The sequence below is a fragment of the Mycobacterium sp. NGS51 genome (genome assembly GCF_059812525.1).
The window spans coordinates 54,364-111,247 of sequence record NZ_JCALCV010000013.1 but is presented as its reverse complement, the minus strand read 5'-3'; the positions used below and the strand labels follow the sequence as shown (position 1 = coordinate 111,247).

Below are 56,884 nucleotides of genomic sequence, written 5' to 3'. Positions count from 1 at the left end.
CCAAGCCGGCCAGCTCGGCGGTCGCCACGGCACGTCGCCGTGGGCTGGCGATCACCATCGGATCCTCCACGTGCAGCTCACCGAGCGCTTGCCCGGCGGCAACGGCTTGGGCCCGACCATCATCGGTGAGGTCGAGATCGGTGCGGCTGGTATGCCGGCCCGATTTGGACCATTCGGTCTCACCGTGGCGGAGTAGCACCAACCGATGGTTCTCGACGCCCATGGCGACCGATTGTGCCTGACACACATCGCGATCGCCGCGCGGGCAGCAGGGGATAGATGCCAGGATGGCATGGACGGCCCCATCGGGCGACGACGCAGGGGAAGCGATCAGGAGGAGCAGCGCTTAATGACCCGGGTATTGGCGATAGCCAACCAGAAGGGCGGGGTGGCCAAGACGACCACGGTGGCCTCGCTGGGAGCCGCGATGGCGGACAGTGGACAACGAGTGCTATTGGTCGATCTCGATCCGCAGGGCTGTCTGACCTTTTCGCTTGGCCAAGATCCCGACAAGCTGCCGGTTTCCGTGCATGAGGTGCTGCTCGGCGAGGTGGAACCCAGTGCCGCGCTGGTCGCCACCGCCGAGGGCATGACGCTGCTACCGGCCAACATCGATTTGGCCGGTGCGGAGGCGATGCTGCTGATGCGGGCCGGCCGCGAGTACGCGCTCAAACGTGCGTTGGACAAGCTCAGCGACCAGTTCGACGTGGTGGTCATCGACTGCCCGCCCTCATTGGGGGTGCTCACCCTCAACGGGTTGACGGCCGCCGACGAGGTCATGGTGCCGCTGCAGTGCGAGACGTTGGCTCATCGTGGCGTCGGCCAGTTCCTGCGCACGGTCGCCGACGTGCAGCAGATCACCAACCCCCAACTGCGGTTATTGGGCGCGCTGCCGACGCTGTATGACCCGCGCACCACCCATACCCGCGATGTGCTGCTCGACGTCGCCGACCGCTACGACCTGCCGGTGCTTGCGCCGCCCATCCCGCGCACGATTCGTTTCGCCGAGGCCAGCGCGTCGGGGTCGTCGGTGATGGTTGCACGTAAGAACAAGGGCGCGGCCGCCTATCGCGACCTGGCGCAAGCGCTGCTCAAGCACTGGAAGTCGGGCAAGCCGCTGCCAAGCTTCAGCCTGGAGATGTAGCGCTAGCCACCCAGCGCGACGACCGTGTCGCCGCGCTGCTCGACGATCTGCGAACCCAGCACAACGGGGATCACCGGCGACGGGACCGGCGCCCGGTTCACCGGCAGGATGTGATCGTCGGCGCCGGTGGCCGGGTCGTAGACACCGAGCCCACTGGTAACCGGGACCAGCAGCCGGCCAGCCATAATCGTCGCCGGCCCGAGCGGCACGGCCGGCCCCGCCGCCGCGACCGTGTAGCGGTAGCTCAACGTGGCCGCGTCGAACACCAGCACCGCATCGCCGGTCCACCAGGTGACCAGGTTGCCGGGCTTTGAGACCGCGCTCGCCGGCCACGGCTGCTTGGGCAGCAGCGTGCTGGAAACGGTGGTGCCGGTTTCGTCGACCACGTCGACTCTGGGCTGCGGGGAGGGCAGATACAGCAGGGTGCTGGTCTCCGACACCGCCAGTACCCGCGCACCGGAACCGGCTCCGATGCCCGGCTGGGGAACATACCGTTGCTCGGGTTCGTCTTCTTCCTTGCTCGGGCGCAGCAGCGTGAGCCGCAGATCGGCCTGGTTCGGGCATGCCTCCAGCACCGACGCCGCCGACGAACTGGCCGCCGCCGAGGTCAACGTGCAGCCGGTGTGCAGCCCTTGCGACGACGGTTTGATGCGAGCATCGATCTCGCCGTAGGACAGCATCCGGACCATGTCCGAGCGCCAAAGCTCAAGACGGGTATCGCCCACCGACAACACCGTCGTCCCGTCCGAGGACACCTCGACCTGCTTGTCGGCGTAGCTGCTGCGGGCGGGGCCACGCTGGCCGGTCGATCCGTCGATGGTGCTGACCTGGCCGCAACCCCGGCCATCGCGATAAACCGCGACCGCGTAGCGGTAGACCCAGGACACCGCGCACAAATCGGCGCCGCGGGCATAGGTCCAGCGCACCTCACCGCTGGCCGGATCGTGTCCGGCGACAGAGCGGGCGTCGCCGGTGACAACCGTGCCGCCGACCACTACCGGCGCGGTGGTTGCCGCGCTGTCGGCAGTCCAGAGCTGCCTCAGCGTTGCGGGCACCTCAGTGGCCGACCGGGGAGTGGGCGCCGGCACCGCCGCGGGGTTGCTGCTGGTTGCCCGGGCGTCGCTGGTCCACCAGATCAGCGCCGCGACGACCGCGACCACCGCCGCGATCACCGCTGCAGCCACCATGTCGGCCCTGGTGCGACGTTCGGGTTTGACCATGGCGCGGCCAGTGGCGCGGACTCAGTTGGTGTTCGCGGCGACCTCCGCCGCTTTGCGGGGCCGCCTGCGGCGACGGCGGCGTCCGTTGTGCGCGCTTTCGCCAGACGACGTGCCGGACGGGGCTTCGGCCGGGGCCTCGCCATTGCCGGCACCGGCGTCCGGATGCCTGGTCGCCGGCTTGCCGCCGCGAGTGCGCCGGCGTGAGCGGGTGCTCTTGCGCGGTCGTTGACCGTCGCCTTCGCTCGACGGGGCGCGTTTGACCTGCGACTTCCGCGGCGTACCGACCGTGCCGTTGGCGTCAGTAGGGATGCCCAATTCGGTGTACAGGTGCGGTGAGCTGGAGTAGGTCTCCGCCGGATCCGGGCAGCTAAGACCGAGCGCCTTGTCGATCATCGTCCAGCGGGCCAACTCGTCCCAGTCCACCAAGGTGACTGCCACGCCGGTGCGGCCGGCCCGGCCGGTCCGGCCGATGCGGTGCACATACGTCTTTTCGTCGTCGGGGCACTGGTAATTGATGACGTGGGTGACGTCGTCAATGTCGATGCCCCGGGCGGCCACGTCGGTCGCGACCAAGACGTCGATATCCCCGGCCCGAAACGACTTGAGTGCTTTCTCGCGGGCCACTTGACCAAGATCGCCATGGACCGCGCCGACCGCGAAGCCGCGTTCGGCCAGCTCGTCGGCCACCTTCTGGGCGGTGCGCTTGGTGCGCGTGAAGATCATCGTGGCGCCGCGGTCGCGGGCTTGCAGTATCCGGCTGACCAGCTCGACCTTGTCCAGCGCGTGCGCACGGTAGACAAACTGTTCGGTGGCGTCATGCACCGCTGATGAGTGCGGCGCCTCCGCCCGGATGTGGGTCGGCTGGTTCATGAACGTGCGGGCCAACGTGATGATGGGATCGGGCATGGTTGCCGAGAACAGCATGGCTTGCCGCTCGTCGGGGATCTGCCGCAGGATGCGTTCGATGTCGGGCAGAAAGCCCAGGTCCAACATCTCGTCGGCTTCGTCGAGCACCAGCACGGCCAGGCCGCCCAGTTGCAGGTGGCCCTGCTGGGCCAGATCCAGCAACCGGCCGGGGGTGCCCACCACGACGTCGGCTCCGGCGCGCAGCGCCTCGATCTGCGGCTCGTAGGGCCGGCCGCCGTAGATGGAAACTACCGACAAGGGCCGGCCATTGTCAGCTTGTAAGTGCTTGGCCGCGGTGGCCAGGTCGCCAAACACCTGCAGGCACAGTTCGCGGGTGGGCACCACGACGAGTGCTCGGGGGATGCCGTTCAGCGGCGGCTCGCTGGTCGTGATCCGCTGCAGCAGCGGCACGCCGAACGCGAAGGTCTTGCCCATGCCGGTGCGGGCCTGGCCGATCAGGTCATCTCCGGCAAGCGCCAGGGGGAGCGTGAGCTCCTGGATGGCGAACGGACGCTCGATGCCTTGTTCGGTCAGTGCGCGCACGATTTCGTCGCGGACGCCGAGTTCGGCAAATGTGGATGGGGCTGGGGTGCGGGTTGGTGTGATCAGTGGAGTCATGCGTGCGCGCATATGCCTTTCGGTGTTGCATTTCGGTCAGTTCGTCGCGGTCCACGCGCGCACGGTCCAACTGCCGAATACGTTGCCGATTCGCGAAGCCCTGCGCTCAAACTAGGCGGGCTAACGGCGTGCACGCACATTTCACGGGCAATAGCGGTAAGGGTCTACAGCCACCACCTTTTCTGATGATACCTGGTCGGCGGTTATGCCATAAAGATCTCGGACCAGCCGGGCGACGAAGCCGGATATAGCGGGTCACCACCGGCGCATTCGTGGCAATCGCCACCGCGCATAGAGTGTTGCCATGACTTCGCCTTCGCGCGCCGATGAGTTGGACGATCCGCCCACCCCGCGGCTGCCGGCGGACCACCCCGGCGTCAACGAGTTGTTCGCGCTGTTGGCTTACGGCGAAGTTGCGGCGTTCTATCGGCTCACCGACGAGGCCCGGATGGCGCCCGATCTGCGCGGCCGTATTTCGATGGCGCGCATGGCCGCCGCCGAGATGGGGCACTACGAGCTACTGCGCGACGCGCTGGAACACCGTGGTGTCAACATAGTCCCGGCGATGTCGAAATATGCTTCGGCACTTGACGATTACCACCGGCTGACGACTCCGAGCACCTGGTTGGAAGCGCTGGTGAAAACCTACGTCGGCGATGCCCTGGCCGCCGACTTGTATCTGGAGATCGCGGGCGGCCTGCCCGGCGAGGTGGCCGACGTCGTGCGCGCGACGCTGTCAGAGACCGGCCACTCCCAGTTCGTCGTGGCCGAGGTGCGTGCCGCGGTGACGACCAGCGCCAAACAGCGCAGCCGGCTGGCGCTGTGGTCACGCCGGCTGCTCGGTGAAGCCATCACTCAGGCTCAGTACGTGTTGGCCGACCACGACGAGCTGGTCGATTTGGTGGTTTCCGGAACCGATGGCCTCACCCAGCTGACGGCGTTCTTCGACCGGCTGCAGCACACCCACGATCAACGGATGCGCGAACTGGGCCTGGCCTAACAGCCGCCGTTCGCCCTAGCGGGTGCAGGTTGCGATGATCGTGCTGGTGGTCGACGCCACGACGGTCTGACCCTCGGCGTTGGTGATCGCACAGCTGAGCCGGCCGGTGAGGCTGGTCGCCACGACCGACTTGGTCTGCACGCCCGGGGCCAGCACGACAGTCCTGGACCAGGGCAGCGACACGTTCACGTCGGTTTGGGGCGTTCCTTGGCCGTCGGTGTAAACGACAGTCACCAGGTCCAGGAACCCCTTGGTCCCGTTCACCCGGTACACGACGGTGTTCGGATCCAGCTGCGTCGGCGGTGGCGGGCCGACTTCCGGTGGTGGCGGTGCCGCCGTCGGCGCCTCGGTGGGGCTGGATTGGCGCGGCGGTGGCGTCACCGTCGTCACGGTCTCCGGCGGTAGCGACGCGGTGGGCGGCGCCGTGGGTCGCGGGGTGGCGATCACGGTGCGGGTCGGTGGCACGACCGTAGCCGTCGTCGAGGCGCTGTCGCCGCCGTTGAGGATGACGACGGTGGCGATCACGGCAAGCACGAACACGACGCCCGCGACTGCCGCGATCGGCCGCCAGCGTTCGTCGACCGGCCCGACCCAGGCGTCGTCCGGGTAGGTCGCGTAGACCTCGTCATCTGGGTAATCCTGGATGTCGCTATCCAGGTGTTGCATGGTGCTGATGGTGCAGATGTTATCGATGTGACCCGACGTGGATTGCTCCGCGGGTGGGCGTGTTGGTCACGATTTGGCGACGACGACCCGTCGCTACCCTGCCCGCGAATGCTTGGCGCCGACCGGCTTTCACGGCCGCCTCGGCGCGTCTACTAGCCTGCTGGATAACGCCTACAACGGAAGGGGCCAGCGTGGAGGTCAAGATCGGTGTCACGGACAGCCCGCGCGAGCTGGTCTTCACCAGCGCGCAGGCGCCCGGTGAAGTCGAAGAGCTGGTCACCGCCGCGCTGGGGCAGAACTCGCAGGTGCTGAGCCTGACCGACGACAAGGGCCGTCGCTTCTTGATCCAGGCTGCCAAGATCGCTTACGTCGAAATCGGGGTCGCCGACGCGCGGCGCGTGGGCTTCGGAATCGGCTCCGCGCCGGCTACGAGCGGGTAAGTGGCACGTGCGATAACCCGCCCCAGGCGAACTGCACGGTGCCATCCACCGCGTCCTCCTTGGAGATCGGACGATCGGTGTCCAGCCAGTATCTGGCGCAGTCGACGCTGATACCGACCAGGCCCACAGCGATCATTCGGGCCCGGTGCGGGTCCAACCCGGAATCGGCGCTGATGAGGTCGAACACCGCATCGATGCACGATTCGGTGGCCACCCGCACCTGCGAGGCCACCTGCGGCTCGGTGACGTTGTCGTTCTCGAAGATCAGCCGGTAGCCCTGGCCGTCGTGCTCGATGAAGTCGAAGAACGCCTGCACCGCCGAACGTAACCGTTGCCGGTTGTCGGTGGTGGTGCGCAGCGCTTGCCGCACGCCCGACACCAAATTCTCGACATGCCGATTCAACACCGCCAAATACAACTCAAGCTTGCTGGAGAAGTGTTGGTACAGAACAGGTTTACTGACACCGGCCCGCTCGGCGATCTCGTCCATGCCAGCGGCGTGATAACCGCGGTACACGAAAACATTACTGGCAGCGATGAGCAGTTGACCTCGCCGCTCGTCACGGGGCAACCGGTTACCGCGCCGCGCGGGGGCGACGGTGTCCGTCGACCGCCTTCCGGCCGCGTTGGCGAGATCGCTCATCAAGTCCTCATCTGATCGTCGGCACACGCGCCGTCGGCGTCGCCGCGCGCTGCTGATCGCAAAGACACTACTACCCGCGTGGCCGCCTGTTTGTTATTGACTATTCCAATCACCGCGCAAGCCGTCGTACCGAGCCGCCGGGCGCGCCAAGAGCCCAGCTAGCGGCGTCCTTAGCAGCGAATGTGCGATCCTGGGGCGGTGAGTTTCGACCCAGAGCCACGTGGAACCGGCCAGGTGCCGGTGCTCCGCGACGACTGGCGAGAACCGCTGCGTGCTCAGCGGGATCCGCTCGCTTGGGGCTCGGGCCGAACCCGGTCCAATCGCGACCGGCCGCGCCGTTGGCGCAAACAAACCTGGCTGGGCCGTTTCGTGTCCACCTACGGTTGGCGTGCCTATGCGCTCCCGGTCCTGGCGGCGCTCACTGCAGTGGTGCTGTACCAGACGGCCACCGGGACCAGCGCGCCGGCGCCCGCTTCGGAGGAGCCGGTCCAGGGACCGCCGACGATCGGATCGGTGGGCACCGCCATCATCGGTGCGCCGCCACGCGGGCTGACCGAATTCGACGCCAGCCTGCCCACCGGCGTACTGCCGGACGGTGGTCCGTTCACCCCGGCCGGTGACAAGACCTGGCGCGTCGTCCCAGGTGTTATGCCCCAGGTCGGACAGGGCACCGCGAAGGTGTTCCGCTACACCGTGGAGGTCGAAAACGGGATCGATCCGACCACGTTCGGCGGCGACGATGCGTTCGCGCGGATGGTCGACCAAACGTTGGCCAATCCCAAGAGCTGGACCCACAATCCGCAGATCGCCTTCATCCGGATCGACGGATCCGACGGCACAAATCCTGACTTCCGGATCTCGCTGAGCTCTCCGATGACCGTACGCGAGGGCTGCGGCTACGAGATCCCGCTGGAGGCCTCGTGCTACAACCCGTCGTTCAGTCCCGGCGGCCAGCAGCGGGTATTCATCAACGAGGCCCGGTGGGTGCGCGGAGCGGTGCCGTTCCAAGGTGATGTCGGCTCCTACCGCCAGTATGTGATCAACCACGAGGTGGGTCACGCCATCGGCTATCTGCGCCACGAGCCGTGCGACAAGCAGGGCGGGCTGGCGCCGGTGATGATGCAACAAACTTTTTCGACAGCCAACGACGACGATGCCAAATTCGACCCGGACTGGGTCAAGGCTGACGGAAAGACATGCCAGTTCAATCCGTGGCCGTACCCGATTGCCTGACTCGGCGTCGGGAAGGTTCCCCGGCTGTTTGCCGTTGATCCAGGCAACTGCTGTGATGGGTCTAGCTGACAAAAATTGAGGAGATATTCGGTGTCGACGTCGTTGCCACCGCTGGTTGAGCCGGCCGCCGGGCTGACGCGCGATGAAGTCGCGCGCTACAGCCGCCATCTGATCATTCCCGACGTCGGTGTCGACGGGCAGAAGCGGCTCAAAAGCGCGCGGGTTCTGGTGATCGGCGCGGGCGGACTCGGCGCGCCCGCGTTGCTGTATCTGGCCGCCGCCGGCGTGGGAACCATCGGCATCATCGACTTCGACGTCGTCGACGAGTCCAACCTGCAGCGCCAAATCATCCACGGCGTGTCCGACATCGGCCGCTCGAAGGCGCAGTCGGCGCGCGACTCGATCACCGAAATCAACCCGTTGGTCGAAGTGCGCTTGCACGAAGAGAGATTGGAACCGGACAACGCCGTCGGCCTGTTCGAGCAATACGACCTGATTCTCGACGGCACCGACAACTTCGCCACCCGTTATCTGGTCAACGACGCCGCCGTGCTGGCACACAAGCCGTATGTCTGGGGCTCGATCTACCGCTTCGAGGGCCAGGTCTCGGTGTTTTGGGAGGACGCGCCCGACGGACGCGGCCTCAACTACCGCGATTTGTATCCCGAACCGCCACCTCCCGGCATGGTGCCGTCGTGTGCCGAAGGCGGTGTGCTGGGCATCCTGTGCGCGTCGATTGCCTCGGTGATGGGCACCGAGGCAATCAAACTGATCACCGGCATCGGCGAATCGTTGCTGGGCCGATTGATGGTCTATGACGCCCTGGAGATGAGCTACCGCACAATCTCAATCCGCAAAGATCCCACGACCCCGAAGATCACCGAGCTGATCGACTACGACGCGTTCTGTGGCGTGGTCTCCGATGAGGCGGCCGACGCCGCGGCAGACGCCACGATCACCCCGCGCGAGTTGCGCGAGTTGCTGGACTCGGGCAAAAAGGTTGCCCTGATCGATGTGCGCGAGCCGGTGGAGTGGGACATCAACCACATCGACGGCGCGCAGTTGATCCCGCAGTCATCGATCAACTCCGGCGAAGGGCTGGCCAAGGTGCCTCAGGACCGGGTACCGGTGCTGTATTGCAAGACCGGTGTGCGGTCAGCCGAGGCGCTGGCCGCGGTGAAGAAGGCCGGATTCGCCGATGCGGTCCATCTGCAGGGCGGCATCGTTGCCTGGGCGCAGCAAATGCAGCCCGACATGGTCATGTACTAACGCGTCTGCCCAGCTGACCCCCATTAGGCTGAGCGTGTGAGTGTCGACCCGCCGCCCGAGCACGTATTGGCGGCGTTTGGTCTGACCGGAGTGCGGCCTGCGCCGTTGGGTGGCAGTTGGGAAGGCGGCTGGCGGTGCGGTGAAGTGGTGCTGTCGCTGGTTGCCGATCACGCTCGCGCCGCCTGGTCGGCCAAGGTGCGGGAGACGCTGTTCGTCGACGGCGTGCGGCTGGCCCGACCGGTCCGCTCGACCGACGGACGCTATGTGGTCTCCGGCTGGCGGGCAGATACTTTCGTCGCTGGCAAACCCGAGCCCCGTCATGACGAAGTCGTTTCGGCGGCGGTGCGGTTGCACGAGGCCACCGGGAAACTGGAACGCCCTCGGTTCCTCACTCAGGGTCCTACCGCGCCGTGGGCGGATGTCGACGTTTTCATCGCAGCCGATCGGGCCGCGTGGGAAGAACAGCCGCTGGCCTCGGTGCCGCAGGCCGCGCGGGTTGCTCCCGCGACTGCCGACCGGCCGCGTTCGGTCGAGCTGATCCAACAGCTGGCCGGCCTGCGGCGGCGGACCAAAAGCCCCAGTCAACTTGTGCACGGAGACCTTTACGGGACAGTGCTTTTCGCCGGCGCAGCCGCTCCCGGCATCACCGATATCACGCCGTACTGGCGGCCGGCGCCGTGGGCTGCTGGTGTCGTCGTCGTCGACGCGTTGTCATGGGGAGAGGCCGACGACGGACTCATCGAGCGTTGGAATGCACTGCCGGAGTGGCCACAGATGTTGTTGCGAGCATTGATGTTTCGCCTCGCGGTTCATGCATTGCATCCGCGCTCCACGTCGGCGGCTTTCCCGGGGCTGGCCCGCACCGCGGCCTTGGTGCGGTTGGTGCTCTAAGCGCGAAAGTACAAGTAGCAACGCGTTTCCCGAGAAGGGCCGTCGCTAGTTACACTCTCGCGGAAACGCGTGACGCACTTCGCCCAGCGCGACCTTGCCGTCGTCGGCCAGCACTCCTTCGGCACGAAGCAGCTCCAACTGCCGGGTAGCTAGATGTGGTGCGGGGCGACCGGACGCGGTGATCACCCGATGCCACGGCAAATCCGAGGAGTCGGTTCGCATGATCCAGCCGACTATCCGCGGACTGGAAAGCCCTGCGGCGGCTGCGATATCGCCATAGGTCACCACCCGGCCGGCGGGGATGGCGGCCACCAGCGCGCGCACCCGCTCGACCTGCTCGTCGGTCACCGTCGCCATCGTCAGCGCATCCGCTCGCGGATCACCGCGGCGACCTCGGCGGGCTTGGCTTGGGCCACCATGTGGTCGCATTCGAATTCCAGCAGCTCAAAGTCGAATCCCAGCCGCTGACGCAGGCCGGCGACCAGGCCGTCGTCGACATATTGCGGCGATGTCCACAGCGCCCGAACCAACGTGGTGGCAATGCCTTTCGGCGGCAACACCACATCGCGGGCCAACTCGCTCCAGTACGACATCATCGCCGGCAGGCTGATCCGCCAGCCATAGCGCCCACCGGGCAGCGCCACCAGGTGTTCGTCGAGCTCGGCGTCGAGCATGGCCGGGTCGACGTCGGCCCATGCGCCGGTGGCCTTTTCGGCGCGCGCTTCTGCGGTGTCCGGGTAATCGGGCGAGGCCAGCATCGCGTCGGCGATCTCGCGCATCCATGCGCCGTCCAAACCGATCGCCGGATCCAGCAACACCAGCGCGGCCACCCGCTCGGGATGAGCGGCGGCCAGATGCAGCGCGACCGCGCCCCCGAACGAATGCCCGACCACCACCGCCGGGGCCTGATCGTCGAGCAGCGCGGCCAGCGCTGCGATGTTGGCGTCGATCGTCCACGGCGCGGACCACGACGACCTGCCATGGCCGAGCAGATCGGGGGCGGCCACGCTGACCTCGGGCAGATAGTCGGTTGCCAGCCGTTGCCAGCGCTGCCCATGGCCGGTCAAACCGTGGATGGCCAATAACCGCACCGGCCCCGGGGGGCCGTAACGGTGCACATGAAGCTTCCTCACGCGTCGTATGGTGCCAGCCGCCTGGAGCGCCGCCGGTGGCGCTGCTGCCGAAAATGTGTCAATAGGCGGGCTAGCTGCGCAGTAAGGTTTGACGGTAGATCCGGACACGCTGGGGAAGGGATCGTGTCATGGGGATGGAGCCCGACAGCAGCCCGTATGGGTCGCAGACGTTGCTGGGCCCGGGCTGGCCGAACATCGACGAGGACGTGCTGGCGGCGGCAGCCGCGGAGTTCGAACAGCTGGCGATGCATCTGACCGGGGTGGTGGTGCCTCAGCAGCAGGGGCAGATGATGCAGATCCAGGGTATCTGGCAGGGCGCCGCGGCCACGGCGGCGCTCGGAGAGGCCAGCACGATCATCAACGGCCATGAAATCAACGCCGCCGAGGCTTCAGCCATCGCGCTCAAGCTGCGCGCCATGGAGGCGTCGATCGTCAAAGCCAAGGGGCTGGCCAACGCCACCGCGCAGCTCACCCAGCACACCTGCGAAATGATCGAGGGCTTGCCGCTCCCGGGGGAAGACAAGGAGGCGCTGCTGCAAAGCCAGATCAGGCTGGGCCAGTCGCAGAACATGGCCGACGTGATGACGGGCACGACCGAGCTCGCGGGCAATCTGGGTGTGCCGGCCGTCAACCCCGCCGCGATACCCATCCCGCCCGGCGGGACGGCGGGCGCGGGGCAGGCGAGCAAAGAGTCGCAGGACGGGGTGCAAATGATGACCCAGATGATGTCCCAGGTTGGGCAGCTTCCCCAACAGCTCGGCAAGGTGGGCGGGGGCCAAGGGCTGCAACAGCTGACCCAACCCTTGCAGCAGATTTCGTCGATGTTCGGCCAACTGGGCAAAGGCGGTTCCGGCGGGGCGGATGCCTCACCGTTTGCCGCGTTTTCCAATCATCCGGCCGCCGGTGGCTCTGGCGCGACCTCGGGTGGCGGACTGATGCGGGGCGGGGGAGTGCCCGGCTCCGGCGGCAGTCCGCCGCGCACACCGCTGATGGCCAAACTGGTGGACAAGCACACCACCACGGTCGCTCCCACCGCAGTGGAGGAGGGCGCCGCCGCAGGCACCACCGTCGTCGGCGGTGCGGCACCGGTGGGCGCCGGCGGCGGCATGGGCGGCATGGGCGGAATGGGCATGATGGGACACCGGGGGGAAAGCGGCGGTTCCCGGTCGGGGATGGCGGTTCCAACGCCCCTCGACCACGACCTCACCGAAGGCGAGGACGACGATGAGTGGTGATCCTCGGCGCCGCGACAACCGGCAACAGGAGATGACAGCTGATGAGTGAGGGCTTGGAACACCACGGAACACCCACCTGGCAGCCAGGTCAGGTGCAAATGCCGCAGATGCCGATGGTGTCGCCCGGCGAAGACCCGATGAGCGCGACGATCGCCGCGGTCTTGCCGACGCTGTCCGTTCCCCTGCAAGCGAATGTCGTGGCGCTGCAAGGCAAGGAGGCCATGTTCGACGGCAAACTCGGTGCCTCGAGCGCGGCATATCAGGGCGCCGACGAGTCGGGTCAGCAGGGCGTGATGCAGATAGTCCAAACGCTGGGTCAGATGGGCAGCCAGGCCGGCGAGATGGCCGGTGCGCCCGGTCAGATGGCCGGCCAGTTCGGCGGCAGCTTCACGTCGCTGATGCAACCGATGATGCAGGCGTTCCAAGGCGCCGGCCACGGCGGGCAGGGCCATGGCGGGCAAGGGCAGTCCGCGGGCGGGCCGGGATCTCAAGGCGGCGGCGGAGGCATCGGCCAAGGTCCCGCTGGGATGGGCACCTCCCAGCAGCAGCGGGAGGACCAACCTGCCCCGCAGGGCCAGCCTGAAGCCCCGCAGAGCACCGAGCGCGACGACGCGGGAGCTGCGGCCGGACCGCAGGCCGGCAGCGACATCCGACACGACGCGGGCCGACCTCCGGTGCTGCCCGAATATCCCCGCCACAGCGGCGGTGAGGATCTCGGCCGCCGGATGTGATGCCGGTGCGGGCCCTGCACCGGTGCTGGCCGAGCGACGGTAACCGGCTGGCACCGACTTGTCGGACCTTCGTGGTGTCATGCCGCTATGGCACATCGATGGGGTCCCGAGGCGCAGGCAGTGCTGGATCCCGGCCTGCGCGGTCAACTGCGGATCGTCGGCGGCCCGGGGACCGGTAAGAGCAGCCTGCTGATCGACGCGGCGGCCGCCCGCATCGCTGCGGGCGCCGACCCGGAATCGGTTCTGTTGCTGACGGGTTCGGGACGGATCTCGACGCAGGCGCGCAGCGCGTTGATGACGCGGTTGTTGCGCGCACGGGCCGACGACGCGGGCCGCGCGGTAATCCGCGAGCCGCTGGTACGTACCGTGCACAGCTACGCCTTCGCGGTGCTGCGGCTGGCCGCGCAGCGCGCGGGCGGTCCGCCGCCGCGACTGGTCACCAGCGCCGAACAGGACGGCATCATCGCCGAACTGCTGGCCGGTGACCTCCAAGACGGTCCGGCCGCCGCGGTGGGCTGGCCCGCGCAGCTGCAACCCGCGTTGGCTACCGCCGGATTTGCCGCGGAGTTACGGGATCTGTTGGCGCGCTGCGCCGAACGCGGCGTGGATGCCCGGGAGCTGGCGCGGCTGGGCCGGCTGCACGGCCATCCGGAGTGGGTCGCGGCAGGCCAGTTCGCGCGTCAGTACGAACAAGTGATGCTGCTGCGGGGGGCTGTCGGGACGGCAGCCCCACAGGCGACGACGCCGGCCGTTGGTGCCGCCGAACTGGTGGGGGCGGCGCTGGAGGCCTTCGCCGCCGATCCCGAGTTGTTGGCCGCGGAGCGTGCCAGGATTCGGATCCTGCTGGTTGACGACGCCCAGCAACTCGACCCCCAGGCCGCCCGTATGGTGCGGGTGCTGGCGGCGGGGGCCGAGGTGGCGCTGATTGCCGGTGATCCCACCCAGGCGGTGTTCGGTTTCCGCGGTGCCGAGCCGACCCTGCTTTTGAGCGGCGATCCCGCACCAGAGCACGGCGCGGCTGCGCCGACGGTGACGCTCACGGTCTCACATCGCTGCCCGCCGGCGGTGGCGCGCGCAGTTTCGGGCGTCTCGCGCCGGCTTATCAGCCGCAACGAAATTACCGGGGCCGGAAACGATTCCGGTTTGGTGACGGCACGCTTGACCCCCTCGCGCCATGCCGAGGCAGAGGTGATCGCCGATGCATTACGGCGCGCCCATCTCATCGACGGGCTGCCCTGGTCGCAGATGGCGGTCATCGTCAGGTCAGTACCACGTGCCGGCACCGGGCTGTCGCAGGCCCTGACGCGGGCCGGCGTCCCGGTGGCCATGCCGACCACCGGCGGATCGCTGTGGCAACAGCCCGCGGCACGAGCGCTGCTGACCGTGTTGGCCGCAACAGCCGACGGCCTGGACGGCGAGCAGGCGCTGACCTTGCTGACCGGCCCCATCGGCAGGGTAAACCCGGTGACACTTCGCCAACTGCGCCGCACGTTGCGCCGCAACGCAGGTGACCGCGAGTTCGCCGACGTGTTGGTGGCGGCGTTGCGCGGCGAGGCGATTCGGCTCCCCGCCGCGCAGGCCCGCCCGGTGCGACGAGTACGGGCGGTGCTGGACGCAGCCGCTCGCGCTCAACGGGACGGTCACGACCCGCGCTACACGCTGTGGGCGGCATGGCACCGCTCGGGCCTGCAGCGTCGCTGGCTTTCGGCAGGTGAACGCGGCGGCTCGGGCGGTGCTCAGGCAAGCCGCGACTTGGACGCCGTCACAGCGCTCTTCGACATCACCGAGCAGTACGTGTCGCGTACCGCAGGCACCTCGCTGCGCGGCCTGCTCGACCACGTCAGGGCGCTGCAACTGCCCCCGGTCAGCCCCGAACCAGCGTCGACCGAGGCCGTCAGCGTGCTTAGCGCACACGCCGCGCTTGGGCACCAGTGGGACTTCGTGGCCATCGCCGGCCTACAGGAAGGACTGTGGCCCAACACCATTCCCCGCGGCGGGGTGCTGAGCACCCAGCGGCTGCTCGACGTCCTCGACGGGGTCAGCGAAACCACGTCGATGCGGGCACCGCTGCTGGCCGACGAGCGGCGGCTGCTGATCGCGGCCATGGGCCGGGCCAGCCGACAACTCTTGGTGACCGCCGTCGACGGCGAGGCCGACGACGGCGGGGAGACCGCGCTGCCGTCGCCGTTCTTCTTCGAAATCGCACAGTGGGCTATCGACGGACCCGACCCTGACACTCCGCTGCCGCCAGTGGCCGCCCCGCGGATGCTGTCGGCCACGGCGATGGTGGGCCGGCTGCGGGCTGTGGTCTGCGCTCCGCGCGACGCGGTGAGCGACGAGATACGCGCTGGCGCGGCAACGCAATTGGCCCGGCTGGCCAACGCCGGTGTGCCCGGTGCGGACCCAGCCGGCTGGTACGGGATGGCGCCGGTCAGCACCACCGAGCCGCTGTGGAGCGGTGAGGATCATGTCGTCACGCTGACCCCGTCGAGCCTGCAGACGCTGACCGACTGTCCGCTGCGCTGGCTGGCCGAACGCCATGGCGGCACCGACCCGCGCGATCTGCGCTCCACCATCGGGTCGGTGGTGCATGCGCTGATCGCCGACACGGAGAGCAACGAGACACAGCTGCTGGCCGCGCTGAACCGGGCCTGGGAGCAGCTGCCGTTCGAGTCACGGTGGTACGGCGCCAACGAGTTGGCTCGCCACCGCGCGATGCTGGAGACCTTTTTCCAGTGGCGGGCTCAGACACGCCGCGAGCTGATCGAGGTCGGCCGTGAGATCGAAGTCGACGGGGTTCTTGAGGGGACCGGCGTTCGGCTGCGGGGACGCGTCGACCGGGTCGAGCGCGACGGCGCCGGCCGCCTGGTGGTCGTCGACGTCAAAACCGGCAAGACGCCGGTCAGCAAGGACGACGCGCAGCGGCACGCCCAGCTGGCCATGTACCAGCTGGCGGTAGCCGAGGGCTTGTTGCCGGACGGCGACGAGCCCGGTGGCGCCCGGCTGGTGTATCCCGCCAGGGCCGGGGCGGGCGGCGCCGCCGAACGCGAGCAGGACCCGCTGACACCTGCCGCTCGCGACGACTGGCGCAACCTGGTCCAACAGGCGGCCGCGGCGACCGCCGGACCGCAGTTCGTCGCCCGCATCAACGACGGCTGCACCCATTGCCCGATCCGGCCGAGTTGCCCGGCCCATACCGGCACTGCGAGGGAGGGCCGAACATGATGCCGCGCCACAGTCCTGCTGAATTAGCCGGCGCCTTAGGGCTTTTCGAACCGACTGCCGAGCAGGCCGCGGTGATCGCAGCGCCGCCCGGGCCGCTGGTGGTCATCGCGGGCGCGGGCGCCGGAAAAACCGAGACGATGGCCGCCCGGGTGGTGTGGCTGGTCGCCAACGGCTACGCCGATCCCAGCCAGGTGCTGGGGTTGACGTTCACCCGCAAGGCCGCCGGACAGCTGCTGCGCCGGGTGCGTTCCCGGTTGGCCCGGCTGGCCGGCACCGGCCTGATCGCTCACACCGCCGAACCGGTTGGCACCGCGACGGTCAACACCTACCACGCCTTCGCCGGCCAGTTGCTGCGCGATCACGGTCTGTTGCTGGGCATCGAGCCGCAGACCCGGCTGCTCGGCGAGACCGAACTATGGCAGCTGGCCTTCGATGTGGTCAACGGCTACCGCGGCGAATTGCACACCGATAAGAGTCCGACCGCGGTGACCTCGATGGTGCTGCGGCTGTCAGGCCAACTTGCCGAACACCTCGTCGACACCGCGCAACTCCGTGACACCCACCGAGGGCTAGCGCATCTAGTGAACACGCTGCCGGCCGGCCCGTACCAGCGTGACAGCGGACCCAGCCAATGGCTGTTGCGGATGCTGGCCACCCAGACCGAGCGCGCCGAGTTGGTGCCGCTGATCGAGGCGCTCCATCAGCGGATGCGGGCCGAGAAGGTGATGGACTTCGGGATGCAGATGGCGTCGGCCGCGCGATTGGTGTCGACGTTCGGCGAAGTCGGCGAGCAACTGCGGAACCGCTATCGGGTGGTGCTGCTCGACGAATACCAAGACACCGGCCATGCCCAACGGGTCGTGCTGTCCGCATTGTTCGGTGGCGGAGTCGACGGCGAATTGGCGTTGACCGCCGTCGGCGATCCCATCCAGTCGATCTACGGCTGGCGCGGCGCCTCGGCGACCAATTTGCCCCGGTTCACCACTGACTTCCCGTGCCCCGACGGCACCGCGGCGCCCGTGTTGGAGCTGCGAACCAGCTGGCGCAACCCGCCACGGGCGCTGCGGGTGGCGAACGCGGTATCGGCAGAAGCACGGCGACGATCGGTGGCGGTGCACGCACTGCGGCCGCGGCCGAACGCCGAACCGGGCACCGTCTGCTGCGCGCTACTGGCTGATGTGTGCGCCGAACGCGAGTGGGTCGCCGATCACCTGCAGCAGCACTTCCAACGCGCGCGTGCCGCTGGCGTCGCACCGCCCACCGCGGCGGTGCTCGTGCGCCGTAACGCCGACGCCGTGCCGATGGCCGAGGTGCTGCGGGCCCGCGGCGTACCGGTGGAGGTGGTCGGGCTGGCCGGGCTGCTGTCCATCCCCGAGGTCGCCGACGTGGTGGCGATGCTGCGGCTGGCCGCTGATCCGACTGCGGGAACAGCCGCGATGCGGGTGCTGACCGGTCCGCGCTGGCGGCTCGGTGCCTGTGACGTCGCGGCGTTGTGGCGACGCGCAGTTGCTCTCGAAGACGTTGCACAGCAACTGGTTTCAGCCCAGCAGATCGCCGCTGCGGCCGGACCTGATGCCGACAGGGCAGGTCTGGCCGACGCCATCGACGACCCGGGGCCCGCGGGCGAGTATTCGGCGGCGGGGTATCGGCGAATTGTCGCGCTGGCCGGAGAGTTGTCGGCGCTGCGGGCACATCTCGACCATCCATTGCCTGACCTGCTGGCCGAGGTGCGCCGGGTGCTTGGGCTCGACTGTGAGGTCCGGGCTACCGCGCCAACAGGCTGGACGGGCACCGAGCATCTCGACGCCTTCGCTGACGAGGTCGCCGCCTACGCCGAGCGGGCCGGCGCCGCCGCCACGGCATCGGTCCTGGGCCTGCTGGCCTATCTGGAAGCGGCTGCCGTCGTCGAAAACGGGCTGCCGCCGGCGCAGATCGCGGTCGCGCACAACCGGGTTCAGATCCTGACGGTACATGCGGCAAAAGGCCTGGAATGGCAGGTCGTGGCCGTGCCGCACCTGTCGGTGGGCGTGTTCCCGTCCACCGGATCGGCCCGCACCTGGCTCACCGACGCCGCCGATCTACCACCGCTGCTGCGCGGCGACAGTGCCTCGACGTGCGAGCACGGCGTACCGGTGCTGGACACCTCCGATATCACCAATCGCAAACAGCTCTCCGACAAGATTTCTGCGCATCGCCGCCAGCTCGAACAGCGGCGTATCGACGAGGATCGTCGGCTGCTGTACGTGGCCGTCACCCGCGCCGAGGACACCCTGCTGCTGTCGGGCCACCAGTGGGGCGCCACCGGGATCAAGCCGCGCGGCCCGTCGGATTTCCTCTGCGAGATCAAAGATGTCATCGACCGGTCGGCTGACGACGGCGAGCCGTGCGGTGTCGTCGAACACTGGGCGCCATCGCCTGCCGACGGTGAACGAAACCCCCTGCGCGACACCGTGGTCCAAGAGGTGTGGCCGGTTGATCCGCTGGGTGCCCGCCGCGCCGACGTCGAGCGTGGCGCGGCGTTGGTGGCTGCGGCGATGTCGGCAGCGGCGCCGTCCGTCAACGCCGGGGACGAGTGGGCCACCGATGTGGATGCGCTGTTAGCCGAGCGGGAGCGCGCCACAGCACCACCTAAACCGCCCAGCCCAGGGGTACCGCCCGCTTGCGGGAGCCTGTCGGTCAGCAGCTTGGTGGACCTGGCCCGTGACCCAGTCGGCGCAACGCAGCGGCTGACGCGCCGACTGCCTACGCGTCCGGAACCACATGCCTTGCTGGGCAACGCGTTTCATGATTGGGTTCAGCGGTTCTACGGTGCCGAGCGGTTGTTCGACCTTGGCGACTTGCCCGGCGCGGCTGATTCCGACAGCGCCCAGGGCGACGCCGATGAACTGGCCGCGTTACAGGAGGCATTTCTCGCCTCCCCGTGGGCGGCTCGCACGCCGGTTGCCGTTGAGGTGCCGTTTGAGATGGCCGTCGGTGACACCGTGGTACGCGGCCGCATCGATGCGGTGTTCGCCGATCCGGACGGCGGAGCCACGGTGGTGGACTGGAAGACCGGCGAGGCGCCGCACAGCCCGGAAGCCGCCCGGTACGCCGCGGTTCAGCTCGGCGTCTACCGGCTGGCCTGGGCGGCATTGTCCGGTTGCCCGGAGTCATTGGTGCGCACTGCTTTTCATTACGTACGCACCGGGGCCACCGTGACTCCCGAGGTGTTGCCAGAACCCGATGAACTGGCCGCGCTGGTGGCCGGTTAAGCCGTGCGCCTGATCTTGAGCGCCATGGTGACCATCGGGATCTGCAATGGCAGCCGGGCCAGGGCCACGAGCCGCATCGGCCAGGGCTTGTCCCACCACAGCCGCACCATGTTGACATTGCCCGGAAAGACTCCGAGAAAAAGCGCGACCGCGGCCAGCGCACCGAGTCGGCGGGTGTTTCGGACCAGCAGCAGTGCGCCGGTGACCACTTCGGCAACGCCGGATGCATAGGTGTAGAAGCGCTGACTTCCCGGCAGTTCCACGGGAACAATGTCGTCGAACGGCTTCGGAACGACAAAATGGGTGATGCCCATGCCGATCAGCAGCGTTCCCATCCGGTATGCGGGCGCCTGGCTAGCTATTGGTGTGGTGGGGGTCATGGTTACATTGTGTCGTGCGCCAGCCGATGACAGCTAGCCGTGGCCAGAGGTAGGTGGCGACGGCACGGCGGTCTCGACGAGACCCTGACCGCCCGGCCCAGTTACGCGCTTGTCGGGGTGCTGCGCATCCCCCAGGGGCAAGCGAGTCCGGCACGCATCATTTCGCGCCGAGTGACCATCGCGCTGGTGGCATTGTTGGCTGCGACCGTGTGCGTCTATGTCGATCGCGGCGGGTATCAAGATGTGCAGGGCGACGAGTTGTCGTTTCTGGATTGCCTGTACTACGCCGCGGTGACGCTGTCAACGACCGGTTACGGCGACATCACCCCGTATTCGGAATTTGCGCGCGCGGTCAATGTCCTGGTCATCACGCCGCTGCGGATCGCGTTTCTGATCTTGTTGGTGGGCACGACGCTCGAGGTCGTCACCGAAACGTCGCGGCAGGCGCTAAAAATCCAGCGTTGGAGGAGCAGAGTGCGCAACCACACCGTCGTCATCGGCTACGGCACCAAAGGTAAGACCGCGGTGGCGGCGATGCTCAGTGATGAGGTACCCGCCGGCGACATCGTCGTCGTCGACACCGACCAGACCTCCCTCGACCACGCCGCGGCGGCCGGGTTGGTGACTGTGCATGGCGACGCCACCAGGTCCGACGTGCTGCGGTTGGCCGGCGCCCAGCACGCGGCCTCGATCATCGTGGCTGCCAGCCGCGACGACACCGCGGTGCTGGTCACGCTGACTGCCCGGGAACTCGCGCCGAAGGCCAAAATCGTGGCGTCGATCCGGGAGGTCGAGAATCAGCACCTGCTGCGGCAGTCCGGTGCCGACTCGGTGGTGGTGTCCTCGGAGACTGCTGGTCGACTGCTCGGCATCGCCACCACCACGCCCAGCGTGGTGGAGATGATCGAGGATCTGCTGACGCCGGACGCCGGGTTCGCCATCGCCGAGCGAGAGGTGGAGCAGACCGAGGTCGGGGGGTCACCGCGGCATTTGAGCGACATCGTGCTCGGCGTCGTCCGCCACGGTCAATTGCTGCGGGTGGATGCACCCGAAGTCGACGCCGTCGAGACCGGCGACCGGCTGCTCTACATCCGCAGCGTGGGGAAGTAAGTCGTGGACTTTCAGCTGCAAAGCGTTCCGCTGCTGTCGCGCATCGGCGCCGACCGGGCCGACCAGTTGCGCACCGACGTCGAGGCCGCCGCTGCGGGATGGCCGGACGCGGCGCTGCTGCGGGTGGATTCCCGCAATCAGGTGCTGGTCGCCGACGGCCGGGTGGTGCTGGGAACGGCGGGCGCGTTGGCCGACAAGCCGCCCGCGGACGCGGTATTCCTGGGTCGTATCGACGGCGGACGTCACGTGTGGGCGGTGCGCGGGCCACTGGCAGCCCCCGAGGATCCCGAGATGCAGGCCGAGGTGGCGGATTTGCGCCGCGCGGGCCAGCTGTTCGACGACATCAGCGCGCAGTTGGTGTCCTCGGCCCTGGCTCTGCTGAATTGGCATGACGGTGCCCGGTATTCCGCCGTGGACGGCTCACCGACCCGGTCGGCACGGGCTGGCTGGGCACGGGTCAACCCGCTCACCGGCCACGAGGAATTCCCGCGAATCGACCCGGCAGTGATCTGCCTGGTCCACGACGGTGGCGACCGCGCTGTGCTGGCCCGCCAAACAGTGTGGCCTCAGCGGTTGTTTTCGCTGCTGGCCGGCTTCGTCGAGGCCGGCGAGTCGTTCGAGGTCTGCGTGGCCCGGGAGATCCGCGAGGAAATCGGCCTGACCGTGCGCGAGGTGCGTTATCTGGGCAGCCAGCCCTGGCCATTCCCACGCTCACTGATGGTCGGCTTCCACGCGCTCGCCGATCCGGATCAGCCGTTCTCGTTCAACGACGGAGAGATCGCCGAGGCGGCCTGGTTCACCCGCGACGAGGTGCGCACGGCGCTGGCCGTCGGCGACTGGAGCAGCCAATCGGACTCCAAACTTCTTCTGCCCGGCTCGGTTTCCATCGCCCGGGTGATCATCGAATCCTGGGCCGCAGCACGCTGAGTCGATTGCCCGCTGAGGCTTACCCGGTCAGCTCGGCGAGCTTGGCCTTGACCTCGTTTGCGCCGGGGTTGGTCAGTGTCGACCCGTCGGCGAAGCGCACGGTGGGGACGGTCCGGTTGCCGCCGTTGACGGAGCCGACGAACTCCGCAGCACCGGGGTCCTGCTCGATGTCGATCTCGTCGTAGCCGATCCCGGCGGCTTTCAACACCGTCTTGAGCCGATGGCAGTAGCCACACCAGGGCGTCGTGTACATGGTTAGCGAAGCGTTGGTCATAAGTCGTTAAACATAATCGGGGCCCGCGATATTGCCTCGGCGTGGCGATCCGCAGGGTTTGTCGGCCAGCGCTGCCAAGATGGACGCCATGCCGGTGATCGCAGACGTCTTGCTTGCCGATCTCGACGACGAACAGCGCGAGGCTGTGCTGGCGCCGCGCGGACCGGTGTGCGTGCTGGCCGGCGCCGGAACCGGCAAAACCCGCACCATCACACACCGCATCGCCCAGCTCGTCGCCTCCGAACACGTCTCTGCCGGGCAGGTTCTGGCGGTCACATTCACTCAGCGCGCGGCCGGCGAGATGCGCAGCCGGCTCCGCGGGCTCGCGGCCGCTGCGCAAAGTGGACCCGGCGTGAGTGCAGTGCAGGCGCTGACCTTCCACGCGGCCGCGCACCGCCAACTGCGCTATTTCTGGCCGCGGGTGGTCGGCGACACCGGCTGGCAGCTGCTGGACAGCAAATTCGCCGTTGTCGCCCGCGCGGCGACGGGCGCCGGGCTGCAGGTGGGCACCGACGACGTGCGGGATCTGGCCGGCGAAATCGAGTGGGCCAAGGCGTCGCTGATCTCCCCGGAGCAGTATCCGGAGGTGGTGGGCGCGGAAGGCCGCGACATTCCACTGGATGCTGCGCGGGTGGCCGCGGTGTACTCGGGCTACGAGGCGCTCAAGGCCCGCGGTGACGGGGTGGCGTTGCTCGATTTCGACGATCTGTTGCTGCACACCGCGGCGGCAATCGAAAACGACGCCGCAGTCGCCGAGGAGTTCCGCGAACGGTACCGCTGCTTTGTCGTCGACGAATACCAGGACGTCACGCCGTTGCAGCAGCGGGTGCTCTCGGCGTGGCTGGGCGAGCGCGATGACCTGACCGTCGTCGGCGACGCCAACCAGACCATCTACTCGTTCACCGGGGCCTCACCGCGTTACCTGCTGGACTTCTCCCGGCGGTTCCCCGACGCCACGGTGGTGCGCCTGGAACGCGACTACCGGTCCACCCCGCAGGTGGTGTCGTTGGCCAACCGGGTGATCGCCGCGGCTCGCGGCCGAGTCGCCGGCAGCAAGCTGCACCTGGTCGGCCAGCGCGACCCGGGCCCGGAGCCGTCGTTTGCCGAACATCCAGACGAAGTCGCCGAGGCCGCCGCGGTGGCCAAGTCGATCACCCGTCTCATCGCCGCCGGCACCGCGCCGGCCGAGATCGCGGTGCTCTACCGGATCAACGCCCAGTCCGAGGTCTACGAGGAGGCGCTGACTGAGGCGAACATTCCCTACCAGGTGCGCGGCGGCGAGGGATTTTTCAGCCGCCAGGAGATCCGGCAAGCCCTGCTGGTGATCCAGCGAGCGGCAGCCCGCGCTGCCGACGGGCCACAATCCGACCTACCGCTGCCCGACGTGGTGCGCGGGTTGCTGGAGCCACTCGGGCTGACCACGCAACCGCCGACCGGCACCCGGGCCCGGGAGCGGTGGGAAGCACTGACGGCGTTGGCCGAATTGGTCGATGAGGAGGTCGCGCACCGCCCGCAGCTGGATCTGCCCGGTCTGCTGGCCGAGCTGCGGCTGCGCGCCGACGCCCGCCACCCGCCGGTGGTCCAAGGCGTCACCTTGGCGTCGCTGCACGCCGCCAAAGGCCTGGAGTGGGACGCGGTGTTTCTGGTCGGGCTGGCCGATGGCACGCTGCCGATCTCGCACGCGTTGGCGCATGGCGCCGACAGCGAACCCGTCGAGGAGGAACGCCGGCTGCTCTACGTCGGCGTCACCCGAGCCCGGATCCATTTGGCGCTCAGCTGGGCGTTGTCCCGGACGCCGGGCGGGCGGGGCGGCCGCAAGCCGTCGCGGTTCCTCAACGGCATCGCCTCGCAGACCCGATCTGACCTGGCGCCGCGGGGGCACCGCCCGCTTGCGGGGGACAAGCCGCGGCGCAACCGTGGGACCGCGTCGCGCTGCAGGGTCTGCAACAGCCTGCTCACCACCCCGGCGGCCATCATGTTGCGCCGCTGCGAAACCTGCGCCGCCGATATCGACGACGCGCTGTTGCTGCAGCTCAAGGACTGGCGGCTGCGCACGGCCAAAGAGCTCAACGTGCCCGCCTACGTCGTGTTCACCGACAACACGCTGATCGCCATTGCCGAGATGCTGCCAAGCGATGACGCGGCGCTGGTTGCGATACCGGGTATCGGTGCCCGCAAGCTGGAACAGTTCGGGCCGGACGTGCTGGAACTGGTGCGTAATCGGGGATAAAGCCGCGTGGCGATCGCAAGCGCGGCGAAGCCGGGCGCAGCGGGTCGCCACTAAACCCCAGGTCAGAAAATCGGTTGCTCCGTTCAGCTGCTACGATTTAACCTCTTAGCCGCAGTTTCTGACGCTCACGCAGCACGAAAGGGGGGAGTCCCGATGATCACCATGAACGCGTTCGGCGTAGGCCTGACCGGCGCTGGCTCCCGCCATGCTGCCGCGGCGGCCGTATTGGCTGTGCTGCGTCATCGCGCCGCCGCCGCCGCGTCCGTGGATCGGGGCTCTACCTAGGTTTCTAGGAATCCCAACGGCCACGGACTCGAACCAGATCCGTGGCCATCTTTTTGGGTCGCCCGCCCACTGCCTGGTCCGGATCTCGCAAAGACCGATATCAGACCAGGAAGCAGGTGACCAGGACATGTCGACCCAGACAGTCTGCGACGAGAAGCTGCCGGAGTTGCCGTGTCATGTCGGTGATCCCGATTTGTGGTTCGCCGACAGCCCGGCCGATCTGGAGCGCGCCAAGGCGCTCTGCGTCGATTGCCCCATCCGCAACGAGTGCCTGGCCGCGGCGTTGCAACGGGCCGAACCGTGGGGCGTGTGGGGCGGCGAAATCCTCGACCGCGGCTGCGTCGTCAATCGCAAGCGTCCCCGTGGACGTCCGCGCAAGGAGGCGATTGCAGCTTAGGTCCGCGAGAGTGCAGCTACCGACGCATCGGTCGAGAGGCGGTGTCGGTGGTTGCACTCTCGCGGATGAGTCAGACCACCACGGCGTCGGGCTCGGTGAAGCCCGGAACCAACTCCTCGGTCAGCGCCTTCATCGGCACATGCGCGTCCAACTGGCACAGGATCGCGCCGACCGAGGCGATCACCCGCATCGGGATCGCCAACTTGGCCGGCAGGTCGAGTTGGCGCGCGGTCCTGATCTGCGCCACCGACCGGTCGATCTGGCCGACCGTCATCCGTTGCAGCCACTTGCGCCTGTAGTGGAAGACTTCGACCTCGACCGGCTCGACGTATTGGCGCAGCATGTCGTCGATGTCGCGCACCGACACCTGCTGGCCCTTCTGAATGAAGCCGGCCTTCTCCATCGTCGGCAACAACAGGTCGTAGTTCTTCTCGCGGGCCAGCCGGATCGCCATCCCCAACTCGATGGGAAAGCCGCCGGGAAGCGGCGCCACCGCGCCGAAATCGATGACGCCCATCCGGTTGTCGGGCAGCAGCATGAAGTTGCCGGGGTGAGCGTCGCCGTGGATGAGCTCAAGGCGGCGTGGCGCCTCGAAGGTGAACGCGGCCAGCCGAGTACCCATCAGATCGCGCTGCTCGACGGTGCCGTTGCGGATGATCTCACCCATCGGGATCCCGTCGATCCACTCCTGGATCACCACCTTGGGAGCACTGGCCACCACGTGCGGCACCACGAAATGCGGGTCATCCTGGTACGCCTTGGCGAACAGCCGTTGATTGTCGGCTTCGAGCCGATAGTCGAGTTCCATCTCGGTGCGTTCGATCAACTCGTCGACGATGCCCTGCACATCAACGCCGGGTGCGAGCTGTTTGACCACCCCGACCATGCGTTGCATGGTCTTCAGATCAGCTCGCAGCGCCTCGTCGGCGCCGGGGTACTGGATTTTGACGGCCACCTCGCGTCCGTCGGCCCATACCGCCTTGTGCACTTGGCCGATGCTGGCCGACGCCATCGGCTTGTCGTCAAAAGAGCTGAACCGAGAGCGCCATTTGGTGCCGAGCTGGGCATCGAGTACCCGGTGCACCTTGTCGGCGGGCAGCGGGGGTGCGTCCTTCTGCAGCTTGGCCAGGGCTTCGCGGTAGGGCTCGCCGAACTCCTCGGGGATGGCGGCTTCCATCACCGACAGCGCCTGGCCGACCTTCATCGCACCGCCCTTGAGCTCACCAAGCACGGTGAACAGCTGGTGGGCGGCCTTCTCCATCAGCTCGGCGTTGACTTCGTCTCTCGACTTGCCGGTTAGGCGCTTGCCGAACCCGAGCGCGGTCCGGCCGGCGATGTTGACCGACAGGCCGGCCAGCTTGGCGTTACGCGCCGCGCGGCCGCGTTTGATGTCTGTCACACACCCATCATCCATGACAGTCCGGTGTCCGCCCGCATCGATCTGGCAACAAGCGATGTCAGCATGAACACAGTGGGTGCCGGGGCCAGTGCCGCGCCACGATCGAGCCGAGATGGACGTCGAACTCCAGCGTGGCGTTGAACGCCGGCGGCGGCCCCGGATCCGCGCCCCGCACCGCCCCGATCACCCGGTTGACCTGGCTGAGCGCCAGTGCCGCCGTCGCGAGCAGCGTCGCGCGGTCCGCCGTGCCGACGGTGTCGCGTAGTTGCACCGCGACGGCGGGCCACGCTGCGTCCCGGTCTCTGCGGTGCAAGTCCGCGCAGGCCAAACAGCTCGTGACGCCGGGGATGACCAGCGGACCGACCAGCCCGGCGCCGTCGCGCACCCGCACGGCGAGGTGCGGGACACGGTGGCTGTGCAGCTCACGCACCATCCGCGGGTCGGCAATCAGGTAATCGGACAGCACCACCAGGTCGGCTCCGGCCGACGTCACCACCGCGTGCGGCTGGCTGCTGTGCTTGATCCGGGCCCCCGAGCAGCGCAGCGACTCGAGCAGCAGATCCGACAGCGGCCCGCGTCCATGCACCCGAATCGACGCGGACCGCCCGGGCGTCTGCCGGCGGCTGCGGCTGACCACCCCAGCCTCGACCAGTTGCGCGAGGAGGTCGGCAAGGTGTTCGGCGGCCACCGCGGGTGCCTGATGGTGCAGCTCGGTCATCGGCGTCGGTGCGTGCATAGACCGCAGCAGCGTGGCCAGTTGGGCAGCGGTCAGGCCGGTGGGCGGCTGGATCAGTACCGCGCGACGTGGATCCCAGCCCACCTGCACGGCGCCGTCCGGGCGCACCACCACGGGCATCGCCGGGTCCAGCGCATACAACGGCAGCGCGACGGGCGCAGGTCGGCCCTGGGGCATGCTTCGCAGGGTGCCACGCCGAAGGCGCCGGGTTGGCTCAGTTATCCACAGGTCCGTCGGGGCCAGGATCAGCGCCACGCTCGAATTCGCTGATCGCCCGATTGATCGCAGTGTCGATACCGCTGGTGTCGCCGCCGATGATTCGGTCGATAAAACCGGCTGGCTCGTCGAGGTCTTCCGACGCGGGCAGCAGATCGGGGTGCTGCCACACCCCATCGCGGGCATCCACACCAGCGGCCTGAGTCAGACGTTCCCACAGCACGGCGGCTTCCCGGAGCTTGCGGGGTCGCAGTTCCAAACCGACCAACGTGGCGAACGTCTGCTCGGCGGGCCCGCCGGTGGCTCGGCGTCGGCGCAGCGTCTCGGCGAGCGCGTCAGCACCGGGCAGGCGGTCGCCCAGCGCGGCCATCACCACGGTCTGTACCCAACCCTCGATCAAGGCCAGCAGTGTCTCCAGCCGTTCGAGTGCCTGGGTCTGCTCCGGTGTTGCCTTGGGTTCGAATACGCCCTGCGTCAGCAGCTCTTCCACAGCTGTTGGGTCAGTCAACGACGCGGGATTGAAATCTTTTGCCAGATCTTCGATTCCGGCCATATCGATCTTCATGCCTTTGGCGTAAGCCTCCACGGCGCCAAGCAGCTGGCTGGGTAGCCATGGGACGTGACTGAACAGCCGATGATGGGCCGCCTCGCGGGCCGCCAGAAACGTCATGATCTCACTACGCGGTTGCTCGAGCCCGGCGGCAAAGGATTCCACAGCATTCGGCAGCACGGCAGCTATTCCCTTGGGGCCCAACGGCAAACCGATATCGGTGGAGGTCAGCACTTCGCGGGACAACCGACCCAGCGCCTGGCCCAGCTGTGAGCCGAACGCCATACCGCCCATCTGCGACATCATCGAGAGCAGCGGCCCGGCCATGCTTTTCGCCTCGTCGGGCAGCGCCGCCTCCCATACCGTGGCGATCTGCTGGGCCATCGGATCGCACAACCGCTTCCAGGTCTCCAGGGTGTTGTCGACCCAGTCGTTGGGGCTCCAGGCGACGGCTTTGGCGGTACCGGCCGGCAATGAGGTCACCCCGTCCAGCCAGGTCTCGGCGAGGTGCACCGCGTCGCTGATCGCCGAGTTGGTCGAGGCCGGGATCGGCGCCACGAAACCGATCGAGTTAGACGCCAGTTGTCGCGCCAACTCGTAGTTCACCGGGCCGGCCGACTTGCCGGAGGCCATCGCGGTGCCGGCGCCGCTGAACATCTGCCCCAGGCGGGTGAAGATCTGACCCAGGTCGGCCATGTCGAAATCGCCGCCGAAACCGGACGGGTCAGCTGAGCCGGCGTCGTCTTTTCCCCGCTTGTCGCGGTCGGGGTCATCGCCAGCGGAAAACCCGAAAGGCAGGTCAGCCATGACCCCAACGGTACCCATCGGTGAATCGTGGCGGGCCTTCGGCGGTCACGCTCTCAGTGAACTGGCCGCGACGCGTGGGCCCGCCCGGCTTGCGCGGGTCGGACAGCCTGGTCAGATTAGGGTAGGCGGCGTGAACAGGCGGATTCTGACGCTGGTCGTCGCGTTGGTGCCGATCGTGGCGTTCGGTGTGCTGCTGGCGGTGGTGACGGTGCCGTATGTGTCTTTGGGGCCAGGGCCCACCTTCGACACGCTCGGCGAGGTCGACGGCAAGCAGGTGGTCGACATCCAGGGGACCCAGACGCACCCCACGTCGGGTCACCTGAACATGACGACGGTGTCGCAACGCGACGGCCTGAGCTTGGGCGAGGCGCTGACATTGTGGCTTTCCGGTCAAGAACAACTGGTGCCGCGCGATTTGGTGTATCCGCCCGGCAAGTCCCGAGACGAGATCGACAAGGACAACAACGCCGATTTCAAGCGATCCGAGGACAGCGCCGCCTATGCGGCCCTGGGCTATCTGAAGTATCCGGAAGCGGTCACGGTGGCGGCCGTCAGCGACCCGGGACCGTCGATGGGCAAGCTGCAGACCGGCGATGCACTCGACGCGGTCAACGGCACCCCGGTCGCCACCGTCGAGCAGTTCACGTCGCTGCTGAAAAAAACCAAAGCCGGCCAAGAGGTGACCATTGACTTCCGCCGCAAGAACGCGCCTCCCGGCACCGCGCGGATCACGCTGGGCAGCAACCCCGATCGCGGTTATGGCTTTTTGGGCGTCTCGGTTCTGGACGCACCGTGGGCACCGTTTGCGGTTGATTTCAACCTGGCCAACGTCGGTGGGCCCTCGGCCGGGCTGATGTTCAGCCTGGCCGTCGTCGACAAGCTCACTACCGGTGACCTGGCCGGCTCGAAGTTCATCGCGGGCACCGGCACCATCACCGCCGAAGGCAAGGTGGGGCCCATCGGTGGGATCGTCCACAAGATGATCGCCGCTAAGGCGGCCGGCGCGACGGTGTTTCTGGTGCCGGCCAAGAACTGCTACGAGGCACGATCGGACCAGCTGCCCGGGATGGAGTTGGTGAAGGTCGACAACCTCGGACAGGCCGTGGACGCGCTGCACGCGGTGGCCTCCGGCGCGCAGCCGCCGAGTTGCTAGCCCAAGCGACGACGCAGAGCGCGCAGCGCGATGAGGAGGAGCCGGGCAATCATGCCGAGCCCGAGCGACGACACAGCCGGAAAGGCCGCAGGCGAGCCGGTGCGTACAGTTGTGATCGCCACTGTCAACGGTGACCAGGGAGCGTAACTAGTGGGGATGCGGCCCACGGCGAGAATGCCGAAGCTTACTCGGCGCAGCCGGATTCTGATTGCCATAGCGCTGGCAGTGATCGTGCTGCTGTTGGTCGGCCCACGACTAATCGACGCCTACGTCGACTGGTTGTGGTTCGGCGAATTGGGATACCGGTCGGTGTTCACGACCGTGCTGGTGACCCGGCTGGTGGTGTTCCTGGTGGTGGGGCTACTGGTCGGCGGCATCGTGTTCGGTGGGCTGGCGGCGGCCTACCGCACCCGGCCGGTGTTCGTGCCCAGCAACGGCAACGACCCGGTGGCGCGATATCGCACCGTGGTGATGTCGCGGCTGCGGGTCATCGGAATCGGAATCCCGGTGATGATCGGCCTGTTGGCCGGCGTCATCGCGCAGACCTATTGGGTACGCATCCAGCTGTTCTTGCACGGCGGCGACTTCGGAATCGAGGACCCGCAATTCGGCAAGGACCTTGGCTTCTACGCCTTCGACCTGCCGTTCTACCGGCTGCTGGTCGGTTATCTGTTTGTGGCGATGTTCTTGGCGTTTTTGGCGAACTTGGTGGCGCACTACATCTTCGGCGGTATCCGGCTGTCCGGGCGCACCGGCGCGCTGAGCCGCTCGGCACGAATCCAACTGGTCAGCCTGGTCGGGGTGCTGGTGCTGCTCAAGGCGGCCGCCTACTGGTTGGACCGCTACGAACTGCTGTCGCACACCCGCGCCGGTAAGCCGTTCACCGGTGCCGGGTATACCGACATCAACGCGGTGCTGCCGGCCAAGCTGATTCTGCTGGCGATCGCGCTGATCTGCGCTGCTGCGGTGTTCTCCGCCATTGTGTTGCGAGATTTGCGGATCCCGGCGATCGGGCTGGTGCTATTGCTGTTGTCGTCGTTGATCGTCGGCGCCGGGTGGCCGCTGATCATCGAGCAGATCAGCGTCAAACCCAATGCCGCGCAAAAGGAAAGCGAATACATCGGGCGGAGCATCACCGCAACCCGGCATGCGTACGGCCTGACCGAAGACGTGGTGAGCTACCGCAACTACAGCGGCGACGCCCGGGCAACCGCCGAACAGGTGGCCTCCGATCGCGCCACCACGTCGAACATCCGGCTGCTCGACCCGACGATCATCAGCCCGGCGTTCACTCAATTCCAACAGGGCAAGAACTTCTACTTCTTTCCCGACCAACTGTCCATCGATCGATACGTCGACCACGACGGCAATCTGCGCGACTATGTCGTCGCCGCGCGCGAACTCAACCCGGACCGGCTGATCGACAACCAGCGCGACTGGATCAACCGGCACACCGTCTACACCCACGGCAACGGATTCATCGCCTCACCGGCGAACACCGTTCGCGGTATCGCCAACGACCCCAACCAAAACGGCGGCTATCCAGAATTTCTGGTCAACGTTGTCGGCGCCAACGGCGGTGTGGTCTCCGACGGTCCGGCGCAATTGGATCAACCGCGCGTGTACTACGGTCCGGTCATCTCCGACACGCCCGCCGACTACGCGATCGTCGGGCGTAGCGGTGCCGACCGGGAATACGACTACGAGACCAACACCGAAACCAAGAACTACACCTACACCGGCAGTGGTGGCGTGCCGATCGGTAGTTGGATTTCACGCAGTGTGTTCGCCGCGAAATTCGCTGAGCGAAACTTCTTGTTCTCCACCGTGATCGGCTCCAACAGCAAGATCCTGTTCAACCGCGACCCCGCCGAGCGGGTAGAGGCGGTCGCACCGTGGCTGACCACCGACAGCGCGGTGTACCCGGCGATCGTCAACAAGCGGCTGGTGTGGATCATCGACGGCTACACCACGTTGGACAACTACCCGTATTCCGAGCTGACGTCGCTGTCGTCGGCCACCGCGGACTCCAATGAGGTGGCGTTCAACCGGCTGCTGCCCGACAAGCGGGTCTCCTACATCCGCAACTCGGTGAAGGCCACCGTCGACGCCTACGACGGAACCGTCACGCTGTATCAGCAGGATGAGCAAGATCCGGTGCTCAAAGCGTGGATGAAAGTCTTTCCCGGCACGGTCAAGCCCAAGAGCGACATCACACCGGAACTGGCCGACCATTTGCGCTACCCCGAAGACCTGTTCAAGGTGCAGCGGATGCTGCTGGCCAAGTACCACGTCAACGACCCGGTGACGTTCTTCTCCACGTCCGATTTCTGGGACGTGCCGCTGGACCCGAACCCGACGGCCAGCAGCTATCAGCCGCCTTACTACATCGTCGCGAAAAACCTTGCCAAAGGGGACAATTCGGCGTCGTATCAGCTGACCAGCGCGATGAACAGGTTCAAGCGCGACTATCTCGCCGCCTACATCAGCGCCAGCTCCGATCCGGCGACGTACGGCAAGATCACTGTGCTGACCATCCCGGGCCAGGTCAACGGGCCGAAGCTGGCCAACAACGCGATCACCACCGACACCGCAGTGTCCCAAGACCTCGGGGTCATCGGTCGTGACAACCAGAACCGCATCCGCTGGGGCAACCTGCTGACGCTGCCGGTGGCCCAGGGCGGGTTGCTCTACGTCGAACCGGTTTACGCCTCTCCGGGCGCCAGCGACGCCGCCTCGTCATATCCGCGGCTGATCCGGGTGGCGATGATGTACAACGACAAAATCGGGTACGGCCCGACCGTCAGCGATGCGCTGACGGGGCTGTTCGGGCCCGGTGCCGGTGACACCGCGACCGAGATCGCACCCACTGACGGGGGCGCCCCCGCCAGCTCGTCAGCGGGAACCGAGCCGCCGGCCGAGTCGGTGCCGGGCGCGACGGAGCCGCCGGCCGCCGCAGCTCCGCCGGCGCCGAACGCGGCCACGCCGTTGTCTCCGGCAAAGTCGGCCGCGCTGAAGGAGATTCAAGCGGCTATCAGCGCAGCGCGTGACGCGCAGAAGAAGGGCGACTTTGCCGCCTATGGGGCGGCGCTGCAGCGAGTCGACGACGCGATCAGCAAGTTCAACAACGCCAAGTAGCTTTTCGCGAGCTCCACATCGCGCAACAAGCGGCCCGCCCGACAAGCCGCAGCACGTGTCAGATTCTGTGGGAAAGACGGCTGAAACAGCGCCGTCGGGTCGCCGCGTACCACCGCACAATGGGCCACGACGAATAGCGGAACGGAGTAGACACGTGCACGAGGTTTCATCGCGAAACAGCTGGGACAAGCCGTTCGGTGTCGAAGTGCCGCGGCCGCTCTGGCCCCCTCAGGACGACATGGCGACCATACTGCCCGCAGTTGGGTTCTGAAGAAGGAGGAACACCAGATGGCCGACGCGAACGAAATCGGAGTCACCGTTGTCCAGCCTGGGGAAGGGGATTACGTTGCCCTGCCTGGCTTTGGAGCGGTCTTCAAGCTGTCCGGCAAGACCAACGGCGGCGAGGTGTCGATTGTCGAGCACCCGTTTGAGGTCGGCCTGCTCACCGCCGCGCACCGGCACACCCGCGAGGACGAGCATTCGATCGTGCTGGCAGGCGAGATCGGCTTCCGCTCCGACGACAGTGAAGTCGTCCTCGGGCCCGGTGGCTACATCACCAAGCCGCGTGGACAGATGCACGCCATGTGGAACGCCGGCAGCGAACCCGGTCGCATCGTCGAGATCATCACCCCGGGCGGGTTCGAGAATTACTTCCGCGAACTGGGTGAGCTGCTCCTCGACCACGCCAACGATCCGGTCGGCAAGGTGCTGCACGAGTTGCCCGAGTTCGGCGAACTCGCCGACAAATACGGGCTGACCTACGGGTCGCCCGCCTGGGTGGACGACATTGCGCAGCGATACGGGCTGAAGCCGCCGTCACACTGAGCGGATCCGGCCGCGCGCCGACGCCCCCGCGATTTGGTTGCCCCAACAGGGTTCGGTAACCTGGTATTCACCCGTCGCGGGGTGGAGCAGCTCGGTAGCTCGCTGGGCTCATAACCCAGAGGTCGCAGGTTCGAATCCTGTCCCCGCTACTAGTTGAACGGCCCTCGGAGAGTTCTCCGGGGGCCGTTCTCATTGTCACGAAATAACGACGGCCGCGCGTGGTACAACCTTGAGCCATGACTGGCCTTGCTGACGAGACGCGATGGATGGACGCCACCGACCAGGCGGCGCTGGTCGCAAAAGGGGAAGTCACGCCGTCCGAGCTGCTGGAAGCGGCGATCGAGCGGATCGAGCAATCCAACCCGCTGTTGAATGCCGTGGTCATCGAGTGGTTCGACCACGCCCGTTCGCTGGCCGCCGATCCCAACCTGCCCAACGGCCCATTCCGCGGCGTCCCATTTCTGCTCAAGGACCTCTACACCAGCTTCGCCGGCCAGACCCTGTCGAACGGAAACGTCGCGCTCAAAGCTGCAGGCAGAATCGACACCGCCGACACGACCCTGGTCGCCCGGTTCAAAGCGGCCGGGCTTGTCATCGCCGGGCGGACGAATACCCCGGAGATGGGAAGCCTGCCGACCACGCAACCGCTGGCGTGGGGCGCGACCCGCAATCCGTGGGCGCCGGACCGCACCCCGGGCGGGTCGAGTGGCGGGGCGGCCGCGGCGGTGGCCGCCGGCATGGTTCCGTTCGCCAACGCCTCGGACGGCGGCGGCAGCATCCGCATCCCCGCGTCCTGCTGCGGGCTGGTGGGGTTGAAACCGAGCCAGGGGCGGATCACGGTCGGGCCGCTGCGCGCCGAGGTGGGGCTGGGCGTCGAACTGTGCGTCAGCCGCACGGTGCGCGACACCGCGCGGCTGCTTGATGCGGTGCGCGGACCCGGTGTCGGCGACACCGTGATCGCGCCGGCGCCGCAGCGGCCCTATGTCGACGAGCTCGGTGCCGACCCTGGCCGGCTGCGCATCGGACTGCTCGACGTCCATCCGCGCGGCGATTTTCTGCACGAGGACTGTGTCTCAGCAGTGCGCGCCGCGGCGTCGATGCTGGAGGGCTTGGGGCACACCGTTGAGCCGGCCTGGCCGGGGTGTCTGGCAGATACCACGTTGGTCGACAAGTTCATGGCGCTGTGGGCGACGCAAATGGCGATGGCCACGCGGGGTTTCGGCGACATGCTCGGGCGCGAAATGACCAAAGACGACATCGAGCCGGTGAACTGGGTGCTCGTCGAACAGGCTCAGCGGTTGACCGCCGTGGACTACGCAGCCGCACAAGCCGCGGGCTGGGCGTTTCGGCGTGCACTACAGCAGTGGTGGGCCGACGGCTGGGACCTGCTGCTCACGCCGACGTTAGCCGAGCCGCCGCTACCGCTGACGGAATTCGAGAATGACCCCGAGCAGCCCACGGCGCCGATGCGCCGCGCCGGGCGGTTCGCGGCGTTCACGCCGCCGTTCAATATGAGCGGCCAGCCGGCGATCAGCCTCCCGCTGCACCGCAATGCCGAAGGTCTACCGATCGGCGTCCAGCTCGCCGCCGCTTACGGCCGGGAGGACGTGCTCATTCGTGTTGCCTCCCAACTGGAGTCGGCCCACCCGTGGTTGTCTCAGCACCCGGCGGCGCATTGACGGTCAGATGGTCTCCGGCGAAGTACAAGCCGACCACTGTAAATCGGCTTAGACTCGAAGCATCGACGCATGCGGCAGGGAGGCCGCATCCGGAGGGGAGGCGGCGATGAGTTCTCAGCAAGCACACCGCCCATCTGCCCCGATACCACGTGAATTGCCGCCAAGCCGGATAGTGCCGGTGCGCGCACCGGACGGCACCTGCCTGCATACCGAGGTCTTCGGACCCGAGGACGGCTATCCGATCGTGTTGGCGCATGGCATCACGTGCGCGATCCGGGTATGGGCCTACCAAATCGCGGATTTGGCCACCGATTACCGCGTCATTGCCTTCGACCATCGCGGCCACGGCCGCAGCGGTCTGCCCCCGCGCGGCAATTACCGGCTCCATCACCTGGCTTCCGACGTCGACGCCGTACTCGAGGCCACCCTTGCCCCCGGGGAGCATGCCGTCATCGCCGGCCACTCGATGGGCGGAATTGCGATCGCCGCTTGGTCGGAGCGGTATCGCCACAAGGTGCCGCGCCGGGCCGACGCCGTCGCGCTGATCAACACGACCACCGGAGATCTGCTGCGCGAGGTGAAGCTGCTGCCGGTGCCGGCACCGTTCGCGGCGGTCCGGGTGTTGGGCGGGCGCGCACTGGTCAACATCTTCGGTTCGTTCACAGTGCCGCTCGCGGTACGGCGCGCAACCCGCGAAATGATTTCGCTGCTGGCAGTCGGCGCCGACGCCGACCCCGACATCGGGGACCTCATCTACGAGCTGTTCGACGCCACCTCACCGGCGGGACGCGGCGGCTGCGGCAGGGCGCTGGTCGACGCGCTGGGGTCGCGGCACATCAGCTTGTCCGGTCTGACGGTGCCCACGCTGGTCATCGGCAGCGAACGCGATCGGCTTACGCCGCTGAGCCAATCTCGCCGGATCGCGGCGGCCGCGCCGAACCTGGTCGGGCTCGTCGTGCTGCCCGGCGGTCACTGCGCGATGCTCGAACGCCCCACCGAAGTCAACCGCCAACTGCGCGAACTGGTGGACTCAGTCGCCGGTGCGCGGCGCATCAGCTCGTAGCCGACCGGCAACCTCGGCGGCCGCACGCTGGCCGGATCGCACCGCCCCGTCCAGGAACCCGGTCCACTCATCGGCGGTCTCGGTGCCCGCCCAGTGAATCGGCCCGGCCGGGCGGCGCAACCACGGCCCGTAACGGGTCCACGATCCCGGCGGTACCGCAGCCGTCGGCCCACCGGCCGCGAATTCTTCTGCGCCCCAACGGTGATCGACATAGTCGAGTGGCTTGAGGGCATCGTCACCGAACAGCGAGGCGAAGCAGCCCAACGCGCGCTGGCGACGCTGCTCTGCAGGTAACGCGTCGAAGCTGCGGGCGTCGACGAATCCCAGCAGGATGCCCGGACCGTCGGGTTGCGGGCTCACATCGAACGTGATGAACACCGGGCCCTCGTCGGACAGTGCTTCGCCTGAGCACCCGGCGTCCCGCCAGAACGGAGTGGGGTAGGCGGCGTAGGCCTTGGACAGTCGGCCCTGCGGCCAACTGGTAGCCAGCCGCTGGTATTCGGGGGGCAGCGCAGGAGTGAACTCGATGCTCGCCCGATGCTCCGGGGGGATCGCCACGACGACGAATCGGGCTTCGGCCCTGCCCTTTTCGGCGGTGATGAGCGCCGCGCCGTTCCGGTGCTCGATACTGCGCACCGCGGCGCCCAGCACCACCCGGTCGCCGAGTTCGACGGCCATCGCGTCGGCGATCTGCTGAGTGCCGGCCAAGAAGCGGTCCTGCTGGGCACCGTCGTGCACGTCGAGCAGTCGATCCAGGCCGCCGGCCGCCCGCACATATCGGGCGGCGTGCAGCATCGACACGTCGTCGGGTTCGCAGCCCCAGGTAACCCGAGCCATGATCGCCAACAGGTCGCGGGCAGTGGCGCCGGCACGCACCGACTGCAGCCAGCCGCCCAGCGACTGTTGGTCCAGCCGGGCCGCCCGACGCGCGGTCCACGGTTCGGCTAGCGGTACTTGTCGAGCAATACGCTCGAATTGCCAACGCACCCGGCCGATGTCGAGTAACCCGCCCAGCGACAACCTCGGGATGGTGCCGGAATACGAGCGGGTTTCGCCCCGCCACCGGATCATGTTGGCGCCATCGGCAAAGGTCGGGATGGTGTCGACGCCGAGTTCGGCGGCCAGCTTCAAGACCGCATCCTGTGTCGGGCCGACGAACGTACCGCCCAGGTCGACCGGGATGCCGGCGACATGCCCGGTGTAGGAGCGCCCGCCCACCCGATCGCGGCCCTCGAGGACCAACACCTCGTGCCCGAGCCGCATCAACTCACGGGCTGCGGTGAGTCCGGCGAAACCGGCCCCGATTACGACAACGTCGGCGGTCCAGTCCATGCCTCACAGTGAACCGTCCAACGTCGACTTGTTGCGCCCAAACGCCCGAAATATCCCAACAAGTCGACGTTCGCGCCGTTCAGGGCGCCACGGTCAACCAGTCGGCGAACCCCGACGGGTCATGTCGGCCCAGCGCGCCGTGCTCGTAGAGTCCCCAGCCCTCCACCGGATCGGCGTCGCCGTCGCGGCATACCGCCCGGCCCACATGGTCGATCACCCCGAACCCGGAGCGCGCGACGACGGCGGGGTCGGTCATGTCGTAGGTCAGTCGTTCGGTGAACTTCTCGCCCTTCCACATGCCGTGCAGCCAGTCCGAATCGCCGCCGTAGCCGCCGCCGACGTGGATTGGCACCGGCAGCTTGGACTCCACCTCGAATTGCACCGGGGTGCCGTCCGGCCTGGACGCCTCGATCGTGGCGCCGGTCGGGATGCGGGTGCCCGACCGGTAATGAATCTTCACCCGCGGCCAGCCCAATTGCTCGACGCGGCCGTCGCGCCAGACCCGGGTGCAGTCGTTGAGTGATCGGAACCCGTTGGGCTCTTCCTGAATGATCAGCACGATGGCGAAATCGTCGAATGCCATCGGCACGTAGAGCCACCACATGCCCTCGAACGGCGGATCGGCGGGCCGGCCGGCCGGCTCGGCCTCACCGATCGGCCGGATGCCCCAGGACCGGTCCCGGCTACCGATCCAGGTGGCCGGATCGACGGCGATCTCCTCGCCGTCGAGCACGATCCGTCCGCTCCACGAACCCAGTTGGGCGAAGCGCTGCGCGTTCAGCGTCACCCGGTTACCCGATCGCAGGATGTGCGGCTGTTCCTGGACGGGGTCGAACAACCCCTGCCAGGCCAGGTCGACGGCAATTCCCTCGGTTTCCTCCAGGATCACCCGCAGCTTGCGCAGCGGTTCGCTGACCTCGACCCGATAGCCGCCCACGTGCTGGTTGAGCCGGTCCTGGTCGATGGCGTCCGACAGGTGCACCGCCGTTTGGGTGTCACCGCGGCGGATCAGCACAAACGCATCCTTGACCCCGAGATTGGGGTAGTAGCCGATGCCGGTGACCAGGAAGATGTCGCCGGTGCGGTCGTGGGCGTTCAGGTAGGACCGGTCGTAGAAGTTGCGGTCCGACGAGCCCGGCCAGGCGATCGGCTGGGGGATCTGGTGTACCGGAAACTCATCGAGCGGTCCGAGCATCAGTTTTCTCCTATGAGTCTTTTCATCAAACCGGCGTGGTAGAACAGAGACTCGACATCGTCGGGTTTCTCCACTTCACCGAAATGCACCCGCCGCGCGCCGGTGCGCATGAACACACAGGCCCACATCACGCCGGAATACACGTAAAACCAGTGCAGATCCCCGACTTCGACACCGCAGAACCGCCGATAGCTGGCGCGGACATCGTCCTCGCGCATCACCTCCGGCAGCCCCGGCAGGGTGGCCAGACCGGCGAGCTCTTCAAAGACCATGTGCGCGAATATCATCCACGCCACGTCCAGTTCGCGCGGCCCCAGCGTCACCATCTCCCAGTCCAGCACCGCCACCGGTTTGAAGTCGCGGTAGAGCACGTTGCCGATCCGGGCGTCGCCCCAGCACAGCACCGGCTCGGCGGCCGCCGCCTGATGCGGCCAGTGAGCCTCCAGCCAGTCGAAGCTGCGTTCCAGCAAGGCGGAGCGGCCGATATCCGGCACGGCGAAGTCGTACCAGGACCGCACCCATTCGAAGTGCCGGCGCAGTGCTGTGTCGCCGGATCGCCCCTCGTCGAGAAAGCCGAAAACCTTCTGCGGGTCCGGAATTGAGTGCAGCTTGGCCAGCACCTCGACCGTGGTGTCCTGCAGTTCGCGCTGGCGTTCGGCGGGAGCGTCGGCGAACCAGTTGTTGCCGAAGGTGTAGGGCATCACGTCGGGCGGTACCACGCCCTCGACGTGGTCCATCAGAAAGAACGGCTTGCCCAAAACGTCGCCGGTGGTCTCGATCCAACGCACCAACGGGACGGGCACGTCGGTGAGTTCGCCGACCCGGCGCATCACCTCAAATTGATGATCCAGCCGGTACGACGGGAACACCGGCACGTCCTCGGCGGTGGGCGCCACCCGCGCCACCCAGCGCTGCTCGACCGCACTCCCGTGGTCGTCCCAGCGTCCGGTCAGAATCAGCGTCTCGGAGGACATCCCGTTGGAATCGATGCCGCTTTCCACGGTCACCTGCGGCGCAACAGCACCAGGCATCACCGTAGAGAGCCATTGCGACATCACCGCCGGCACGGTGGTGACGTCGCGGCTGGACCGTTGCAGACGGCCGACGTCGCTGACAGCGGGTTGGTTGGCCACAAGCGCCTCCGGCAATTACGATACGGTGGGTAGCGTTATGAAAGCAGACCTGACTTCGGTTGACAAGTCGCCGAGTGCCGGGCGGCCCCGGGACCCGCGCATCGACGCTGCCATATTGGCGGCGACGGCGGAACTGCTTGTGCAAATCGGCTATTCGAACCTCACCTTGGCCGCCGTCGCCGAACGCGCTGGAACCACCAAGACCGCGCTGTACCGCCGTTGGTCGAGCAAGGCCGAGTTGGTGCATGAGGCCGCGTTTCCGGTGGCGCCCACCGCTTTGGTCAGCCCGGCCGGTGATATGGCCGCCGATGTGCGGGCGATGATCGCCGCTGCGCGCGACGTGTTCACCAGTCCGGTAGTGCGGGCGGCGCTGCCCGGACTGGTCGCCGACATGACCGCTGACTCCGCACTCAACGCCAGGGTGATGTCGCGATTCACGGATCTGTTCACCGCCGTGCGGGTCCGGTTGCGTGAAGCTGTCGATCGCGGCGAGGTCCATTCGGACGTAGACCCGGACCGGTTGGTCGAACTGATCGGGGGAGCGACGTTGTTGCGGTTGCTGTTGCGCCCCGACGAGGACCTCGACGACGCCTGGGTGGAGCAGACCACTGCGATCGTCGTGCACGGCGTGATGGCTTAACGATCATGGCAGCACTGCAGGCATTCCCTACTGACTGGCGCACCGCGCTGATCTTGGTCCCCCACCCCGACGACCCCGAATACGGCATCGCCGCTGCAGTGGCGAAGTGGACGGCACAGGGCAAGACTGTCCGCTACGCGTTGGCCTGTCGGGGCGAAGCCGGCATTGCGGGCATGCCCCCTGAGCAAGCGGGTCCGGTGCGGGAAGCCGAGCAACGACGGTCGGCGGCTATCGTCGGCGTCGACGACGTGGATTTCTGGGATTTCCCGGACAGCGACATCCGCGATACCGACGAACTGCGGGCGAAAGTCGGGTTAGCCATCAGCGACACCAAACCCGATGTGGTGGTGACGATTTACGGTGGATCGCAATGGGCGCCGGGGATGCCCAACCAACGTGACCACATCGAGTTCGCAGCCGCGGTCGGCGCGGCCTACACGGTCTATCTTTCGGTGCTTGACCCGCAGACACCGGTCGTCGAGCAGGCCCGTCGGCAGGTCGACTTGGCGGTACCGGCACGGCCTGACTGCGGCGGCCGGGCGGTGCAATTCATCGTGGAGAGGAGCAGCAGTCGATGACAGGACGACTCGACGGTCGCGCGGCGATTGTCACCGGCGCCAGCCGTGGGTTGGGCCGAGCGATCGCGCTGGCGCTCGCGGCCGAGGGCGCAGCCGTAGCCGTCGGTGGGCGCACCGAACAGGTCTGGGACGAGCGATTGCCCGGCACCATCGGCCAGACCGTCGCCGACATCGAGTCCGCCGGCGGGCGCGCCGTTGCGATCCGCGCCGATCTGCTCGACCGCGGTGATATCGACCGGTTGGTCAGCGAGGCACGAGACGCATTGGGCCCCATCACAATTCTGGTCAACAATGCGGCCTTCACCGCACCCGGGCGCCCACCCAAGCCCGATGCTCCGGCCAAGCCGGCCAAGCCGGCCAAGCCGGCCAAAACGCCGTCGGGCGCGGCAAAACCGGGCTGGCCGCCGCTGCTCGGCGCACCATTAGCTGCCTACCGGCGGCACTTCGAGATTTCGGTGTTCGCCGCCTACGAGTTGATCCAATTGGTGTGCCCCGACATGATTGCCGCCGGTTTCGGGTCGATCATCAACATCACCTCGGTCGCAGCGCGGCTACCCGGCGACGGGCCCTATGCGGACCGCAGCGGCGGTGTCCTGCCCGGCTACGGCGGATCCAAAGCGGCGCTTGAGCACCTGACATGGTGTGCCGGGTATGACCTCCAGGGCCACAACATCGCGGTGAACGCCCTCTCGCCGTCCAAAGCCATACTGACGCCGGGACTTTCGTATTACACCCGCGATTTCGACGAGGTGGCGACGGCAGAGGAGTTCGCGCGCGCGGCCGTGGAACTGACGCTGGTGGACCCGACGGTCGTCACCGGACGCACGATCGGTCATCTGCAGGTACTCGACGGCAGCTTCCGGTCCTACGAGTGAGCCGGCGGCACAGCGTCAGTGTTCCTTATCCGCAAGGACACTGCTGCGCAGCGCGACGGTGAGCAGGATGGTGCCGAGCGCCAGTCCGACGAACTCGAGCCATCCGATCAGCCGGCCGTCGGCATGGCCGGTGTCCACGATGTGGCTCAGCGAATGCAGCACCCAATGCGCCACCGCGAACGAGAGGGCCGGAACCCGCCAGGTCGGCCACCGCAGCGCGGCGAATAGCAGCAGACCCAACGGCAGCTCGAACGACGCATTGTCGAAGATGTAGTGGTTGTTGCGCGGCCCGAACGCCCCGAGAGTGTCGAAGAAGGCGCCCGGTGCGAACAGCATGAACAAGCCGAGAAGCGTCGAATACAATCCGAACCCGATCAGTACCGCGTCAACGAAGCGTGAGCGTGTCGTCATAGCTGTGACCTTAGACGCTGGTGCGTCCCAGAGCATGTACCGCCTCGGCCACGGCGTCGGCGAGCGGATCAATCTCGGCAGCAACAAGATTCGAGATGGTAATCCGTATCCCCGGCGGTGTGTTGATTCTGAATCTCGTCCCCGGGGCGGTTGCCCAGCCGGCGGCGAGTAGCCGGGTGATCGCGACGGTTTCGTCGGGCACCGGAATCCAGACGTTGAGGCCGGACCGACCGTGGGAATGCACGCCGCGCTTGGCCAGCGCCGACTGCAGCGTCGCGCGGTTGCGGCCGTAGATGCCTTCGGCCTTGCGTACCAGCTGTATTGCCGCCGTGTCGCCCCACAAGCTGACCGCAAGGTCCTGCAGGAGGTAGCTGACCCAGCCGGGGCCTAGCCGCAGTCGACCGTGTACCCGCTCGACTGTCCGGCGGTCACCGGCGAGGGCTGCCAGCCTCAGGTCGGGGCCGTAAGCCTTGGATGCCGACCGCACGAAGGCCCAATGGCGCGTCGATCCGGCCAAGGTCTGCAGCGCCGCGCCGGCGATACCAGCGCAATGGTCGTCTTCGATCAGCAGCAGGTCGTCGGCACGGTCGGCCATCAGCCGCCGCAACTCCGCGGCCCGCTCAGCAGAGGTCGCCGCGCCGGTCGGATTTTGGGCACGAGTGGTCACCACGACGGCCCGTACGCCGCGGCGCAGTGCCCCGGACACATCCGCGACCAGCGGTCCGTCATCGTCGACGCGCAGCGGCTCGACCGAAAAGCCCATTACGGCAAGAAGATCCAACAAATTCGCCCAGCCCGGATCCTCGACTGCCACTCGATCGCCGGGCCGCAGGTGAGCTGCGAGGACCCGTTCGATCCCGTCGAGCGCGCCGGCGGTCACCGCGAGGTGCTCGGCCGGCACGCCCTCGTCGCGCAACGACACCTGGACGTATTCGGCCAACTCGGGCGACATCGCGGGCTCGCCATACAGCAGCGGAGTGCGTCGTTGCCGCACAGGTTGAGTGTGGGCGATCGGCAGCAACGCAGGATCCGGGTTGCCCGTCGAGAGATCGCGCACACCTTCGGGGACGGCCAGCCCGCGCAGGGATCGCGGTGTGGTCGCAGGCCGCTCGCGCACCCGGGTGCCTCGACGTCCCGCAGTCTCAACCGCTCCGCGGTCACGCAGCAGGCGGTAGGCAGCCGCGACGGTGTTGGCGTTCACCCTGAGCTGCGCGGCGAGTTGTCGGATGGGCGGCAGCTCAACACCTGGCGCCAGCCCGCCCGTGGAGATGCCTTCCTCCACGCTGGTCGCAATTGCCTCGGCGCCCGACCCGCGAATGGTGTATCGTACTGGCACATATAACAGTATGCACTAGTACAAACTATTGCGAGGCAAAAATTGGAAGCGCTGTCGACCTACGCGCCCACCGCGCGCAGCACGCCCACCCGGTATCGGGAACGTGCCCGCTACGAGCGCGCCACCGTCCACCGCATCCTCGACGAGGCCCTGATCTGTCACGTCGGTTACCTCCAGGACGGCCGCCCGGCAGTCCTGCCGACGACGCACGCCCGGGTCGCCGAGGTGCTGTATCTGCACGGTTCCACCGGCAGCGGTCCGATGCTGGCGGCCGCATCACCGGAAGGTCTGCCCGTCTGTGTCACGGCCACCCTGGTCGACGGCTTGGTGCTGGCCCGTGCCGCGCTGCACCACTCAATGCAGTACCGGTCGGTCGTCGTGCACGGCAGCGCACGCCTGGTTCGGGATCGGCAGGAAAAGCTGCACGCTTTGGATGCCCTGCTCGATCACGTGGCGGCCGGTCGGGCCGCTGACAGCCGACCGCCCAATGCGCGCGAACTGGCTGCAACTGCCGTCCTCGCAGTGGACTTGCTCGAGGTTTCGGCCAAGGTACGCGACGGCGGGCCGGTCGATGATCCCGAAGACGTTGCGCTGCCCCTGTGGGCCGGCGTGCTGCCGCTGACCTTGACCGCTGGGGCACCTGTCCCGGCCGAGGGCCTCGACCCGGCCGTTCCGTTGCCGCCTTACCTGGCGTCCTACCGGCGAGGCTGACAACTCGTCGAGCGCCGCTGACCCCAGGCCCGGCCGGATCGATTCGCTGCGGCAGTAGCGGCCCGCGTGCCAGGATAAGGCCAGCCCATGCCGCAAACGCGGCAGGCAACCGGTCGAGTGGTGTGCCGATGCCCCTGATCGACAAGGCGACAGGCCGCGTCGTCGCCGTGATCGTGCTCTTGATCGTCGTGGCCGCGGCGTTGCGCGGATATCTGCCCGGCGTCGAACGCGCGCCGCGGCACGAACCGCCGCGCAGTTCGGCCTCGCTGGTGTATGTGGTGGCACTGCTGGCGATCTCGCTGGTGATCGTCGGTGCGGCCGTCATTGCCCGACTCCGTGATCCGCGCACGCCGGCCACCAGCGCCGGCAGTCTGCCGGAACGTTTCGGCGGCAGCGTCGGACGGCCGGGATGGCGGGTATTGCTGGTCGGAGCCGCGGTCCTCGTCGGATGGCTGTTGCTGGTGTTGCTGCTGACGCGGTTTTTCGGGCCACCCGATATTCGGCAACTCCCGGATGGAACCGCGCCGAGCATCCAGCTGCCGACCGGTGACACTGTGCCGCCGCCTGAGCAGCCGCGCGAGCCGGACACTGACGAAGACGTGCTCGGCTACCTCGTCGCGAGCACGGTGGCGCTACTGGTGTTACTCGTCGGGGGCGGAGTCGTCGCCGCCCGCAGACGGCGCGGCACCGAACCGCGCATTGCGCCCGTCGAATCGGCTGAGCCGCCCGCTTCCACCGCAGCCTCCGAAACACTTGTTCGCGCAGCGGAAGTCGGCCTTGTCGCAGTCGTCGACCTGAGCCGCGAACCGCGGGAGGCGATTATCGCGTGTTACGCGGTGATGGAGCGCGAACTGGCCAAGGTGCCCGACGCTGCGCCGCAGGAATTCGACACCCCGACCGAAGTGCTGGCCCGGGCCGTCGAACATCGTGCGTTGCATGCCGATAACGCCGCTCAGCTGGTCCAGCTGTTCGCCGAGGCACGGTTCAGCATGCATGTGATGAACGAGAGCCATCGCCAGACCGCGGCAGACGTACTGCAGTTGGTTCTCGCCGAATTGCGAAGCCTGGTATGAAGCGCCTGGCGATCTTGAGTGTGTGCGTTGTCGTCGCGGTAGAGGCGGCAATGTTGGTATTGCCCGATCGTCGACTCGTGCTGTGGATGTCCGGCGTGGCGGTGGCGTTGGCGGTGATCAATATTCGCCGGTTCATCGGTCACCAGGATGAGTCGACGCACGGCGCTAGCGGCAATGAGCTGGGGGAGTCGTTGCGCAGCTGGCTGACCCGCACCGAGACATTGATTCGGTGGTCGGAATCCAACCGGGCCGACTGGGATCGGCATCTGCGTCCGATACTGGCCCGGCGGTTCGCCATTGCTACCGGCCAGAAGCAGTCCAAAGACCCGGCGGCGTTTTCTACTACCGGGCGAATGCTTTTGGGTCCGCAGTTGTGGGCATGGGTGGACCCCAACAACGTCGCGCAGACCGGCGGCAACGAACCCGGCCCCGGCCGGGCGGCGCTCGAGGAAATTCTGCAACGGTTGGAGCAGGTATGACTGGAGGTACGGCGGGGCCCGCCGAGGTGACCACTGCCCGCTGCGAGGCGGTGCTCGACGAAATCGAGCGTGTCGTGGTCGGGAAGCGTTCCGCCCTGACCCTGATCCTCACTACGGTGCTGGCCCGTGGTCATGTGCTCATCGAGGACCTTCCCGGTTTGGGCAAGACGCTGATCGCGCGATCGTTCGCCGCGGCGCTGGGGCTTGGCTTCACTCGCGTCCAGTTCACGCCAGATCTGCTGCCGGCCGATCTGCTTGGCTCGACCGTCTACGACATGCAATCGGGACGTTTCGAGTTTCGTTCCGGACCGATTTTCACCAATCTGCTGCTGGCCGACGAGATCAACCGGACGCCGCCCAAGACCCAGGCGGCGCTGTTGGAGGCGATGGCCGAAAACCAGGTCAGTATCGACGGGCAAACTCACCGGCTCCCAACACCGTTCATCGTGTTGGCTACCGACAACCCGATCGAATACGAGGGCACCTACCCCTTGCCGGAGGCGCAGCTGGACCGGTTCGCGGTTCGCCTCGAACTGCGCTACCTCTCCGAGCGCGACGAGACGTGGATGCTGCGCCGGCGCCTCGAGCGTGGCTCGGCCGAACCGACGGTGAACCAGGTTGTCGACGCCCACGATCTGCTGGCGATGCGGGAATCGGTGGAGCAGGTGAGTGTGCACGAGGACGTTCTGCACTATGTGGTCTCGCTGGCCGCGGCGACCCGCCACCATCCGCAGGTCGCGGTCGGTGCCAGCCCCCGCGCCGAACTCGACTTGGTGCAGCTTGCGCGCGCCCGCGCCCTGCTGCTCGGACGGGATTACGTGATTCCCGAAGACATCAAAGCGCTCGCCGTCCCGGCTGTGGCGCACCGGATCACGCTGCGCCCGGAGATGTGGGTGCGGCGGATTCAGGGGTCAGACGTCGTAGAAGAACTGTTGCGTCGCTTGCCGGTTCCGCGTGCGCGCGGTGCGGCGACGTGACCCAAATCCAAGAGGTCACTTTGCGTTGGCGCGCGTCGGCGCTGACGAGAGCGGTGGCCAGTTGCGCGGGCGCGGCTTTGGTGGCGGCGCTGGTCGCGTCGCAGTGGCAGCTTTTGGCGTTCGCTGCGCCGCTGCTGGGTGTGTTGTGTTCGATCGGCTGGCAGCGGCAGCTGCCCAAGGTTCGGGTGCACGCCGAACCTGGCTCGCTGCGCTGCTTCGAGTCCGAGCAGACGCAGCTGACCGTGACTGCGATCACTGAAAGCCCCGGTGTGGCAGTGGGTCTCACGGTTACTGCGGTCGATGAGATGCAACTCGACGTGGTCGACCGGTCCTCTGCTCAGCGGCAAACTGTCGCTGCTACCGCCGACCGCTGGGGCCGCTACCCGATCCGGGCCACGGTCGACGTCGTCGCGCATGGCGGATTGCTGGTCGGGACCGCCACCGCAGATGCCGCCCACGTCAACGTGTTTCCGATAGCGCCCCCGCAGCCCACGGCGCTCCCGCGGACCGAACTACTCGATCGCCTGGGCACCCATCTCACCCGGCACATCGGCCGCGGTGTCGAATACGCCGATATTCGCGCCTACGTGCCCGGTGACCAGTTGCGCACGGTCAACTGGCCGGTGAGCGCGCGGCGCGGCAGCCTGCACGTGACCGAACGGCTGACCGATCGGGCGGCCGACGTGGTGGTGCTCGTGGACACTTATTCGCAGCCACCGGGCCCGGCGACAGAAGCCACCGAGCGCACCGTACGAGGCGCCGCCCAGGTGGTGCAGACCGCACTGCGCAACGGTGATCGCACCGGCATCGTGGCGCTTGGCGGGCGCCGGCCGCGATGGCTGGGCGCCGACATCGGCCAGCGCCAGTTCTATCGGGTACTCGACACGGTGCTTGGCGAAGGCGATGAATTCGAAACCACCACCGGCACTCTCGCACCGCGCGCCGCTGTCCCGCCGGGTGTGATCGTCGTCGCATTCTCCACCTTGCTGGACACCGAGTTCGCGCTGGCGCTGATCGACTTGCGGAAGCGTGGTCACGTCGTGGTGGCCGTCGATGTCCTACAGGGCTCGCCGTTCGAGGATCGGCAGGATCCGCTGATTGGCCGATTGTGGACCTTGCAGCGGTCGGCCATGTATCGCGACATGGCCACCATCGGTGTCGACGTGGTGGCGTGGCAGGCCGATCACACTCTGGACCAATCGATGCGTGCGGTTCCTGACCATCGGCGCCCGGTGTCGGGAGGACGATGATCGCCCGCGCATTGTCGATCGCCTGCGGGCTGCTGATGGTGGCAGCTGTCGGAATAGGTTCGCAGGGCGCCACATTCGTCGTCACGCTCCTTGCTCTGGTTGCGGTGGCCGCCGCAACACTGGTTCGGCCGGCCGCAACACTTGCGGTGCTGCTGACCGTGATTGCCATCATTGTGTCCAATCCCGCGCCCACGCTGGCCGCGGCGTCCGGTCTGGCCGCAGCGGCCTATCTGCTGCTACGGCACGCCGTCAGTACGGGCACCGGGCTCGATACCGTCAGCGGGCCGGCTCTCGTTGGGGCCGTTGGTTTCACGTTGGTCGGATTGGTCGCGACAGCGTTTCCCCTGCAACTGCCGTGGCTGCCATTGGCCGCACCGTTGGCGATCTTGGCGATTTACCTGTTAGCGATCCGGCCGTTCACTGTTGATCCGGCGGCGGCGGGTCAGGGTCGCCCCGCAGAAGTTCCGCCGGATGGTGGGCATGGTTGATTTCGGGCGGGCCGGTGCCGTCGGTCCAGCCGAGTCGCCCGCTGTCGGTGACTATGGTGCGTTGTTCGCCGCGAGTGGTCATGCCGTGGTCGCAGCCACACGCAAAGAACAGCTTGTCGGCGTCGGTGCGACCACCCCGCGCCCACTCCGGTGAGTGGTGGACTTCGCAGCGATAACCGGGTACTACGCAGTTGGGGCGGGTGCAGCCGCGGTCACGGGCGTAACAGATCAATCGTTGGTCGGCAGTGGCGACGCGTTTTTGCCGACCCAGATACAGCGGCCGCTTGATGTGGTCGTCGAACACCGCCAGATAGTGGATTCCGTTGGCGGCCATCCGGATCAGATCACGCATCGGTAGCCTGGACCCACCACCGGTGCTGGCATACGCGGGCATCGGGATCGATGGATCTGCAACAGCGTGGGCAGCACGGTCCAGTTCGTCCAGCGTGGTGGTGACGACTACGGTGACCGGGTGGCCGCGATGCACACCGAGGCCGCCCGACGCGATGGCGGTTTTCAGCCCGAGCTTGAGCGCGTCGTGACAGCGTTGGGCCGGGGTGCGGTCATCGGGCGCATCGGGACGTTTGCCGTCGGGTTGGTGGCGGCCCGGCCGCACGGCCGCTTCGATGGCCTCGAAATACGCGCGGGTTTCCGGATCGAGTAATCCGGACAACCGAGACATGCCATCGGGACCGTTGCAAGTGAGGGATCTTTAGTGGTCACACGACTTGCACCCCGTCACGGGGTTGTTCGGCAGCCTTGCGGCTGCGTCCCTTCCGCGCTTCACGGCCACCCGCCGAGCGAGGCCCGGTCTTACGGTCGGCTCCACGCTTGACGGCGGCCCCAACTGGGCCGACGACGCTAGATGTTTCCTCGTAGCGTGCGAGGTTCACAGCGGCGTTGTCATCACGTTGGTGCGTGAGCGAACACCCGTCGCATTGCCAGTGTTCGTCCCAGCCGATGTCTTGCACATGCCCGCAGTCGTGGCAGGTTTTCGACGACGCGAACCACCGGTCAGCGACCACCAGTGCCGACCCGTACCAGCCCGTCTTATAGGCGAGATACCGCCGCGATGTGCCTAAGGCGGCATCCGCCAGACCCCGCCTACGCGCGCGGGCACCCGGCAATCCCTTCTGCCGCAGCATCCCCGCCGCGTCCAGTCCTTCCACCACGATGCGGCCGTGAGTTTTAGCCAACCGCGTTGTCAGACAGTGAAGATGGTGAGTACGGACATCTTTGGCCCGGCGATGCAGCCGGGAAATCTCGGTGCTGCGCTCACGGTAGCGCCGTGAACCTTTCGTGCAGCGCGAGCGGGCACGGCTGGCGTGTCGCAGCTCTTTGAGTGCCGCGTCGAGTGGCCGTGGATTCGGCACGTGTTCGAGCACCGTGGCGTCCTCGTTGGCAACCGTCGCCAGGCGCCGCACCCCGACATCAACTCCGACCCGTGAACCGGGATGCGCCACCTTCGCCCGCTGCGGGCGCTGCACGAGGACCCGCACACTCGGGTCCAGCCGGGTGCCATTACGGCGCACCGTGATCGCTAGCACCCGCGCCCGACCTTTGGCGATGAGCCGCTCAATCCGGCGCGTGTTCTCGTGGGTGCGCACCGCCCCGATGATCGGGAGCGTCAGGTGGTGGCGATCAGGTTCGATACGCATCGCACCGGTCGTGAATGTAACGCGGTCGGCGTCGCGGCCCTTCTTCTTGAACCGGGGGAAGCCCATCCTTTTGCCGTCGCGTTTGCCAGATCGGGAGTTCTGCCAGTTCCAATACGCGTCGACCGCACCGACGATGCCGTCGGCGTAAGCCTCTTTGGAACACTCGCGCCACCACACCTGCCCGGTCTCAGCGTTGACGCACACGTCGTCCTTGATCGTGTTCCACCGTTTCCGCAGTACCCGAAGCGATGGTTTCGCTGTCTGTATCCCGGTGGCATGCCACCGCTCGATGTCGGCTTTCAGGGCCGCGACGGTCCAGTTGTAAGCCTTACGCCGGGCACCGAAATGCCGCGCCAGCATCCGCGCTTGATCGTCGGTCGGCTCCAGGGCGAATCGGAACGCCTGCACCGTCCAACCCTCCGCAATCTCGAACTTTGCCATCACGCCGCCTCGCGTCACCTAGCCTCAGCCGCCGCGGACATGGCACGCTTAACACGGTTGCCAGCAGCACGTTTGCCATACAACCGGGCACCCATGGTGGTGAGGATCTCGCTCATGTCCCGCACCAGAGCGTCGACAGCCTCCGACGAAACCACCACAACAAATTCGTGTCCGCGCCCAGTGCTGCACCCATGCTTCGACGCTATGAAGCACCGGTGACAGAACCGGGGCCGGCAGCTAGCGCGGAGACCGGTCTGTGGATGAAGCTCCAGCTGTGGATAAGTTCCTGAGGGACTAGCGACGGATCTGCCGGCGGTTGCGTTCGCTGATCTCGGTATAGCGGGCACCGAGATCGGTGGTGTCCGACCGCGCACCGGAGATCGCTTGCTCGGCGGCCAGTGCCGGATCGGTGACCGCGGCCGATCCATTCACGTAGATCTCCTTGAGTCCGGCCATGATCGGCGCGGGAACCTCGGTGATTTGGCCTGCCAACTCAACGGCCCGAGCCAACAACCGGGAATGCGGGACGACCTCGGTCACCAATCCGATCTGTTCGGCACGTGACGCGTCGACGACCTCGCCAGTCATCGACAGCCGGCGCGCCATCGCGACGCCGACCAACTGCGGCAGCCGCGCCGTCATCCCGCCGCCCGGCAGAATTCCCACTCGCGCATGGGTATCGGCGAACACCGCGCGCTCCGAGGCGATCAGGAAATCGCAGCCCAGCGCCATCTCCAGGCCACCGGTGAACACCGGACCGTTGATCGCGCCGACAACCGGGGTGGCCATCTCGGCCACCCCGGTGATGCAGTTATGCGACTGGTACCGCTCGAAATACGCCGGACCCTCGCGTTGCGCCTGCTTCAAGTCGACACCCGCGCAAAACGCCGGGTCGGCTCCGGTGAGGACAACCGCACGCACCGACGCATCGGCATCGGCCTCGCATAAAGCGTCATACAACGCTTCGATCAACGTGCTGTTCAACGCGTTTCGCGCTTCGGGACGGTTCAGGGTCAGTACACGTACCGCGCCGGTATCGTCGCGAAGAACGGTCATTGCACGAATTGCGCGGCCTGCTCAACCAAATCGAGCAGCGGCTGCGGAAAGACACCGAGCCCAATGGTCACCGCAGCGCACACCGCGATCGCCGCTTTGCTCCAGAAGCTCGGCATCACGACCTGCAACTCTTCGGCGGGCGGCTCGGTGAAGAACATCAGCACGATCACCCGGACGTAGAAGTACGCTGCCACCCCACTGGCGATCACACCGATGATGACCAACGGGACCGCGCCGCCCTCAGCGGCCGCCTTGAACACCGCGAACTTACTGACGAACCCGCTGGTCAACGGAATACCGGCGAAGGCCAGCAGAAACATCGAAAACAGCAGCCCGACAACAGGATAGCGTCGTCCCAGCCCACCCCACCGGGACATGGAAGCATCCTCGTCGCCGTTGGTGTTGCGGACCAGCCCGACGACGGCAAACGCGCCGACGGTGCTGAAGCTGTAGGCGACCAGATAGAACATTGTCGACGAGACCCCGGCCGGGACGATGCCGGCGATCACACCGGTGAGGATGAAACCGACATGCGCCACCGACGAGTACGCCAGCATGCGTTTGACATCGGTCTGGTTGATCGCGGCGATGGTGGCGATCACCATGGTCAGAATCGATACCGCCCACAGCACCGGCCGCCACTGGTCATGCAGCGGTGGCAGCGCCACATAGACCACACGCAGCAGCGCGCCGAACGCGGCGACTTTGGTGGCCGCGGCCATGAATCCGGTGATCGGCGTCGGCGCGCCGTCGTACACGTCGGGAATCCAGGAGTGGAACGGCACCGCGCCCACCTTGAAGAGCAAGCCGACCGCCAATAGTGCGACACCGAGCAGCGCCATCGAGTCGTCGGGACGGATCGCCAGCGCGCCCTGGATGCCAGGAAGCGCAAGCGTTCCGGTCGCCCCGTAGAGCAGCGCCACCCCGTAGAGGAAGAACGCGGACGAGAAGGCTCCCAGCAAAAAATATTTCATGCCCGCTTCCTGCGACCGCAATCGGCGGTACCGGGCCAGCCCGGACAACAGGTACAGCGGCAGCGACAAGACCTCCAGGGCGATGAACATCGTCAACAGATCATTGGCCGCCGGGAAGACCATCATGCCGCCCACGGCCAGCATTGTCAGCGGGAAGACCTCGGTCTGGGTCGCTCCGGCCCGGCCCGCTTGGCGTTCACCCGCGCTGTCGGGGACCGCGGCTGCCTGCGGGGTAAACGAATCCAGCACAGCCGCAACGGCGGTCGCCGCGCCGGGGCCGGTGGCGACGTTGTCAGCACCACGGCGTTCGGCGATGAAAATGACCGCCATCACCGAGACCAGCAAGATGGTGGCCTGCAACAGCAACGTCGGTCCGTCGATGGCCAGGGCCCGAATCACCGCGGTGTCACCGGAGGGAGCAAGATCCCTCGCGACCAGCACAACGGCGACGAACGCGGCGACCAGCCCGCCGAGAGCAAGGATGACTTGGGCCGCATAGCGCGATCGTCGCGGCAGAAACGCCTCCACCAGCACGCCGGCCACCGCCGCCCCGAAGACGATCAGCATCGGAGAGATCAGTACGTATTCGACGCTTGGCGTGGGCATGCTCATCGATGCGGTCCTTCCGCTGTCCGCGGCTGGTGCGCAGTCCGGGCCGGCGCGGTGGGCGCCGGATCCTGCTGTCCGATAGTGGCCATCGTGTGGCCGACCGCGGGATTGATGATGTCTAGCACCGGTTTCGGATAGAACCCGAGCACCAGCAGCAGCGCGATCAGCGGCGCGACGACGACGACTTCGCGCGGGACCAGGTCACGGATCTTTTCGTTACCCTCGCGGACAGGCCCGGTCATCACTCGCTGGTAGAGCCACAGCATGTAGATCGATGACAGCACCAAAGCAGTGGCACCGAATGCCGCTGCCAGCCAGTAGCGGTTGAAAGTGCCGACCAGGACCAGGAATTCGCTGATGAACGGCGCCAAGCCGGGTAGCGACAGCGTCGCCATTGCGGCGACCAGAAATGTCCCGGCCAATACCGGTGCCACCTTCTGCACACCGCCGAAGGCGCTGATCGACCGGGTGCCGCGACGTGAGATCAGGAATCCTGCGATCAGGAACACCGCGGCGGTGGACAGGCCATGGTTGACCATGTACAGCGTCGAACCGCTTTGGCCCTGACTGGTCATCACGAAGATGCCGAGGATGATGAAGCCGAAGTGTGAGATGGACGTGTAGGCGATCAAACGCATGATGTCGGTCTGGCCGATCGCCACGATCGCGCCGTAGACCACGCCGATCACCGCCAGCACGACAATCACCGGCCGGAAATAGGTTGACGCATCGGGGAAGAGCTGCAGGCAGTAGCGCAGCATGCCGAAGGTGCCGACCTTGTCCATCACCGCCATCATCAGCACCGCGGTCGCCGGGGTGGATTCCACTGCGGCGTCGGGCAGCCATCGGTGGAACGGCCACAACGGCGCCTTGATCGCAAACGCGAACATGAAGCCGAGGAATAGCGCCTTGAGCACCGCAGGGTCGACAACGGTGGAGCCCGGTGAGAATGCCGCCACGATCTCCCGGAAGTCGAAGGTCCCGGCGCCGTGCTGGGCGGTCACCACATACACCCCGATGACGGCCGCCAGCATGATCAGGCCGCCGAACAGGTTGTACAGCAGGAACTTCACCGCGGCACGGGACCGATGCGCCCCCTGCCCGAAACCGCCGATCATGAAGTACATCGGGATGAGCATGGCCTCGAAGAAGACATAGAACAGCAGCACGTCGAGGGAGACCAACGAGATCAGCACCATCGACTCGACGGTCAGTGTCAGCGCCACGTAGCCGTGCGGTCCCCGGCTGCGCTGGCCACCATCGTTCCAACCGGCCAGCATCAGCAGCGGCACCAGCACTGCGGTGAGGAGCACCAGCACCACTGCGATGCCATCCACGCCGAGCGTGTAGCCGGCACCGAATGCCGGTATCCAGGGGTGGGATTCGAGGAACTGGTAGGGCGCACCGCCGGTATCGAACCCGGCGGTGATCACAATCGTCACCGCCAATACGGCTACCGCCACCGCCAGCCCGAACCATTTGGCGAACTGCCGCCACCCGGGCGGCATCACGATGACCAGCACCGCACCGGCCAACGGCAGCAGCCACAGCACCGAAAGCCAGGGGAAACTCATGCCCACAGTTGCACCGCCAAAATTCCGGCGGCAACCAATGCCGCGCCGACGAACATCGACAACGCATAGGAGCGGGCGAACCCGGTCTGCAAGCCGCGCAGTCGATCTGAGGTCCGGCTGACCAGCGCGGCCAGCGCGTTGACCGAGCCGTCCACACCGGCGTTGTCGACTTCGACCAGCGCGCGGGTCAATTGCCCACCGGGCCGCATGAACACCTCCTCGTTGAACGCGTCGCCGTAGAGGTCGCTGCGTGCGGCCGCCGTCAGCGCAGAGACATCGGCGGGTGCGGTCGCGGGGACAGGCTGCCTGCCGTACATCCGGTAGGCCACCACGACACCGACGAGGACGATGATCAGGGTCACCGAGGTGGTCAGCCACACCGGGGCGACATGAGCACTCTCATGGACACCCACGACCGGCTCGAGCCAGTCCTGCAGAGTGCCGCCGACGGCCAGCAGGCCACCGGAGAACACCGAGCCGACCGCCAGCAAGATCATCGGCCACACCATCACCGCCGGCGCCTCGTGCGGATGCGCATCGTCGGCCCAACGCTTTTCGCCGGCGAACGTCATCAGCATCACCCGGGTCATGTAGAACGCGGTGATACCGGCGCCCAATACCGCCGCCGCACCGAGGATTGCGCCGCGGATCCCGCCGGCGGCCAAGGCGGCCTCGATGATGGCGTCCTTGGAGAAGAAGCCGGCGAACGGTGGTATCCCGATGATCGCCAGATAACCGAGTCCGAAGGTGGCGAAGGTGATCGGCAGCAGAGACCGCAGCGCGCCGTAGCGGCGCATGTCCTGCTCGTCGTCCATCGCGTGGATCACCGAGCCGGAGCCGAGGAACAACCCGGCCTTGAAGAAGCCGTGGGTGAGCAGATGCAGGATCGCGAAGGCGTACCCGGCCGGCCCCAGTCCGGCGGCCAGCACCATGTAGCCGATCTGGCTGATCGTCGACGCTGCCAGTGCGCGCTTGATGTCGTCTTTGGCGCAGCCCACGATCGCGCCGAACAACAGCGTCGCCGCGCCGACGATCACGACCGCCAGTTGCGCGTCCGGTGAAAGGTTGTAGAGCGGATTGGACCGCACGATCAGATACACACCGGCGGTCACCATCGTCGCGGCGTGGATCAGCGCAGAAACCGGGGTGGGGCCCTCCATGGCGTCGAACAACCAGGCCTGCACCGGGATTTGCGCGGACTTGGCGCACGCGCCCAGCAGCAGTAGCAGTCCGATCGCGGTCAGCATGCCGCGACTGGCACCGTCGGCCGCAGCGAATACCCCGTCGAATTGCAGTGTGCCGAAGGAGGCGAACATGGCG

Annotated in this window: 51 protein-coding genes, 1 tRNA gene and 2 pseudogenes (2 of these 54 running past the window's edge); 30 read left to right on the top strand and 24 right to left on the bottom strand. The window is 67.1% G+C overall.

The window, feature by feature from the left end; all coding sequences use genetic code 11:
- On the bottom strand, nt 1-223 hold the 5' end (the start) of the coding sequence (locus AC5Y5W_RS16860) for an acid phosphatase (RefSeq protein ID WP_500011686.1). It extends 377 nt beyond the left edge of the window; the window shows 223 of its 600 coding nt (coding positions 1-223); its start codon is at nt 221-223; its stop codon lies off the left edge, out of view.
- 126 nt (nt 224-349) lie between these two features.
- Here AC5Y5W_RS16860 and AC5Y5W_RS16855 point away from each other — a divergent pair, with 126 nt between their 5' ends.
- Entirely contained in the window at nt 350-1,144 is a 795-nt protein-coding gene (locus AC5Y5W_RS16855; RefSeq protein WP_500011684.1) for a ParA family protein, read from the top strand.
- Between the two features lie 2 nt (nt 1,145-1,146).
- Here AC5Y5W_RS16855 and AC5Y5W_RS16850 read toward each other — a convergent pair whose 3' ends face one another.
- Together AC5Y5W_RS16850 and AC5Y5W_RS16845 are read right to left on the bottom strand one after the other, a co-directional pair.
- A complete protein-coding gene (locus AC5Y5W_RS16850; protein ID WP_500011682.1) occupies nt 1,147-2,364 on the bottom strand; it encodes an Rv3212 family protein in 1,218 nt (405 codons plus the stop codon).
- A gap of 21 nt (nt 2,365-2,385) precedes the next feature.
- Nucleotides 2,386-3,876, bottom strand: coding sequence for a DEAD/DEAH box helicase (locus AC5Y5W_RS16845; protein WP_500011744.1), 1,491 nt, complete (start codon nt 3,874-3,876; stop codon nt 2,386-2,388).
- A 316-nt stretch (nt 3,877-4,192) separates the two neighbouring features.
- Here AC5Y5W_RS16845 and AC5Y5W_RS16840 point away from each other — a divergent pair, with 316 nt between their 5' ends.
- Nucleotides 4,193-4,888 carry a ferritin-like fold-containing protein gene (locus AC5Y5W_RS16840; protein WP_500011680.1) on the top strand — a complete coding sequence of 232 codons (696 nt, stop codon included), beginning with the start codon at nt 4,193-4,195 and terminating at the stop codon, nt 4,886-4,888.
- A 15-nt stretch (nt 4,889-4,903) separates the two neighbouring features.
- Here AC5Y5W_RS16840 and AC5Y5W_RS16835 read toward each other — a convergent pair whose 3' ends face one another.
- Complete coding sequence (locus AC5Y5W_RS16835) at nt 4,904-5,554, bottom strand: MmpS family transport accessory protein (protein WP_500011678.1); 651 nt, start codon at nt 5,552-5,554, stop codon at nt 4,904-4,906.
- Nucleotides 5,555-5,745: 191 nt separating this feature from the next.
- Between AC5Y5W_RS16835 and AC5Y5W_RS16830 the strand changes: the two genes are divergently transcribed.
- Complete coding sequence (locus AC5Y5W_RS16830) at nt 5,746-5,994, top strand: DUF3107 domain-containing protein (RefSeq protein ID WP_499884738.1); 249 nt, start codon at nt 5,746-5,748, stop codon at nt 5,992-5,994.
- Here the strand turns inward: AC5Y5W_RS16830 and fasR are convergent.
- Nucleotides 5,981-6,637, bottom strand: a complete 657-nt coding sequence (fasR, locus tag AC5Y5W_RS16825; RefSeq protein WP_500011676.1) for an HTH-type transcriptional activator FasR — start codon at nt 6,635-6,637, stop codon at nt 5,981-5,983. The genes AC5Y5W_RS16830 and fasR overlap by 14 nt on opposite strands.
- A 180-nt stretch (nt 6,638-6,817) precedes the next feature.
- On the opposite strand from fasR, the gene AC5Y5W_RS16820 reads away from it, so the two are divergent.
- The 3 genes from AC5Y5W_RS16820 (at nt 6,818) to AC5Y5W_RS16810 (ending at nt 10,030) form a co-directional block, all read left to right on the top strand.
- Complete coding sequence (locus AC5Y5W_RS16820) at nt 6,818-7,870, top strand: DUF3152 domain-containing protein (protein ID WP_500011674.1); 1,053 nt, start codon at nt 6,818-6,820, stop codon at nt 7,868-7,870.
- A 90-nt stretch (nt 7,871-7,960) separates the two neighbouring features.
- Nucleotides 7,961-9,139, top strand: coding sequence for an adenylyltransferase/sulfurtransferase MoeZ (gene moeZ, locus AC5Y5W_RS16815; protein WP_500011672.1), 1,179 nt, complete (start codon nt 7,961-7,963; stop codon nt 9,137-9,139).
- Between the two features lie 36 nt (nt 9,140-9,175).
- Entirely contained in the window at nt 9,176-10,030 is an 855-nt protein-coding gene (locus tag AC5Y5W_RS16810; protein ID WP_499884742.1) for a TIGR02569 family protein, read from the top strand.
- A 45-nt stretch (nt 10,031-10,075) separates the two neighbouring features.
- On the opposite strand, the gene AC5Y5W_RS16805 is transcribed toward AC5Y5W_RS16810, so the two are convergent.
- The gene (locus AC5Y5W_RS16805) at nt 10,076-10,387 is read right to left on the bottom strand and encodes an MGMT family protein (protein WP_500011671.1); all 312 of its coding nucleotides are present in this window, start codon (nt 10,385-10,387) and stop codon (nt 10,076-10,078) included.
- 2 nt (nt 10,388-10,389) lie between these two features.
- A complete protein-coding gene (locus AC5Y5W_RS16800) occupies nt 10,390-11,163 on the bottom strand; it encodes an alpha/beta fold hydrolase (RefSeq protein WP_500011669.1) in 774 nt (257 codons plus the stop codon).
- A gap of 128 nt (nt 11,164-11,291) precedes the next feature.
- Between AC5Y5W_RS16800 and AC5Y5W_RS16795 the strand changes: the two genes are divergently transcribed.
- The 4 genes from AC5Y5W_RS16795 (at nt 11,292) to AC5Y5W_RS16780 (ending at nt 19,605) form a co-directional block, all read left to right on the top strand.
- Nucleotides 11,292-12,398: a hypothetical protein gene (locus AC5Y5W_RS16795; protein WP_500011667.1), complete on the top strand. Its 1,107-nt coding sequence runs from the start codon at nt 11,292-11,294 to the stop codon at nt 12,396-12,398.
- 41 nt (nt 12,399-12,439) lie between these two features.
- Nucleotides 12,440-13,129 carry a hypothetical protein gene (locus AC5Y5W_RS16790; RefSeq protein WP_500011665.1) on the top strand — a complete coding sequence of 230 codons (690 nt, stop codon included), beginning with the start codon at nt 12,440-12,442 and terminating at the stop codon, nt 13,127-13,129.
- Nucleotides 13,130-13,216: 87 nt separating this feature from the next.
- Nucleotides 13,217-16,354: an ATP-dependent helicase gene (locus AC5Y5W_RS16785; RefSeq protein WP_500011663.1), complete on the top strand. Its 3,138-nt coding sequence runs from the start codon at nt 13,217-13,219 to the stop codon at nt 16,352-16,354.
- Entirely contained in the window at nt 16,351-19,605 is a 3,255-nt protein-coding gene (locus AC5Y5W_RS16780) for an ATP-dependent helicase (protein WP_500011661.1), read from the top strand. Before AC5Y5W_RS16785 ends, AC5Y5W_RS16780 begins: the two co-directional genes overlap by 4 nt.
- Here AC5Y5W_RS16780 and AC5Y5W_RS16775 read toward each other — a convergent pair.
- Entirely contained in the window at nt 19,602-19,985 is a 384-nt protein-coding gene (locus AC5Y5W_RS16775) for a DoxX family protein (RefSeq protein WP_500011660.1), read from the bottom strand. The genes AC5Y5W_RS16780 and AC5Y5W_RS16775 overlap by 4 nt on opposite strands.
- 39 nt (nt 19,986-20,024) lie before the next feature.
- On the opposite strand from AC5Y5W_RS16775, the gene AC5Y5W_RS16770 reads away from it, so the two are divergent.
- Entirely contained in the window at nt 20,025-21,095 is a 1,071-nt protein-coding gene (locus AC5Y5W_RS16770) for a potassium channel family protein (protein ID WP_500011658.1), read from the top strand.
- Between the two features lie 3 nt (nt 21,096-21,098).
- Nucleotides 21,099-22,022: an NAD(+) diphosphatase gene (gene nudC / locus AC5Y5W_RS16765; RefSeq protein ID WP_500011656.1), complete on the top strand. Its 924-nt coding sequence runs from the start codon at nt 21,099-21,101 to the stop codon at nt 22,020-22,022.
- A gap of 19 nt (nt 22,023-22,041) precedes the next feature.
- Here the strand turns inward: nudC and mrx1 are convergent, their stop codons facing one another.
- Nucleotides 22,042-22,296, bottom strand: coding sequence for a mycoredoxin Mrx1 (gene mrx1, locus AC5Y5W_RS16760; RefSeq protein ID WP_500011654.1), 255 nt, complete (start codon nt 22,294-22,296; stop codon nt 22,042-22,044).
- 88 nt (nt 22,297-22,384) lie between these two features.
- Here mrx1 and AC5Y5W_RS16755 point away from each other — a divergent pair, with 88 nt between their 5' ends.
- From AC5Y5W_RS16755 to AC5Y5W_RS16745, 3 genes are all read left to right on the top strand, one after another.
- Nucleotides 22,385-24,526: an ATP-dependent DNA helicase UvrD2 gene (locus AC5Y5W_RS16755; protein WP_500011652.1), complete on the top strand. Its 2,142-nt coding sequence runs from the start codon at nt 22,385-22,387 to the stop codon at nt 24,524-24,526.
- Nucleotides 24,527-24,679: 153 nt separating this feature from the next.
- Nucleotides 24,680-24,811: a hypothetical protein gene (locus AC5Y5W_RS16750; protein WP_499884754.1), complete on the top strand. Its 132-nt coding sequence runs from the start codon at nt 24,680-24,682 to the stop codon at nt 24,809-24,811.
- 127 nt (nt 24,812-24,938) lie between these two features.
- Nucleotides 24,939-25,208: a WhiB family transcriptional regulator gene (locus tag AC5Y5W_RS16745; protein ID WP_500011650.1), complete on the top strand. Its 270-nt coding sequence runs from the start codon at nt 24,939-24,941 to the stop codon at nt 25,206-25,208.
- 70 nt (nt 25,209-25,278) lie between these two features.
- Here AC5Y5W_RS16745 and AC5Y5W_RS16740 read toward each other — a convergent pair whose 3' ends face one another.
- Genes AC5Y5W_RS16740 through AC5Y5W_RS16730 form a run of 3 tightly spaced genes read right to left on the bottom strand, consistent with a single transcriptional unit; the run spans nt 25,279 to nt 28,934 of the window.
- Nucleotides 25,279-26,622 (bottom strand): macrolide-binding ATPase MABP-1, encoded by a 1,344-nt coding sequence (locus AC5Y5W_RS16740; RefSeq protein WP_500011648.1) that lies wholly within the window; start codon nt 26,620-26,622, stop codon nt 25,279-25,281.
- A gap of 43 nt (nt 26,623-26,665) precedes the next feature.
- Complete coding sequence (locus tag AC5Y5W_RS16735) at nt 26,666-27,520, bottom strand: cyclodehydratase (protein ID WP_500011646.1); 855 nt, start codon at nt 27,518-27,520, stop codon at nt 26,666-26,668.
- Nucleotides 27,521-27,557: 37 nt separating this feature from the next.
- Nucleotides 27,558-28,934: a zinc-dependent metalloprotease gene (locus AC5Y5W_RS16730; protein WP_500011644.1), complete on the bottom strand. Its 1,377-nt coding sequence runs from the start codon at nt 28,932-28,934 to the stop codon at nt 27,558-27,560.
- A 112-nt stretch (nt 28,935-29,046) separates the two neighbouring features.
- Between AC5Y5W_RS16730 and AC5Y5W_RS16725 the strand changes: the two genes are divergently transcribed.
- From AC5Y5W_RS16725 to AC5Y5W_RS16700, 6 genes are all read left to right on the top strand, one after another.
- Nucleotides 29,047-30,069: a YlbL family protein gene (locus tag AC5Y5W_RS16725; protein ID WP_500011642.1), complete on the top strand. Its 1,023-nt coding sequence runs from the start codon at nt 29,047-29,049 to the stop codon at nt 30,067-30,069.
- Nucleotides 30,070-30,219: 150 nt separating this feature from the next.
- A complete protein-coding gene (locus AC5Y5W_RS16720; RefSeq protein ID WP_500011640.1) occupies nt 30,220-33,207 on the top strand; it encodes a UPF0182 family protein in 2,988 nt (995 codons plus the stop codon).
- A 288-nt stretch (nt 33,208-33,495) separates the two neighbouring features.
- A complete protein-coding gene (locus tag AC5Y5W_RS16715; RefSeq protein ID WP_500011638.1) occupies nt 33,496-34,032 on the top strand; it encodes a cupin domain-containing protein in 537 nt (178 codons plus the stop codon).
- A gap of 75 nt (nt 34,033-34,107) precedes the next feature.
- Nucleotides 34,108-34,181, top strand: a tRNA-Met gene (locus AC5Y5W_RS16710).
- 87 nt (nt 34,182-34,268) lie between these two features.
- Nucleotides 34,269-35,711, top strand: coding sequence for an amidase (locus tag AC5Y5W_RS16705; RefSeq protein WP_500011637.1), 1,443 nt, complete (start codon nt 34,269-34,271; stop codon nt 35,709-35,711).
- 106 nt (nt 35,712-35,817) lie between these two features.
- Complete coding sequence (locus AC5Y5W_RS16700; RefSeq protein ID WP_500011635.1) at nt 35,818-36,774, top strand: alpha/beta fold hydrolase; 957 nt, start codon at nt 35,818-35,820, stop codon at nt 36,772-36,774.
- On the opposite strand, the gene AC5Y5W_RS16695 is transcribed toward AC5Y5W_RS16700, so the two are convergent.
- From AC5Y5W_RS16695 to AC5Y5W_RS16685, 3 genes are all read right to left on the bottom strand, one after another.
- Nucleotides 36,742-38,106, bottom strand: a complete 1,365-nt coding sequence (locus AC5Y5W_RS16695) for a flavin monoamine oxidase family protein (RefSeq protein WP_500022397.1) — start codon at nt 38,104-38,106, stop codon at nt 36,742-36,744. The genes AC5Y5W_RS16700 and AC5Y5W_RS16695 overlap by 33 nt on opposite strands.
- A 79-nt stretch (nt 38,107-38,185) precedes the next feature.
- Nucleotides 38,186-39,301: an Rv3169 family protein gene (locus tag AC5Y5W_RS16690; protein ID WP_500011632.1), complete on the bottom strand. Its 1,116-nt coding sequence runs from the start codon at nt 39,299-39,301 to the stop codon at nt 38,186-38,188.
- Entirely contained in the window at nt 39,301-40,434 is a 1,134-nt protein-coding gene (locus AC5Y5W_RS16685; protein WP_500011742.1) for a phosphotransferase family protein, read from the bottom strand. Before AC5Y5W_RS16685 ends, AC5Y5W_RS16690 begins: the two co-directional genes overlap by 1 nt.
- Before the next feature lie 37 nt (nt 40,435-40,471).
- Between AC5Y5W_RS16685 and AC5Y5W_RS16680 the strand changes: the two genes are divergently transcribed.
- Genes AC5Y5W_RS16680 through AC5Y5W_RS16670 form a run of 3 tightly spaced genes read left to right on the top strand, consistent with a single transcriptional unit; the run spans nt 40,472 to nt 42,527 of the window.
- A complete protein-coding gene (locus AC5Y5W_RS16680; protein WP_500011630.1) occupies nt 40,472-41,074 on the top strand; it encodes a TetR/AcrR family transcriptional regulator in 603 nt (200 codons plus the stop codon).
- 5 nt (nt 41,075-41,079) lie between these two features.
- Nucleotides 41,080-41,652, top strand: a complete 573-nt coding sequence (locus AC5Y5W_RS16675) for a PIG-L deacetylase family protein (protein ID WP_500011628.1) — start codon at nt 41,080-41,082, stop codon at nt 41,650-41,652.
- Nucleotides 41,649-42,527, top strand: a complete 879-nt coding sequence (locus tag AC5Y5W_RS16670) for an SDR family NAD(P)-dependent oxidoreductase (RefSeq protein ID WP_500011626.1) — start codon at nt 41,649-41,651, stop codon at nt 42,525-42,527. Before AC5Y5W_RS16675 ends, AC5Y5W_RS16670 begins: the two co-directional genes overlap by 4 nt.
- 15 nt (nt 42,528-42,542) lie before the next feature.
- Here AC5Y5W_RS16670 and AC5Y5W_RS16665 read toward each other — a convergent pair whose 3' ends face one another.
- Together AC5Y5W_RS16665 and AC5Y5W_RS16660 are read right to left on the bottom strand one after the other, a co-directional pair.
- Nucleotides 42,543-42,938 (bottom strand): hypothetical protein, encoded by a 396-nt coding sequence (locus AC5Y5W_RS16665; RefSeq protein ID WP_500011624.1) that lies wholly within the window; start codon nt 42,936-42,938, stop codon nt 42,543-42,545.
- Between the two features lie 10 nt (nt 42,939-42,948).
- Nucleotides 42,949-44,274: an aminotransferase class I/II-fold pyridoxal phosphate-dependent enzyme gene (locus AC5Y5W_RS16660; protein WP_500011622.1), complete on the bottom strand. Its 1,326-nt coding sequence runs from the start codon at nt 44,272-44,274 to the stop codon at nt 42,949-42,951.
- A gap of 42 nt (nt 44,275-44,316) precedes the next feature.
- Between AC5Y5W_RS16660 and AC5Y5W_RS16655 the strand changes: the two genes are divergently transcribed.
- From AC5Y5W_RS16655 to AC5Y5W_RS16630, 6 genes are all read left to right on the top strand, one after another.
- Entirely contained in the window at nt 44,317-44,985 is a 669-nt protein-coding gene (locus tag AC5Y5W_RS16655) for a pyridoxamine 5'-phosphate oxidase family protein (RefSeq protein ID WP_500011621.1), read from the top strand.
- A 128-nt stretch (nt 44,986-45,113) separates the two neighbouring features.
- On the top strand, nt 45,114-46,058 hold the full coding sequence (locus tag AC5Y5W_RS16650) for a DUF4129 domain-containing protein (protein WP_500011619.1): 945 nt from the start codon (nt 45,114-45,116) through the stop codon (nt 46,056-46,058).
- Entirely contained in the window at nt 46,055-46,537 is a 483-nt protein-coding gene (locus AC5Y5W_RS16645) for a hypothetical protein (protein WP_500011617.1), read from the top strand. The genes AC5Y5W_RS16650 and AC5Y5W_RS16645 overlap by 4 nt, the downstream gene beginning before the upstream one ends.
- A complete protein-coding gene (locus tag AC5Y5W_RS16640) occupies nt 46,534-47,514 on the top strand; it encodes an AAA family ATPase (protein ID WP_500011616.1) in 981 nt (326 codons plus the stop codon). The genes AC5Y5W_RS16645 and AC5Y5W_RS16640 overlap by 4 nt, the downstream gene beginning before the upstream one ends.
- Nucleotides 47,511-48,764: a DUF58 domain-containing protein gene (locus AC5Y5W_RS16635; RefSeq protein WP_500011614.1), complete on the top strand. Its 1,254-nt coding sequence runs from the start codon at nt 47,511-47,513 to the stop codon at nt 48,762-48,764. The genes AC5Y5W_RS16640 and AC5Y5W_RS16635 overlap by 4 nt, the downstream gene beginning before the upstream one ends.
- On the top strand, nt 48,761-49,252 hold the full coding sequence (locus AC5Y5W_RS16630) for a hypothetical protein (RefSeq protein ID WP_500011613.1): 492 nt from the start codon (nt 48,761-48,763) through the stop codon (nt 49,250-49,252). The genes AC5Y5W_RS16635 and AC5Y5W_RS16630 overlap by 4 nt, the downstream gene beginning before the upstream one ends.
- Here the strand turns inward: AC5Y5W_RS16630 and AC5Y5W_RS16625 are convergent.
- The 7 genes and pseudogenes from AC5Y5W_RS16625 to nuoL form a co-directional block, all read right to left on the bottom strand.
- A pseudogene (locus tag AC5Y5W_RS16625) lies at nt 49,182-49,958 on the bottom strand (DUF222 domain-containing protein); the annotation flags it as partial. The gene AC5Y5W_RS16630 and the pseudogene AC5Y5W_RS16625 sit on opposite strands and share 71 nt — an antisense overlap.
- Before the next feature lie 13 nt (nt 49,959-49,971).
- Nucleotides 49,972-51,351 carry an IS607 family element RNA-guided endonuclease TnpB gene (gene tnpB, locus AC5Y5W_RS16620; RefSeq protein ID WP_500011611.1) on the bottom strand — a complete coding sequence of 460 codons (1,380 nt, stop codon included), beginning with the start codon at nt 51,349-51,351 and terminating at the stop codon, nt 49,972-49,974.
- 14 nt (nt 51,352-51,365) lie between these two features.
- Nucleotides 51,366-51,524: pseudogene (locus tag AC5Y5W_RS16615) on the bottom strand (IS607 family transposase); the annotation flags it as partial.
- A gap of 121 nt (nt 51,525-51,645) precedes the next feature.
- Nucleotides 51,646-52,407, bottom strand: a complete 762-nt coding sequence (locus AC5Y5W_RS16610; RefSeq protein WP_500011609.1) for an enoyl-CoA hydratase — start codon at nt 52,405-52,407, stop codon at nt 51,646-51,648.
- Nucleotides 52,404-53,993, bottom strand: a complete 1,590-nt coding sequence (gene nuoN / locus AC5Y5W_RS16605; RefSeq protein ID WP_500011607.1) for an NADH-quinone oxidoreductase subunit NuoN — start codon at nt 53,991-53,993, stop codon at nt 52,404-52,406. The genes AC5Y5W_RS16610 and nuoN overlap by 4 nt, the downstream gene beginning before the upstream one ends.
- Entirely contained in the window at nt 53,990-55,564 is a 1,575-nt protein-coding gene (locus AC5Y5W_RS16600; RefSeq protein ID WP_500011605.1) for an NADH-quinone oxidoreductase subunit M, read from the bottom strand. The genes nuoN and AC5Y5W_RS16600 overlap by 4 nt, the downstream gene beginning before the upstream one ends.
- Nucleotides 55,561-56,884 carry the 3' portion of an NADH-quinone oxidoreductase subunit L gene (nuoL, locus tag AC5Y5W_RS16595; protein ID WP_500011603.1) on the bottom strand. Its footprint extends 572 nt past the window's final position, so only the last 1,324 of its 1,896 coding nucleotides appear in the window; its start codon lies off the right edge, out of view; the stop codon is at nt 55,561-55,563. The genes AC5Y5W_RS16600 and nuoL overlap by 4 nt, the downstream gene beginning before the upstream one ends.

Coding starts and splice junctions, on each gene's coding strand:
- AC5Y5W_RS16855 (WP_500011684.1), top strand. CDS start 350: ATGACCCGGGTATTGGCGATAGCCAACCAGAAGGGCGGGGTGGCCAAG.
- AC5Y5W_RS16850 (WP_500011682.1), bottom strand. CDS start 2,364: ATGGTCAAACCCGAACGTCGCACCAGGGCCGACATGGTGGCTGCAGCG.
- AC5Y5W_RS16840 (WP_500011680.1), top strand. CDS start 4,193: ATGACTTCGCCTTCGCGCGCCGATGAGTTGGACGATCCGCCCACCCCG.
- AC5Y5W_RS16835 (WP_500011678.1), bottom strand. CDS start 5,554: ATGCAACACCTGGATAGCGACATCCAGGATTACCCAGATGACGAGGTC.
- fasR (WP_500011676.1), bottom strand. CDS start 6,637: ATGAGCGATCTCGCCAACGCGGCCGGAAGGCGGTCGACGGACACCGTC.
- AC5Y5W_RS16820 (WP_500011674.1), top strand. CDS start 6,818: ATGTGCGATCCTGGGGCGGTGAGTTTCGACCCAGAGCCACGTGGAACC.
- AC5Y5W_RS16805 (WP_500011671.1), bottom strand. CDS start 10,387: ATGGCGACGGTGACCGACGAGCAGGTCGAGCGGGTGCGCGCGCTGGTG.
- AC5Y5W_RS16795 (WP_500011667.1), top strand. CDS start 11,292: ATGGGGATGGAGCCCGACAGCAGCCCGTATGGGTCGCAGACGTTGCTG.
- AC5Y5W_RS16790 (WP_500011665.1), top strand. CDS start 12,440: ATGAGTGAGGGCTTGGAACACCACGGAACACCCACCTGGCAGCCAGGT.
- AC5Y5W_RS16785 (WP_500011663.1), top strand. CDS start 13,217: ATGGCACATCGATGGGGTCCCGAGGCGCAGGCAGTGCTGGATCCCGGC.
- AC5Y5W_RS16780 (WP_500011661.1), top strand. CDS start 16,351: ATGATGCCGCGCCACAGTCCTGCTGAATTAGCCGGCGCCTTAGGGCTT.
- AC5Y5W_RS16775 (WP_500011660.1), bottom strand. CDS start 19,985: ATGACCCCCACCACACCAATAGCTAGCCAGGCGCCCGCATACCGGATG.
- mrx1 (WP_500011654.1), bottom strand. CDS start 22,296: ATGACCAACGCTTCGCTAACCATGTACACGACGCCCTGGTGTGGCTAC.
- AC5Y5W_RS16755 (WP_500011652.1), top strand. CDS start 22,385: ATGCCGGTGATCGCAGACGTCTTGCTTGCCGATCTCGACGACGAACAG.
- AC5Y5W_RS16750 (WP_499884754.1), top strand. CDS start 24,680: ATGATCACCATGAACGCGTTCGGCGTAGGCCTGACCGGCGCTGGCTCC.
- AC5Y5W_RS16745 (WP_500011650.1), top strand. CDS start 24,939: ATGTCGACCCAGACAGTCTGCGACGAGAAGCTGCCGGAGTTGCCGTGT.
- AC5Y5W_RS16740 (WP_500011648.1), bottom strand. CDS start 26,622: ATGGATGATGGGTGTGTGACAGACATCAAACGCGGCCGCGCGGCGCGT.
- AC5Y5W_RS16735 (WP_500011646.1), bottom strand. CDS start 27,520: ATGCCCCAGGGCCGACCTGCGCCCGTCGCGCTGCCGTTGTATGCGCTG.
- AC5Y5W_RS16730 (WP_500011644.1), bottom strand. CDS start 28,934: ATGGGTACCGTTGGGGTCATGGCTGACCTGCCTTTCGGGTTTTCCGCT.
- AC5Y5W_RS16715 (WP_500011638.1), top strand. CDS start 33,496: ATGGCCGACGCGAACGAAATCGGAGTCACCGTTGTCCAGCCTGGGGAA.
- AC5Y5W_RS16705 (WP_500011637.1), top strand. CDS start 34,269: ATGACTGGCCTTGCTGACGAGACGCGATGGATGGACGCCACCGACCAG.
- AC5Y5W_RS16700 (WP_500011635.1), top strand. CDS start 35,818: ATGAGTTCTCAGCAAGCACACCGCCCATCTGCCCCGATACCACGTGAA.
- AC5Y5W_RS16695 (WP_500022397.1), bottom strand. CDS start 38,106: ATGGACTGGACCGCCGACGTTGTCGTAATCGGGGCCGGTTTCGCCGGA.
- AC5Y5W_RS16690 (WP_500011632.1), bottom strand. CDS start 39,301: ATGCTCGGACCGCTCGATGAGTTTCCGGTACACCAGATCCCCCAGCCG.
- AC5Y5W_RS16680 (WP_500011630.1), top strand. CDS start 40,472: ATGAAAGCAGACCTGACTTCGGTTGACAAGTCGCCGAGTGCCGGGCGG.
- AC5Y5W_RS16675 (WP_500011628.1), top strand. CDS start 41,080: ATGGCAGCACTGCAGGCATTCCCTACTGACTGGCGCACCGCGCTGATC.
- AC5Y5W_RS16670 (WP_500011626.1), top strand. CDS start 41,649: ATGACAGGACGACTCGACGGTCGCGCGGCGATTGTCACCGGCGCCAGC.
- AC5Y5W_RS16665 (WP_500011624.1), bottom strand. CDS start 42,938: ATGACGACACGCTCACGCTTCGTTGACGCGGTACTGATCGGGTTCGGA.
- AC5Y5W_RS16650 (WP_500011619.1), top strand. CDS start 45,114: ATGCCCCTGATCGACAAGGCGACAGGCCGCGTCGTCGCCGTGATCGTG.
- AC5Y5W_RS16645 (WP_500011617.1), top strand. CDS start 46,055: ATGAAGCGCCTGGCGATCTTGAGTGTGTGCGTTGTCGTCGCGGTAGAG.
- AC5Y5W_RS16640 (WP_500011616.1), top strand. CDS start 46,534: ATGACTGGAGGTACGGCGGGGCCCGCCGAGGTGACCACTGCCCGCTGC.
- AC5Y5W_RS16630 (WP_500011613.1), top strand. CDS start 48,761: ATGATCGCCCGCGCATTGTCGATCGCCTGCGGGCTGCTGATGGTGGCA.
- tnpB (WP_500011611.1), bottom strand. CDS start 51,351: ATGGCAAAGTTCGAGATTGCGGAGGGTTGGACGGTGCAGGCGTTCCGA.
- AC5Y5W_RS16610 (WP_500011609.1), bottom strand. CDS start 52,407: ATGACCGTTCTTCGCGACGATACCGGCGCGGTACGTGTACTGACCCTG.
- nuoN (WP_500011607.1), bottom strand. CDS start 53,993: ATGAGCATGCCCACGCCAAGCGTCGAATACGTACTGATCTCTCCGATG.
- AC5Y5W_RS16600 (WP_500011605.1), bottom strand. CDS start 55,564: ATGAGTTTCCCCTGGCTTTCGGTGCTGTGGCTGCTGCCGTTGGCCGGT.